Below are 41,509 nucleotides of genomic sequence, written 5' to 3'. Positions count from 1 at the left end.
CCCGGGGGGCGCGAGAGGTGGGGTTGATCGCGGTCTGGCGCGACGGGGAGGGGGGGAGCGACCTTGGGCTCCGCCCCCCCCCCCGCCACCGTCCCCGAAGGGGTGCACCGGATCACCGGGCTCGCACAGCTTCCGTCCCTGCTGGCCGGTGATACCCGTTTTGGAGCACGGTCAGGCATCCGGTAATGTTCTTTCTGCGCCGCCGGTGCGGGCCGCAAGGCCGGAACGGAAGCGCAAAACCAAACAAACCCCCCGCAAGGGGTTGCGTTTTGGTGGGCTATAGTGTAATTGGCAACACGAGGGTTTCTGGTTCCCTTATTCTAGGTTCGAGTCCTGGTAGCCCAGCGCAGTGCAAGTAGTAACGCAGTGCTTTGCCCCCGTTGTGTAGCGGCCTAGCACGCCGCCCTCTCAAGGCGGTAGCGCCGGTTCGAATCCGGTCGGGGGTACAGATCCTTCCCGCGAGATCTCCAGGGTCGCACCCGGACGTCACGATGCAGGATCGCTAGGGCCCCCGTTGTGTAGCGGCCTAGCACGCCGCCCTCTCAAGGCGGTAGCGCCGGTTCGAATCCGGTCGGGGGTACTGTCTAGCTGGTCTAGACCACTATGGGCTATAGTGTAATTGGCAACACGAGAGTTTCTGGTTCTCTTATTCTAGGTTCGAGTCCTGGTAGCCCAGCGCAGTAACTGCAAGCAGGCCCCCGTTGTGTAGCGGCCTAGCACGCCGCCCTCTCAAGGCGGTAGCGCCGGTTCGAATCCGGTCGGGGGTACGCACAGGAGAGGCCCTCCGCGATCATCGCGGAGGGCCTCTTCGTCGTTTCCGGACGCCGGGGGTACAAGTACGGACCCGAGGGCGCGCGTTCGGACGTGTGCGGCGTCGTACGCGCCCCCGGGTCCGGGGGAGTGGAAGGGTGGGGCGTAGGCCCGGAGGGGCTCAGCCGGAGCGGCGCAGGGCCTCGCTCAGTCGGGCGGCCGCGTCGATGACGGCCTGGGCGTGCATGCGCCCCGGGTGCCGGGTCAGCCGCTCGATCGGCCCGGAGACCGATACGGAGGCCACCACGCGGTTCGAGGGACCGCGCACCGGCGCCGAGACGGAGGCCACACCGGGCTCCCGCTCGCCGATCGACTGGGCCCAACCGCGGCGACGTACGCCGGACAGGGCCGTGGCCGTGAACCGCGCGCCCTGCAGGCCGCGGTGGAGCCGCTCGGGCTCCTCCCAGGCCATCAGGATCTGCGCGGCCGAACCGGCCTTCATCGGGAGCGTGGAGCCCACCGGGACGGTGTCCCGCAGACCCGACAGCCGTTCGGCCGCCGCCACGCAGATGCGCATGTCGCCTTGACGCCGGTAGAGCTGCGCGCTCTCGCCCGTCACGTCACGGAGGTGCGTGAGCACCGGTCCCGCCGTGGCCAGCAGACGGTCCTCGCCGGCCGCGGCGGCGAGTTCCGCCAGCCGCGGTCCGAGGATGAACCGGCCCTGCATGTCCCTCGCCACCATCCGGTGGTGTTCCAGTGCCACGGCCAGGCGATGTGCCGTGGGTCGTGCGAGCCCTGTCGCCGCGACCAGCCCGGCGAGGGTGGCCGGACCGGACTCCAGTGCGCTCAATACCAGAGCTGCCTTGTCGAGAACGCCGACGCCGCTAGAGTTGTCCATGAAACGATATTCGCGTCTCACACTGTGAAACGCAAGTTCAATTTTTCCAAGAACCAGCGAGTCTGTATGTGCAGGTCCACGAACCACGGGGCCTGAGCTGCCGTCCGTCACGTGGGGTACGGGCCGATCGGTGGCGGGAAATCTCTAGAAGCGCCGGCTCAACCTGCCGGCCGGAGGGAAAGCGATGGGTAGGACACTCGCGGAGAAGGTCTGGGACGACCACGTCGTCCGGCGCGCCGAGGGCGAGCCCGACCTCCTCTACATCGACTTGCACCTGCTGCACGAGGTGACCAGCCCCCAGGCCTTCGAGGGTCTGCGGCAGGCGGGCCGCCCGGTGCGGCGCCTCGACCTCACCATCGCCACCGAGGACCACAACACCCCCACCCTCGACATCGACAAGCCCATCGCGGACCCGGTCTCCCGGGCCCAGCTGGAGACGCTGCGCAAGAACTGCGCCGAGTTCGGCGTCCGGCTGCACTCGCTGGGCGATGTCGAGCAGGGCGTCGTCCACGTCGTGGGACCCCAGCTGGGCCTGACCCAGCCGGGCACCACCGTGGTCTGCGGCGACTCGCACACCTCCACGCACGGCGCCTTCGGCGCGCTGGCCTTCGGCATCGGCACCAGCCAGGTCGAGCACGTCCTGGCGACCCAGACGCTGCCGCTGGCCCGCCCCAAGACGATGGCGATCACCATCGAGGGCGAACTGGCCGAGGGCGTCACCGCCAAGGACCTGATCCTGGCCATCATCGCCAAGATCGGCACCGGCGGCGGCCAGGGCTACATCCTGGAATACCGCGGCGCCGCCATCGAGAAGCTGTCGATGGAAGCCCGCATGACCATCTGCAACATGTCGATCGAGGCGGGCGCCCGCGCCGGCATGATCGCCCCGGACGCCACCACGTTCGAGTACCTCAAGGGCCGTGACCACGCTCCGGTCGGCGCCGACTGGGACGCGGCCGTCGCCTACTGGCGGACGCTGCGCTCGGACGACGACGCGGTGTTCGACGCGGAGGTCGTCGTCGACGGCACCGCGCTGTCCCCCTTCGTCACCTGGGGCACCAACCCGGGCCAGGGCGCGCCGCTGTCGGCCAACGTCCCCGATCCGGCTTCGTACGAGGACGCTTCGGAGCGCAACGCCGCCGAAAAGGCCCTGGAGTACATGGGGTTGACCGCCGGACAGCCGCTGCGCGACATCCGGGTCGACACCGTCTTCGTAGGTTCCTGCACCAACGGCCGCATCGAGGACCTGCGCGCCGTCGCGGGCATCATCGAGGGCCGCAAAGTCGCGCGAGGCGTACGGATGCTGGTCGTCCCGGGTTCGGTCCGGGTCGCCCTGCAGGCGATGTCCGAGGGCCTGGACAAGGTCTTCACGGATGCCGGCGCCGAATGGCGGCACGCGGGCTGTTCGATGTGTCTGGGCATGAACCCCGACCAACTGGCCCCTGGTGAGCGCTCCGCGTCCACCTCGAACCGCAACTTCGAAGGCCGGCAGGGCAAGGGCGGACGCACCCACCTGGTCTCCCCGCAGGTGGCCGCGGCCACCGCGGTGCTCGGCCATCTGGCCTCTCCCGCCGACCTGACCGACGCCACCGCGACCGCCGGAGTCTGAACCATGGAAGCCTTCACCACCCACACCGGCCGGGCCGTGCCGCTGCGTCGCAGCAACGTCGACACCGACCAGATCATCCCCGCCCACTGGCTGAAGAAGATCACCCGTGACGGATTCGAGGACGGGCTCTTCGAGGCCTGGCGCAAGGACCCGGCGTTCGTCACGAACCAGCCGGAGCGCGCGGGGGCGAGCGTCCTGGTCGCCGGCCCCGACTTCGGCACCGGCTCCTCGCGCGAGCACGCCGTCTGGGCCCTGCAGAACTTCGGCTTCAAGACGGTGATCTCGGCCCGCTTCGCCGACATCTTCCGCGGGAATTCCCTCAAGAACGGCCTGCTGACGGTCGTGCTGCCGCAGGAGACGGTCGATCGGCTGTGGGAGCTGACCGAGGCCGACCCCACCGCCGAGATCACGGTGGACCTGGTCGCCCGGGAGGTCCGAGCCGAGGGCGTCGTGGCCGAGTTCGAACTGGACGACAATGCCCGTTGGCGTCTCCTGGAGGGTCTGGACGACATCTCGCTCACCCTTCAGAACGAAGGGGACATCGCGTCCTACGAAAGCGTCCGGCCGAGCTTCAAACCGCGCACGATTCAGGCCTGATCAGCGCTTATTCACCTTGAGTGAACTCGTCTTGGCCAGTGTGCCCCCCGCCTTCCGGCGGGGGGCACACGCGTTTGTTGAGGCCCCATGAGGCGACAACTCGCCCCAGATGGCACAATCTGTGCATGGAACGCGACAGTCAACTCGAGCTCTACGGACTTGTCGCGGACCGGCTGAAAGAAGCGCACACAAGGGTGCGCTCGCTGCAAGTCCCGGAGGGCGTAAGGATGGCGCTGTCCCGGAAGCTGTTGGTCGCCACGGCAGCGGCGAAGCACGATCTCGCCGATGCGGCAAGGCGCCTGGACAGGTTGATGAAGGACCTCGACGAGGGTCGATTCCCTGAAGGCGACTGATGCGAAGGAACTCCGTAACGGCCTACATCGTTGCGGCACTAGGGTGATTAGCCCGTTTCGTGTTTGATTTGCGGTATATATCCGCCTAACGTGCGAAATAAGCTTGAACACATTCGTTCTGGCGAAGTCTCCGAAGGGGAAGACGTGAACAAGGCGCAGCTCGTAGAAGCGATTGCCGACAAGGTGGGCGGCCGCCAGCAGGCCGCGGACGCCGTCGACGCGGTGCTCGACGCGATCGTCCGTGCGGTGGTCGCCGGCGACCGGGTCTCGGTCACGGGCTTCGGCTCGTTCGAGAAGGTCGACCGCCCGGCCCGCTACGCCCGTAACCCGCAGACGGGTGAGCGCGTCCGGGTCAAGAAGACCTCGGTCCCCCGCTTCCGCGCGGGTCAGGGCTTCAAGGACCTGGTCAGCGGCACCAAGAAGCTGCCCAAGGGCGGCGAGGTGTCGGTCAAGAAGGCGCCCAAGGGCAGCCTGACCGGCGGAGCTTCCGCGACGGTCAAGAAGGCCGCGGCCAAGAAGGCCACCACCGCCAAGAAGGCGGCGGCGAAGACCGCGGTCGCGAAGAAGACCACCGCGAAGAAGACCACCGCCACGGTGGTCAAGAAATCCGCCGCGAAGACCACGGTCGCGAAGAAGGCCACCCCGGCCGCCAAGAAGGCCGCCACGGTCAAGAAGGCCACGGCGACCGCCAAGAAGGCCACCGCCACGGCCAAGAAGACCGCCCCGGCGGCCAAGAAGGCCACCGCCGCGACGAAGGCGCCGGCGAAGAAGACGGCGACGCGCAAGGCCACCGCGAAGAAGACCACCGCCCGCAAGAAGTAAGCGCACGGGCGACGTCACACACGTCGGGCCGGCCCCCCATGCCAGGGGGGCCGGCCCGCGGTGTTGTCCGGACCCGGCGGGCCCGCCCGGTGCTACACGAAGGTCTGCAAGGTGATCAGGGTGATCCGCAGCCCCGCACCCTCGCCCTCGGTCTCGATCCGCACCCGCTGCCCCGCGCGCAGCAGCCGCAGGCCGCCCGCGTCGAACGCCGCGGCCTCGAAGGGCACCGGGGTGCCGTCGTCCAGCAGCACACTTCCGCCGCGGGTCTGGGAGTCGTAGGTGAACGCCGTTGCCTGCATGAGCGCAGCTTAAGGGCTTGCCCCGCGGGCGCGGGGCGGGAGTCGGCGGTCACCGGGCCTCGCGGCGCAGCACGGGCGCACCGGCCCGCAGTCGGGCGCCGTGACGTCCCGTATGGGGGCCCAGGCCCAACAGCAGAGCCTCCCGCAGATCCGCCGCCGTATCGACGTCCCTGCGCACGCTGTCGACGCCGCGGAGCGTGATTTCCGCCGCACCCGACGCGGAATGCCGGGCCCGCGACCGGCCGCCGAAGGCGGGGGCCAATTCGACGCCCGGGGCAGCGGAAAGCAACGTCGTTCCGATTCCTGCCGCATCGGCCAGGAATGCCCGGGGGAATTCCGCCGAGTTTTCGAGCACCCGTTGCAATTCCGAAGGCCGTAGCGCGGGCAGATCCGCGTTCATCGCGGCCACCGCGGCCCACGGCCGGACCTCCCGGACCGCCCCCGCGCCATGGGCCAGCGCCGCGTTGAGCCCGGCCGCGGGCCGGTCCGCCACGATCCGCGCGCCCAGCGCGGCCAGTTCCATCCCGGCCAGCGGATCGTCCGTGACGACCACCACATCCCGGACCGCCGCGCAGGTCAGCGCCGCCGCCACGGTGTCCTGGGCGAACGCCAGCGCGAGCCGCGGCCGGTCGGCCCCGGCCGCCGCGGCCAGCCTGCTCTTGGCCACGGAGAGCGGCTTGAGCGGGATCACCAGGCTCCAGACGGCGTTCGTGGCCGACCCCTTCCCCCTGGACGTGTCATGGACGCGTTCTCGCACACGCGTCGGCCCATTGTCACCCCCTCCCGGGCAGCCCGGCGGTCCGGCGGCGTGAGCGGGGCGTACGGTGTTCTCGACAGAGACCGGACCCGGAGAGAGACTTGTCCGGGCCGGCCGGGCGCCCGCCGCGCACCGGTCCTAGAGGAAGGTGTCCGAGTGTCCCGCCGCAGAATCGGCTTCTGGTACCGCCTGGCGGCGGTCATCGCGAAACCGCCGCTGGTAGTGCTCTTCAAGCGGGACTGGCAGGGAATGGAGCACATTCCGGCCGAGGGCGGATTTATCACCGCCGTCAATCACAACTCGTATCTGGACCCGCTCTCCTACGCGCACTTCCAGTACAACACCGGCCGGGTGCCGCGATTGCTCGCGAAGGCCGCCCTCTTCAAGGTGCCGATTGTCGGTTCGATCCTGCGCGGATCCGGACAGATCCCCGTCTACCGGGAGACCACGAACGCCCTCGACGCATTCCGGGCGGCCGTCGACGCGATCGAGCGCGGGGAATGCGTGGCCTTTTACCCGGAGGGCACCCTCACCCGCGATCCCGACCAGTGGCCCATGGCCGGCAAGACCGGCGCCGCGCGGGTGGCCCTGCTGACGAAGGCGCCCGTCATCCCGGTGGCCCAGTGGGGCGCGAACCTCGCGGTGCCGCCGTACGCCAAGGAGAACAAGGTCCGGCTCTTCCCGCGCAAGACCCTCCAGGTGCTCGCCGGACCGCCCGTGGACCTCTCCGAGTTCTACGGCAAGGACCCGACGCCGGACGTCCTCAAGGCCGTCACCGAAGTCATCATGGCGGCCATCACGGAGCTGCTGGAGGAACTGCGCGCAGAGACCGCTCCCGCGCAGCCGTACGACCACCGCAAGGCCAGGGTGGAACAGCGGCGCAAGGCCGCGGGGGAGGGCGAGAAGTGACGCGTACCGTCAAGGCTGCCGTGTTCGGAACCGGCTCGTGGGGCACGGCCTTCGGCATGGTGCTCGCCGACGCGGGCTGCGAGGTGGTCCTGTGGGGCCGCCGCGCCGAAGCGGTCGAGGCCATCAACACCGGCCGGTCCAACCCGGACTACCTCCCGGGCGTCGCACTGCCCGAGAACCTGCGCGCCACCACCGACGCGGCCGAGGCCGCCCGGGGCGCCGACTTCGTCGTCCTCGCCGTCCCTTCGCAGACCCTGCGCGGCAACCTCGCCGAATGGGCCCCGCTGCTCCCCGCCGACAGCGTGCTCGTCTCCCTGATGAAGGGCATCGAACTCGGCAGCGCCAAGCGGATGAGCGAGGTCATCGAAGAGGTGGCGAAGGTCCCCTCCGAGCGCGTCGCCGTGGTCACCGGCCCCAACCTGGCCCGCGAGATCGCCGCCCGGCAGCCCGCCGCCGCCGTGGTCGCCTGCGTCGACGAGGGCGTCGCCCAACGCCTCCAGACGGCCTGCCACACCCCGTACTTCCGCCCGTACACCAGCACCGACGTCATCGGCTGCGAGCTCGGCGGCGCCGTCAAGAACGTCATCGGCCTCGCCGTGGGCATCGCCGACGGCATGGGCCTGGGCGACAACACCAAGGGCTCCCTGATCACCCGGGGCCTCGCCGAGGCCACCCGGCTGGGCCTGGCCATGGGCGCCGACCCGCTCACCTTCTCGGGCCTCGCGGGCCTCGGCGACCTGGTCGCCACCTGCTCCTCGCCGCTCTCCCGGAACCACACCTTCGGCACCAACCTCGGCCGCGGGATGACCCTGGAGGAGACCATCGCGGTCACCAAGCAGACCGCGGAGGGGGTCAAGTCCTGCGAGTCGGTGGCCGATCTGGCCCGCCGCCACGGAGTGGACATGCCCATCACGGACACCGTGGTCGACATCGTCCACCAGGGCAAGCCGCCGCTGGTGGCCCTGAAGGAGCTCATGGGGCGCAGCGCCAAACCGGAACGCCGCTGACTCCGTTCCGGTACACGGACCGGGTACCCTCGGACCGATATGAGCAGCCAGAACTCTTCCCAGAGCCCTGACCAGCAGGGTCGCAAGCCGCGCGTGGCCGTCGTGTTCGGCGGCCGCAGCTCCGAACACGCCATCTCGGTCGTCACTGCGGGCGCGGTTCTGCGTTCCATCGACCGGTCCAAGTACGAGGTGCTGCCCATCGGCATCACCACGGACGGCCGGTGGGCCCTGACGGCCGACGAGCCCGAGCGGATGGCCATCGCCGACCGCAAGCTCCCCAGCGTCGAGGACCTGGCCGACTCCGCCGGGGGCACCGTGGTGCTCCCGGTCGACCCGGCCAACCGCGAGGTCGTCTACACCGAACCCGGCGTCGTGCCCAAGGCGCTGGGCGAGGTCGACGTCGTCTTCCCCGTCCTGCACGGTCCCTACGGCGAGGACGGCACCCTCCAGGGCCTCCTCGAACTGTCCGGCATCCCCTACGTCGGCTCGGGCGTCCTCGCCTCGGCCGTCGGCCAGGACAAGGACTACATGAAGCGGGTGTTCACCTCCTTCGGGCTGCCGGTCGGCCCGTACGTGACCATCCGCCCCCGCGAGTGGGAGCACGACGAGAGCGCCGCCCGCGAGAAGATCGTGGCCTTCGCCGCCGAACACGGCTGGCCGCTGTTCGTGAAGCCGGCCCGCGCCGGGTCCTCGATCGGCATCACCAAGGTCGACGATCCGTCCGGCCTCGACGAGGCCCTCAAGGAAGCCCAGCGCCACGACCCGAAGATCATCGTGGAGGCGCTGCTGCGCGGCCGCGAGATCGAGTGCGGAGTGCTGGAGTTCGAGGACGGTCCGCGCGCGAGCGTGCCCGCCGAGATCCCGCCGGTCTCCAGCCACGACTTCTACGACTTCGAGGCGAAGTACATCGACTCCGCCTCCGGTCTGGTCCCCGCCCCGCTGACCCCGGAGCAGACCGCGGAGGTCCAGCGCCTCGCGATCGAGGCCTTCGAGGCCGCGTCCTGCGAGGGCCTGGTGCGCGCCGACTTCTTCCTCACGGAGGACGGCACCTTCGTCATCAACGAGATCAACACGATGCCGGGGTTCACCCCCATCTCCATGTACCCGCGGATGTGGCAGGAGACCGGCGTCGCGTACCCGGAGCTGGTCGACCGTCTGATCCAGGCGGCCCTGCGCCGCTCCACCGGACTGCGCTAGCGCGGCCCCGGTACGACGTACGAGAACCGCCCGCCGGGTCACGGATCCGGCGGGCGGTTCTCGATGGGCGGGGCGGGGAGCGGTCAGTAGGAGGAGATGCCCTCGGGCACCGTCTTCTTGACCGCGGCCGACAGGGGCACCAGGAGACCGGCGTCCTTCGCGTGGTCCTTGTCCACCGTGACCTCGGTGTACGCCAGGCGCAGCCCGGTGGTGAAGCGGAAACCGCCACCGTCGAGCTGCTCCAGCAGCCACCCGACGCCGTTCACCTCGACGCCGTCCTGTGCGGGATCCGACATCGCGGGGGGCTTGGGGATACCGCACCGCAGTACGATCGCCGAGCCGCCCCACGCGGCGGTCAGGTCGGAAGACGGCCTGGCGGGCGAACGCTTGAGGCCGGCCACCGTCTCCGGGAGCTCCTCGTGCAGCGCGGCACAGAGCCGCGCGACCTCGGCCGGCGGCGTGGGGGGCGGAGCCACCCGGGCCCCGGCGGTACCCGGGGAGCAGCCCGCGAGGACTGCCACGGCGAGTACGGCCATCGGGGCGGGCAGGGCCAGCAGACGGACGGGCCGGTGGTGGAGGGACATCACCGGCCAAGAGTAGACGGGGGCTACAAATGGACGACCGGGCAGGTCAAGGTGCGGGTGATGCCCTCCACCTGCTGGACCTTCGCGACCACCATGCGGCCGAGTTCGTCCACGGTGTCGGCCTGGGCCCGCACGATCACGTCGTACGGCCCCGTCACGTCCTCGGCCTGGATCACCCCCTGGATCCGGCCGATCGACTCGGCCACCACCGATGCCTTGCCCACCTCGGTCTGGATGAGGATGTACGCCTGTACCACGGAACCTCCAGAGCGGCCGCGAGGATCATTTCCCCTAATCTTCGGGTGGGAAATCCCGGGCCCGGGGAGAAAGGGACGCCACGGTACCGCGTCGCCGAGCGCCACGGGGAGACCCGGGTGCCCGGTGCCACGCGCAGCGGGGCGTACGGGGAGCAGAAGTTGACGTATCTGTTGACGGTACCCAGAGCTGGGACGGCTCGCGACCGCGAGCGGACTGGGCCAGAAGGAGCACAGCGATGAAGGGCACTGTCGGCGAGCTGGGGGAGTTCGGGCTCATCAAGGAGCTGACCTCACGGCTGACCACCACCCCCGCGGTCCGGCTCGGACCCGGTGACGACGCCGCCGTCGTGTCCGCGCCCGACCGGCGGGTCGTGGCCAGCACGGACATCCTGCTGGAGGGACGGCACTTCCGGCGCGACTGGTCCACCGCCTACGACGTCGGACGCAAGGCCGCCGCGCAGAACCTGGCCGACATCGCCGCCATGGGCGCGGTGCCGACGGCGCTGCTGCTCGGCCTCGTCGTACCGGCCGAGCTGCCGGTCACCTGGCCGACCGAGCTGATGGACGGGCTGCGCGACGAATGCCAGGTCGCCGGCGCGGCCGTGGTCGGCGGGGACGTCGTGCGCGGGGACACCATCACGGTGGCCATCACCGCCCTCGGCGACCTGCGCAACCACGACCCCGTGCTGCGCTCCGGCGCCCGGCCGGGCGACGTCGTCGCCGTCACCGGCTGGCTCGGCTGGTCCGCGGCCGGCTTCGCGGTGCTCTCCCGGGGGTTCCGCTCCCCGCGGGCCTTCGTCGAGGCGCACCGGCGCCCCGAACCGCCCTACCACGCGGGCCCCGCGGCCGCCGGACTCGGCGCCACCGCCATGACCGACGTCAGTGACGGGCTGGTCGCCGACCTCGGCCACATCGCCGAGGCCAGCAAGGTCCGCATCGACCTGCGCTCGGCCGCCGTCGACATCCCGACGCAGATGCACGACATCGGTCAGGCCGTCGGCGTGGACCCGCTCCAGTGGGTGCTCACCGGGGGAGAGGACCACGCGATCGTGGCCACCTTCCCGCCCGACGTGAAGCTCCCGGCCCGCTGGAAGGTCATCGGCGAGGTGCTCAACCGCTCCGCGCTGCCCCAGGTGACCGTGGACGGCGCCCCCTGGACCAGCAGCGGCGGCTGGGACCACTTCGGCGCCGACCCGGCGCAGGAACCCCCGCGATGAGCGGTGCGCCACCGCTGTGCCTGACCGTCGCCGGATCCGATTCCGGCGGCGGGGCGGGCATCCAGGCCGACCTCAAGACCATGCTGGCCCTCGGGGTGCACGGGATGAGCGTGGTCACCGCCGTGACGGCCCAGAACTCCCTCGGGGTGCGCGGGGTGTGGGAACTGCCCGCGGAGGCCGTGGCGGCCCAGTACCGGGCCGTGGTGGACGACATCGGGGTCGGGGCGGTCAAGACCGGCATGCTCTCCTCCGCGGTCCTGGTGGAGACCGTGGCCGCGCTGCTGGCCGAGACCGCGGCTCCGGCCGTGGTCGACCCCGTCGGGGTCTCCAAGCACGGGGACGCGCTGCTCGCCGCGTCCGCGCTGGAGGCCGTCCGCACGCGCCTGCTGCCGCGGGCCACCGTGGCCACCCCGAACCTCGACGAAGTGGCCCAGCTCACGGGCGTGCGGGTGGAGAGCGAGGACGACATGCGGCGGGCCGCCGGGGCGATCCTCGGGTACGGGCCGCGCTGGGCCCTGATCAAGGGCGGCCACCTCGCCCCGGGCCACCAGGCCGTGGACCTGCTCAGCGACGGCTCCACGGAGCTGTGGCTACGGGCGCCCCGCCACGACAACCGGCACACGCACGGCACCGGCTGCACCCTGGCCAGCGCGATCGCCGCGGGCCTGGCCAAGGGCCTGGACGTGCCGGCGGCGGTCACCGCGGCCAAGGACTACGTCACGGGCGCCATCGCGTCCGGCTTCGCCCTCGGCGAGGGCATCGGCCCGGTGGACCACGCCTGGCGGTGGCGGTCACAGGACTAGGTCGTCCCCGCCGGCCGCCGACGGTCCGGGAGCGTGCCCGGAGAAAGACAAAAGACCGGCCCACCGAGGTGGACCGGTCTTTTTGGCAACCGGAAAGGGCTGCGCTACGACGACGGAAGGCGTCAGCGCGAGACCTTGCCGGCCTTGATGCACGAGGTGCAGGCGTTGAGGCGCTTCGGCGTCCCATTGACCACGGCACGGACGCGCTGGATGTTCGGGTTCCAGCGACGCGAGGTGCGGCGGTGCGAGTGGGAGATGCTGTTGCCGAAGCTCGGCCCCTTGGCGCAAACGTCGCAGTTGGCAGCCACAGGTCACTCCAAAGACTTCAGATGCAATTACAGTGAAACCGGCGCACCGGAATCAGAGATCTGAAGTGGTTTGCCGGGGGAATGGCCCGACTCTCATCGGGCAACCGGAGCAGCATACAACGACTGCGTCCGTCCAAGAAAACTACCATGGCGGCCGCGGACCCCGTCCCGGGTGCACCCCGGATCCCGGGCCGTCCTTCGTTACCCTGCGGTGAACCCTCGCCCGCCCAAGGAGGAACACCCGGTGCCGCACGAGCCGCACAGCCTGGACGCCGCCGCGGTGCGCACCTGGAGCTCCCTGACCCTGGCCGCACTGGGCCGGGCCCGCGAGGACATCGACGCGATCAACGTCTATCCGGTCGCCGACGCCGACACCGGGACCAACCTCTACCTGACCGCCTGCTCGGCCGCCCGGGCGCTGGAAGCCGCCTTCGACGCCCCGGCCGATGTGAGGGAGGGCACAGCGCGCGGCGCCGCCTCCACCTCGCTCGGCGAGGCCGTACGGGCCTACGCCCACGGAGCCCTCACCGGGGCCCGCGGCAACTCCGGGACGATCTTCGCGCAGCTGCTGCGCGGAGTGGCCGACGTACTCGGCGGGGAGCCCCGCGCGACGGCGTCGGGCGGACTGCTGGCCGGGGCGCTCGCCCGGGCCGCGGAATCGGCGTACCAGGCCGTCGCGCACCCCGTCGAGGGGACCATGCTCACCGTCGCCGCCGCGGCGGCCACGGCCGCCGGCGCCGCCGAGGCGGCCGCCGGGAGCGCGGCCGACGTGGCGCACGCCGCCTACGAGGGGGCCCGCGCGGCCCTCGCCGAGACCCCGGGGCAACTGGCCGCGCTGGGCCGGGCCGGGGTCGTCGACGCCGGGGGCTGCGGGATCGTCGCCGTGCTCGGGGCGCTGTGGCAGGCCCTGTCCGGGCAGGAGGTGCCGCTGGAGCCGGTGCGCGGGCGGGCCGTCGCCGTACCGGCGCAGCCGCAGCCCTGCGACGAGGAGCCGGACGGCCCCGCGTACGAGGTGACCTACCTGCTCGACGCCCCCGACCCGGCCGTCGACCTGCTGCGCGGGACGCTGGACGCCCTCGGCGACTCGCTCGTGGTCATCGGCGGCGACGGACTGTGGAACGTCCACGTCCACGTCGACGACCCCGGCGCCGCCGTGGAAGCCGGAGTGGTCGCCGGACGGCCCTACCGGATCCGCATCACCCACTTCGGCGACGAGCGGCGCCGCGCCCGCACCGAGCGCGCCCAGCGGGCCGTGGTCGCCGTCGTCCAGGGCGAGGGCCTGGCCGGGCTCTGCCAGGAAGCGGGCGCGACCACCGTGCTCGCGCTGCCCGGCGAACCGCCCGTCGCCGCCGAGATCGCCGCCGCCGTGCGGCGCGCCCACGCCCGCGAAGTGGTCCTGCTGCCCGGCGGCGCCGAACAGCGCGCGGCCGCCGCGGCCGCCGCCGAACAGGCGCGCGCCGACGGCGTACGGGTCGCCGTCATCCCCACCCGGTCCGCCGTCCAGGGCCTGGCCGCCCTCGCCGTGCACGACCCGGACGCCAGCTTCGACGAGGACGTCGTCGCCATGACCGCCGCCGCGGGGGCCACCCGCCACGGCGAACTCGCCATCGCCGAACGGCAGTCCTTCACCTCGGCCGGCATCTGCCAGGCCGGGGACGTCCTCGGGCTCATCGACGGCGACGTCGCGGTCATCGGATCGGAGCTCGCGGAGACCGCCGAAGCCGTCCTGGAACGGATGCTGGGCTCCGGCGGCGAACTCGTCACCCTGGTCCTCGGCCCGGAGGTGCCCGACGCGCTCGCCGCGCGCCTGGAGGCGTACGTGCAGCACGGGCACCTGGCCGTGGACACCCTCACCTACCGGGGCGGCCGCTACTCGGCGCCCCTGCTCATCGGCATCGAATAGGCGCCGGGCGGAGGGCCGCCGGCGGGCCGGGACCGGGTCGCGTGCCCGCGTTGTCACAGGGATGGTGTGCAATGAACGGGTGCCCGCGCTCGACGAAGATCTCAAGAAGACCCTCGGCCCCGCCACCGCCGAGGTGCTGGCCGAGCAGCTCGGCCTGCACACGGCCCTGGACCTGCTGCACCACTACCCGCGCCGGTACGCCGAGCGCGGGGAGCTGACCTCCCTGGCGGAGCTGGCCGACCAGATCGACGAGCACGTCACCGTCGTCGCCCAGGTCGCCGACGCCCGCGTGCTCACCTTCAACGGGGGGCGCGGCAAGCGGCTGGAGGTGACCATCACCGACGGCAGCGGCCGGCTCCAACTCGTCTTCTTCGGCGCGGGCGTCCACAAACCGCACAAGGACCTGCTCCCCGGCAGCCGCGCGATGTTCGCGGGCAAGGTCTCGATGTTCAACCGCAAGCTCCAGCTCGCCCACCCCGCCTACGAGCCCCTGGGCCTGGACGCCACCACGGCCGAGGCGGTCGACGCCTTCGCCCAGCAGCTGATCCCGATCTACCCGGCCTGCAAGCAGTTGGAGTCGTGGAAGATCGCCAAGGCGGTCGACGCGGTCCTGCCCAGCGCCCAGGAGGCCGTGGACCCGCTGCCGCCCGCGCTGCGCGAGGGCCGCGGGATGCTCCCGCTCACCGAAGCCCTCCTCAAGATCCACCGGCCCCGCACCAAGGCCGACGTCGAGGCCGCCCGCCAGCGGCTCAAGTGGGACGAGGCCTTCGTCCTCCAGGTCGCCCTGGCCCGGCGCCGCCACGCGGACACCCTGCTGCCCGCTGTCCCGCGCCGCCCCGCCCCCGACGGCCTGTTGGACGCCTTCGACGCCAAGCTCCCCTTCACCCTCACCGACGGCCAGCTCACGGTCTCCCGGGAGATCTTCGACGACCTGGCCACCGACCACCCCATGCACCGCCTCCTCCAGGGCGAGGTCGGCTCGGGCAAGACCCTGGTCGCCCTGCGCGCCATGCTCGCCGTCGTCGACTGCGGCGGGCAGGCCGCGATGCTCGCGCCCACCGAGGTGCTCGCCCAGCAACACCACCGCTCGATCACCGAGATGATGGGCGAACTCGCCGAGGGCGGCCTGCTCGGCGGCTCCGACCGGGGCACCAAGGTGGTGCTGCTCACCGGCTCGATGGGCACGGCCGCGCGCCGCCAGGCGCTCCTGGACCTGATCACCGGCGAGGCCGGGATCGTCATCGGCACGCACGCCCTGATCGAGGACAAGGTCAAGTTCCACGACCTCGGCCTCGTCGTGGTCGACGAACAGCACCGCTTCGGCGTGGAGCAGCGCGACGCCCTGCGCTCCAAGGGCAAGCAGCCCCCGCACCTGCTCGTGATGACCGCGACCCCGATCCCGCGGACGGTCGCGATGACCGTCTTCGGCGACCTGGAGACCTCCGTCCTGGACCAGCTCCCGGCCGGACGCTCCCCGATCGCCACCCACGTGGTGCCCGCCAAGGACAAGCCGCACTTCCTCACCCGGGCCTGGGAGCGGGTCCGCGAGGAGGTGGAGAAGGGACACCAGGCGTACGTGGTCTGCCCGCGCATCGGCGACGGCGAGGACGACCCGAAGGCCGCCAAGAAGAAGGCCGCGGCGGAGGAGGAGGACAAGCGCCCGCCGCTCGCCGTGCTGGACATCGCCGAGCAGCTGGCGAAGGGCCCGCTCGCCGGGCTGTCCGTCGAGGTGCTGCACGGCAGGATGGACCCGGCCGACAAGGACGCCGTGATGCGCCGCTTCGCCGCGGGCGAGGTGAAGGTGCTGGTCGCCACGACCGTCATCGAGGTCGGGGTGAACGTACCCAACTCCACGGTGATGGTGATCATGGACGCGGACCGGTTCGGGGTCTCCCAGCTCCACCAGCTGCGCGGTCGCGTCGGCCGCGGCTCCGCCCCCGGACTGTGCCTGCTGGTCAGCGAGATGCACGAGGCCAGTCCCGCCCGGGCCCGGCTCGCCGCCGTCGCCGCCACCCTCGACGGCTTCGAACTCTCCCGGATCGACCTCGAACAGCGCCGCGAGGGGGACGTCCTCGGCCAGGCCCAGTCGGGCGTGCGTTCCTCGCTGCGGATGCTGTCCGTCATCGAGGACGAGGAGGTCATCGCGCAGGCCCGCGAGGAGGCCGCCCGGGTCGTCGCCGAGGACCCCGAGCTGACCGGGCTGCCCGGCCTGCTGACCGCGCTCGCCGCGCTGCTCGACACCGAGCGCGAGCAGTACCTGGAGAAGGGCTGACCAGGAGGTCCTATCGTGGAGCCGCGAGCATTCCCTGAGCGAAGGACCTCCACATGACCCGCGTGATCGCCGGCACCGCCGGTGGGCGACGCCTCGCCGTGCCGCCCGGCACCGGCACCCGGCCCACCTCCGACCGGATGCGCGAGGGCCTCTTCTCCACCTGGGAGTCGCTGCACGGAGTCCAGGGGGCCCGGGTCCTCGACCTGTACGGCGGCTCCGGCGCGGTCGGCCTGGAGGCCCTCTCGCGCGGCGCCGCGCACACCCTGCTCGTGGAGGCCGACGCCAAGGCCGCCAAGGCGATCCGCGACAACATCGCGACGCTCGGCCTGCCGGGCGCCGAGTTCCGGGCGGGCAAAGCGGAGCAGATCGTCGCAGTCCGGGCGCTCGGGGACCCGTACGACATCGTTTTCCTGGACCCGCCGTACGAGGTCGCACATGACGATCTTGCGGAGATCCTGCTCACACTCCGGTCGAATGCCTGGCTCACCGACGATGCGCTCGTCACCGTGGAGCGCAGCACCAGAAGCGGTGCGTTCCCCTGGCCCGACGGTTTCGAGCCGCTCCGCTCCCGGCGGTACGGCGAAGGCACCCTTTGGTACGGTCGCGCCGCCTTCACCAGCGAAGAGTCATGATGCCCGCACCGGAGAGCGAGGGACTTCAGTTGCGCCGCGCCGTTTGTCCGGGGTCGTTCGACCCCATCACCAACGGACACCTCGACATCATCGGCAGGGCCGCCAGGCTCTACGACGTCGTGCATGTCGCCGTGATGATCAACCAGTCGAAGCAGGGCCTGTTCACCATCGAGGAGCGGATCGAGCTGATCCGCGAAGCCACCGCCGGCTACGGGAACATCGAGGTCGAGTCCTTCCACGGGCTGCTCGTCGACTTCTGCAAGCAGCGGGACATCCCGGCCATCGTCAAGGGCCTGCGCGCCGTCAGCGACTTCGACTACGAGCTCCAGATGGCCCAGATGAACATGGGCCTGACCGGGGTCGAGACGCTCTTCGTGCCGACCAACCCGACCTACAGCTTCCTGTCCTCCTCCCTGGTCAAGGAGGTGGCGACCTGGGGCGGCGACGTCTCCCACCTGCTGCCGCCCTTCGTCCACACCGCGCTGATGGAACGCCTGCACGGCAACTGACGCCGCCTGACGCGCTGCCGGGGGCCGCCCGGTGGCCGTACAGTCGACCCGTCCGTCTCAGGAACCACCCGAGGCCGAGAGAGTGCGAGCCGCCGTGGACGTGCAGAAGAAGCTCGACGAGATCGTCGCGTCGGTCGGTGGCGCCCGGTCCATGCCGATGTCCGCCTCGTGCGTGATCAACCGCGCCGAGCTGCTGGCCCAGCTCGAAGAGGTGCGGAGCGCGCTGCCCGGCTCCCTGGCCCAGGCGCGGGAGCTGATCGGCGGACGCGAGCAGATGGTCGAGGAGGCCCGCCGCGAGGCGGACCGGATCATCGAGTCCGCGCACGCCCAACGGGGCTCGCTGGTCTCCGACACCGAGGTCGCGCGGCGCTCGCAGGGCGAGGCGGACCGGATCCTGGCCCGGGCCCGCCAGGAGGCCGAGGAGATCCGGGCCGAGGCCGACGACTACGTCGACAGCAAGCTCGCGAACTTCGAGGCGGTCCTCTCCAAGACCATCGGGTCCGTCGACCGCGGCCGCGAGAAGCTGCTCGGGCGCGGCCCCGGGCTGGACGCGCACGGCTTCGCGGACCCGGAGGCACCGGAGCGCAGCCACGACCCCGAAACCCAGCGCAGCCAGGCCGACGCGTACGTGGACACCAAGCTGGCCACCGTCGAGGCGGTGCTGACCAAGACGCTGGAGGCGGTCGGCCGCGGCCGCCAGAAGCTGCTCGGCCGGCTGCCCGCGGACGACCTGGGCGCGCACATGGCCGCCCAGGACGCGGCCGGCGGGCAGCAGCACACGAGCGACGCGGACTTCCTGGCCGGCCTGGCGGAGCCGGCCGCCGCGATCCCGCAGCAGTCCCAGCCGCCGCGGGAACCGGTGTACGAGGCCTACTCCTACGAGCAGCAGCCCCCGCAGCCGGTGACGCCGGACGGGTACGGCTACCAGGACCCCTACGGCTACCAGCAGACCCCGCAGCAGCCGGACCCGTACGCCGCGTACCAGCCCCAGCAGCAGGGCGGCCAGCACCAGCAGCCGGACCCGTACGCCGCCTACCAGCAGCCCGGCCAGCAGCACCACCAGCACCAACAGCCCGGCCAGCAGCACCAACAGCCCGCGCAGCAGGCGCTCGACGACACCAGCTTCTTCGACACGAGCATGATCAACCTGGACCAGCTGCGCCAGTACGAGCAGGGCCGCTGACCCGGCCCCGTCGGCCCCGCCGTCCCGGATTGGGCTCAGAGCGAGGCGGCGGGTATCCTGGCTCTTCGGTCGCGCGTATGCGACGCGATCCTTGCTGCCCGCAGGCGGCAAACAGCTCGGCGATTTCGAAAGCGGGACCAGCCCTGAACACCCACCTCGACCACCGCAACCCCCTCGTGTTCGATACGCACGAGCTGGGTCGGCGTCCTGGTGCGTTGCTGCGGCTGACCCGTGAGATCGCGGCGCCGGGGGACTTCGGTCTCGCCGACGTCATCGGAGTGCCGGAAGGCGCGCCGGTCCAGCTGAGGCTCCGGCTGGAGTCCGTCATGGAAGGGGTGCTTGTCACAGGCACCGCCCGTGCACAGGCCACCGGAGAGTGCGTAAGGTGTCTGGAGGCTGTGGAGACCAAGGTTTCCGCGGACTTCCAGGAGATGTTCTCGTACCCTGACGCCGACGACCGGGGCCGTGTGAAAACGGAACCGGGCGACGACGTTGAGAATGATGAGGACACGCTCTTCATCGAGGACGGCTTGTTCGACCTCGAATCCGTGCTGCGTGACGCGGTGGTGCTCGCACTGCCGCAGCAGCCGGTGTGCCGGGAGGACTGTCTCGGGTTGTGTTCCGACTGCGGAACCAACCTGAACGACGACCCGGACCACCACCATGACGCCACCGACATTCGTTGGGCGGCGTTGCAGGGACTCGTCGTGACCGATCAGGACGACGAGAAGGACAACATGAGCGGCGCCGCATCTGACGTCCAGCGCGCCGCCGAGAAGCAGGAGAAGTAGCCGTGGCTGTTCCGAAGCGGAAGATGTCGCGCAGCAACACGCGCCACCGCCGGTCGCAGTGGAAGGCTGCGGTCCCCACCCTGGTTTCGTGCGAGCGTTGCCAGGAGCCGAAGCTCCAGCACATTGCGTGCCCGAGCTGCGGCACCTACAACAAGCGCCAGGTCCTCGAGGTCTGAGCGGCTGGTGAGAGGCGCAATGTCTGAGCTTGCCGGCGGCCAAACGCAGGCAGACACGAACAACGCGGCCTCGTCCCACACGCTTCTGGAAGGGCGGCTCGGGTATCACCTCGAGTCCGCCCTTCTGGTGCGTGCACTGACCCACCGTTCGTACGCGTACGAGAACGGCGGTCTGCCCACCAACGAGCGGCTGGAGTTCCTCGGGGACTCCGTGCTCGGCCTGGTGGTCACGGACACGCTCTATCGGACCCACCCGGACCTGCCGGAAGGCCAGCTGGCCAAACTGCGGGCCGCTGTGGTCAATTCGCGTGCGCTGGCGGAGGTCGGGCGCGGGCTCGAACTCGGTCTCTTCATCCGGCTCGGCCGGGGCGAAGAAGGCACGGGCGGCCGGGACAAGGCCTCCATCCTCGCCGACACGCTCGAAGCGGTGATCGGCGCGGTCTACCTCGACCAGGGTCTCGACGCGGCCTCGGAGCTGGTCCACCGGCTCTTCGATCCGCTGATCGAGAAGTCCTCGAACCTCGGCGCAGGCCTGGACTGGAAGACCAGTCTCCAGGAACTGACCGCGGCCGAGGGGCTCGGTGTACCCGAGTACCTGGTCAGCGAGACGGGACCGGACCACGAGAAGACCTTCACCGCTGCTGCTCGCGTCGGTGGTGTCTCGTACGGCACCGGCACCGGCCGCAGCAAGAAGGAAGCGGAACAGCAGGCTGCGGAGTCCGCATGGCGCGGTATCCGCGCCGCCGCGGACGAGCGGATCGCGGCGCAAGCCGCTGCCGCCGCCGCACCGGCTGTCGCCGAGGCTCCGGCCGAGGACGGCGGGGCGCCGACGCCCGCCGACCCGACGCCGACGGCCTGACTTCCTTCGGGATTTCCCCCGCCCGCCCCTGCTCCGGCAGGGGCGGGCGGACCCGTTTCCGGGCCCTGCGCCGCGCGGCGCTAAGCTCGGGGCGAGTCGAGAAGGAAACGCCCGCCCAAGGAGACCCCGTGCCCGAGCTGCCCGAAGTCGAAGTCGTGCGGCGCGGGTTGGCGCGCTGGGTGGCCGGGCGGACGGTCCACTCCGTGGAGGTGCTGCACCCCCGCGCGGTACGCCGCCACCCCGGTGGCGGCGCCGATTTCGCGGCGCGCCTGGCCGGCCGGACCATCGGCGCCCCGCAGCGGCGCGGCAAGTACCTGTGGCTGCCCCTGGACGACCGGGAGCTGTCCGTACTGGCCCACCTCGGCATGAGCGGCCAGCTCCTGGTGCAGCCCACCGGGGCCCCGGACGAGAAGCACCTGCGCATCCGGGTCCGCTTCGACGACTCCACGGGGACCGAGCTGCGCTTCGTCGACCAGCGGACCTTCGGCGGGCTCTCGCTGCACCAGGCCGTCGCCGACAGCGCCGAAGGGCTCCCCGACGTCATCGCGCACATCGCGCGCGACCCCCTGGACCCGGCCTTCGACGAGGCCGTCTACCACGCGGCGCTGCGCGCCAAGCGGACCACGCTCAAGCGGGCCCTGCTGGACCAGTCCCTGATCAGCGGCATCGGCAACATCTACGCGGACGAGGCGCTGTGGCGCGCCAAGCTGCACTACGAGCGCCCCACCGGCACCCTCGCGCGCCCCCGGAGCCAGGAACTCCTCGGCCACGTCCGCGACGTGATGAACGCGGCCCTCGCCGTCGGCGGGACCAGCTTCGACAGCCTCTACGTCAACGTGAACGGCGAGTCGGGCTACTTCGACCGCTCCCTCGACGCCTACGGGCGCGAGGACGAGCCGTGCCGGCGCTGCGGCACACCGATGCGCCGCCGCCCCTGGATGAACAGGTCCAGCTACTTCTGCCCGCGCTGTCAGCGCCCGCCGCGCGCCTCGTCGTAGGACTGCCGGGCGGCCAGCACCGGAGTCATGCTGCCCTCGACGAAGTGGATCAGTGACAGCAGCCGCTCGGCGATCTCCCGGCCCAGCGGCGTCAGCTCGTAGTCCACGCGCGGCGGGTTCGTCGGCTGCGCCTCGCGGTGCACGATGCCGTCGCGCTCCAGCGCGTGCAGGGTCTGGGAGAGCATCTTCTCGCTCACTCCCTCGACCCGGCGGCGCAGTTCGTTGAAGCGGTGCGCTCCGTCGTGGAGCGCGCCGACCGTCAGGCTGCCCCAGCGCCCGGTGACGTGCTCCAAGGTCTCCCGGGACGGGCAGGCGCGCGCGAAAACATCGAACGGTAGTTCGGCCGCTGCGGCACTTTCGGTACAGACAGGGGTCTCCATGAGGAACAGGGTACTCCTGCGCAGCGCTAACCAATAGCTTGCGCTTTCCAAAAGTTAGTGCTTACCTTCTCTCAACGCACCACCACGTTCCAGAGGAGATCCACCGTGTCCGCTCAGCTCCCCACCCCCGTCGTCTCGATCGCCTACCACTCGGGCTACGGACACACCGCCGTCGTCGCCGAGGCCGTCCGCGCCGGCGCCGTCGACGCGGGTGCGACCGTGCACCTGATCAAGGTCGACGAGATCGACGACGCCCAGTGGGAACTCCTCGACGCCTCCGACGCGATCGTCTTCGGTTCCCCGACCTACATGGGCACCGCGTCCGGCGCCTTCCACGTCTTCGCCGAGGCCAGCTCGAAGCGCTGGTTCGCCGACGCCTGGCAGGACAAGCTGGCGGCGGGCTTCACGAACTCCGCGTCCAAGAGCGGCGACAAGGGCAACACCCTGGACTTCTTCCAGACGCTGGCCGCCCAGCACGGCATGAACTGGATCAACCTGGGCCTGAAGCCGGGTTGGAACTCCAGCACCGCTTCCGAGAACGACATCAACCGCCTCGGGTTCTTCGACGGCGCCGCCGCGCAGAGCAACTCCGACCAGGGCGTCGAAGGCGTGCACAAGGCCGACCTGCTGACGGCCGAACACCTCGGCCGCCGCGTCGCCGAGACGACCCGCGTCTTCCTCGCGGGCCGCGTCGCCGTCGCTGCCTGATCCGCTGGTCCGAGCGGGGTACGGCCCGGGGCGCGGCCCCGGGCGCGAGGCCCGGCTAGAAGCCGAAGTCCTGGGTCCACCAGGGGCCGCCGGCGGCGAAGTACGCCCCGACGCCGAGGGTGCGGTACTCGCAGTTGAGGATGTTGGCCCGGTGGCCCGGGCTGTCCATCCACGCCCTCATCACCGCGTCGGCATCGCCCTGACCCCGGGCGATGTTCTCCCCGCCGAGGCTGGTGATCCCGGCGTTCGACGCACGGTCCCACGGGGTCTTCCCGTCCGGGTCGGTGTGGTCGAAGAAGCCGCGCACGGCCATGTCCTTGCTGAAGGCGCCGGCGAGGGCGGCCAGCGGCGGGTTCGCGCGCACCGGACCGCAGCCGGCCTTCGCCCGCTCCACGTTCACCAGCGTCAGCACGGCGGCCTCCTCGGAGGACCCCCCGCCGGAGGTCGGCGCGGAGGGCTTGGCCGGCGGCGGATCGGCCGGCTTCGGCGGCTTGGGCGCCGCCGGTACGGGCGTCTGCGCGGCCTTCGTCGAAGGCGCGGCCGAGGGAGAGGCCGACGCGGAAGCCGAAGCGGACGGGCTCGGCGAGGCCGACGGCGAGGGGGAGCCCGAGGGGCTGCCCGACGCGCTGCCGGACGGGGACGAGGCGTCGGGGGAGCGGCCGGAAAGGTTCGCCAGGCCGCCCTGCTCGCTCGGGTCCGAGGCGCCGCCGGCGTCCTTGTGCGCGGCGCCCTTGGCCTCGGTCCTGCCGTCCGAGCCCTGGCCGACGTAGGGGAAGCTCCCGCCGACGGGCACCAGGCCGGTGGTCACGGCCGCGGTCCCCAGGACCACTGCCACGCAGGCTCCGAGCAGGCCGGTGCGCACGGCGAGACCGCCGCGGCCGTCGCGCTGCGGCGCGGGGAGTCGGTGGCGTCCCATCGGCTGTGCCTTCCAAGATCAACCGTTACTCGCCCAAATGGGTGAGCATTGAGGCGCGACTGTAGCCCATGGCGTGCCGGGGGCGAGGTGACCGGAATCCGATTGCCCGGTTAGCGTTCACGCATGAATGAACATGTCCGGGTGACCGCCTGGGTACGCGGCCGGGTACAGGGAGTGGGCTTCCGCTGGTTCACCAGGGCCAATGCGCTGGAGATCGGCGACCTCGTGGGCTTCGCGCTCAACCTCGACGACGGGCGGGTACAGGTCGTCGCCGAAGGTCAACGTGAGAATTGCCACCGGCTGCTCGACTGGCTCCGGTCCGCCGACACGCCCGGGCGGGTGGACGGGGTGACCGAGATCTGGGGAATTCCGCGCGGCGGCTACGACGGGTTCGCGATCCGGTGATCGTGCGCTGATCGCATCTACATACCGCCGGAACTGCGCATACGTTGCCGAGTGTGGTCATGAGTGGAAGGCTCGGAGGTGTGGACGATCTCCGTCCCCCTTGCGGGAAACGGGCTGCCCGCCGATACAGGGCGTGATCGTGTTGACCGTCAAACTTTTTGGTGAGACGCTGGAAGCCCCGCGCACCTGAGCTGTTTGGCAGTGTTGGCAGTATTGAGCGCAGTGACTGACAGCCACTGCCGGACAACGCGGGTGCGATTCCCTCACGACCCACACCGCTTCGGTCGGTCACTCAGTGTGGAGGACCATCCATCATGGCAAAGGCGCTTCTCGGTTACGTCGGCGGTTCCGACCCGCGACTCCTCGCCGAGATGCGACGGCTTCAGCAGCGCGTCCAGGACCTCGAGTCCGAACTCGGACGAATCCAGTCCGAGAATGACGCTCTGAACGCGGCCGCCGCTCAGCACGGAGACTTGCTGCTGGACAGCATCGACATCGACGTACCCCAGGCGGAGCCTGCGCTCACCTGATTCGCGATCTCGTCGCTGTGACTGTCAGCCCGCCCCTCACGACTGTCAGCACCGCTTGATCTGCAAGGGACGCTTCGGCGTCCCTTCTTTCTTTCCGGTTTCTTTCCGGCTCCGTCGTGCGCCGCCGTTCTCCCATTGCGCCAGGTGGGGGGCCATTTCCTTTAACGTCAGATGTGCCCTGCACCTTCATGGGCGAAACCGAACGTGAAAGGTAGAGTCCGGCGGCGTGCACCTCAAGGCCCTGACCCTGCGTGGTTTCAAATCGTTCGCGTCCGCCACCACCCTGCGTTTCGAGCCGGGCATCACCTGTGTCGTCGGCCCCAACGGCTCGGGCAAGTCCAATGTGGTGGACGCACTCTCCTGGGTCATGGGTGAGCAAGGGGCCAAGTCCCTGCGCGGCGGCAAGATGGAGGACGTCATCTTCGCCGGGACCACCGGCCGGCCGCCGCTCGGCCGCGCCGAGGTCTCGCTGACCATCGACAACTCCGACGGCGCCCTGCCGATCGACTACGCCGAGGTCACCATCACCCGGATCATGTTCCGGGGCGGCAGCAGCGAGTACCAGATCAACGGGGACACCTGCCGGCTCCTGGACATCCAGGAGCTGCTCTCCGATTCCGGCATCGGTCGCGAGATGCACGTCATCGTCGGCCAGGGCCAGCTCGATTCCGTCCTGCACGCCGATCCGATGGGCCGGCGCGCCTTCATCGAGGAGGCGGCGGGCGTGCTCAAGCACCGCAAGCGCAAGGAGAAGGCGCTGCGGAAGCTGGACTCGATGCAGGCGAACCTCGCGCGGGTCCAGGACCTGGGCGACGAACTGCGGCGCCAGCTCAAGCCGCTGGGACGGCAGGCCGCGGTCGCCCGGCGGGCCGCCGTCATCCAGGCCGACCTGCGGGACGCCCGGCTGCGGCTGCTCGCGGACGACCTCGTCATCCTGCGCGAGGCGCTCGACGCGGAGGTCGCGGACGAGTCCGCGCTGAAGGAACGCAAGGAATCGGCCGAGGCGGAGCTGGCCGGGGCGCTGCGCCGGGAGGCCGAGTTGGAGGAGGCCGTGCGCGTGCTCGCGCCGCGACTCCAGCGGGCGCAGCAGACCTGGTACGAACTGTCGCAGCTGGCCGAGCGGGTCCGCGGCACGGCGTCGCTGGCCGAGGCGCGGGTCCGCAGCGCGACCGCTCCCGTCGAGGAGGAGCGGCGCGGCCGCGACCCCGAGGACCTGGAGAAGGAGGCCGCCCGGGTCCGCGACCAGGAAGCGGAACTGACGGCCGCGCTGGAGGCCGCGACCCGCGCCCTGGAGGACACCTCGGCGCACCGGGCGGAACTGGAACGCGCGCTGGAGGGCGAGGAACGCCGGCTGCGGGACGCGGCGCGGGCCATCGCCGACCGGCGCGAGGGCCTGGCCCGGCTGACCGGACGGCTGGGAGCGGCCCGCTCCCGGGCCGGGGCCGCGCAGGCGGAGATCGACCGGCTGGTCGCCGCCCGGGACGAAGCGGAATCCCGGGCGGTGGCGGCGCGCGAGGAGTACGAGGCCCTCGCCGAGGAGGTCGGGGCGCTGGACGCCGGCGAGGCCGTGGCGGCGGAACACGAAGCCGCACGGACCGAGCTGACCGCCGCGGAGGCCGCGCTCTCCGCGGCCCGCGACGCCCTGGCCGCGGCGGAACGATCCCGCGCGGCCGTGTCCGCGCGCAGGGAGGCGCTGGCGCTGGGCCTGCGGCGCAAGGACGGCACCGCGGCGGTGCTGGCGGCCCGGGAGCGGTTGGCGGGCCTGCTCGGCCCGGCGGCGCAGCGGCTGTCGGTGGCCGCGGGGTACGAGGTCGCGGTCGCGGCGGCTCTGGGCGCGGCGGCCGACGCCCTCGCCGTGACCTCCCCGGCGGCGGCCGCCGCCGCGATCCGGCACCTGCGCGAGGCGGACGCGGGCCGGGCGACCTTCCTGATCGCCCCGACGGCGCTCCCGGCCCAGCCACCGGCCCCGGCGGGGGCCGCGGCGGGGGCCGGATCCGGGGGACCGGGAGCCGACCCGGGCGCGAGCGGGCACGTACCGCCCGCCCCGGTCCCCGGCCCGAGCTCCCCGGTCCCCGCCCCCGGCACGGAGCCGGCCCGGGAGCCGGGCGGCGCGGGGGTCGTGCGGACGCGGGCCCCCGGGGGGTCCGGCGTGGCCGTCGCCGAGCTGGTCGGCGGGGAGGCCGGGCTGCGCCGGGCCGTGGCCCGGGTCGTGCGGGACTACCGGGTCGTGCCGGAACTGGCCGACGCGGAGGCGCTCGTGGCCGAGCACCCCGAGCTGATCGCGGTGACCGTGGGGGGCGACGTACTCGGAGCGCACCTCGCCCAGGGCGGGGCGGCCGGAGCGCCCAGCCTCATCGAGGTGCAGGCCGCGGTCGACGAGGCGGACGCCGACCTGGCCGGCCTGGAGGTCGAGTGCCGGGAGCTGGCCGGGGCCCGCACGGAAGCCGAAGCCCGGCGCCGCGCGTGCGCCGAGCTGGTCGAGGACCTGGCCGAGCGGCGCCGCGCGGGCGAACGGGCGCAGGCCGGGGTCGCCCAGCAGCTCGGGCGGCTGTCCGGCCAGGCCAAGGGCGCGGCGGGCGAGGCCGAGCGCTGCGCCGCCGCGGCGGCCAAGGCGCAGGACGCGCTGGAGCAGGCGCTGGCCGATGTCGAGGAGTGCGCCGAACGGCTCGCGGTGGTCGAGGAGATGCCCGGCGCCGAGGAGCCGGACGCCTCGGCCCGCGACCGGCTCGCGGCGGACGGTGCCAACGCCCGGCAGACCGAGATGGAGGCACGGCTCCTGCTGCGCACCCACGAGGAACGGGTCAAGGCGCTGGCGGGCCGGGCCGATTCCCTCGACCGCGCGGCCCGGGCGGAGCGCGAGGCCCGGGCCCGGGCGGAGCGGCGCACGGCCCGGCGGCGCCACGAGGCCCGGGTTGCCACGGCGGTGGGCGACGGCGCCCGCCAGCTGTCGGCGCACATCGAGGTGTCACTGACCCGCGCGGACGACGAGCGCCGGGCCGCGGAGTCCGCGAAGGGCGTCCGGGAGGGTGAGCTGGCGCAGGCCCGTACCCGCGGTCGCGACCTCAAGGCCGAACTCGACAAGCTCACCGACTCCGTGCACCGCGGCGAGGTGCTCGGCGCCGAGAAGCGGCTGCGCATCGAGCAGGTGGAGACCAAGGCCCTGGAGGAGTTCGGGGTGACGGCGGCCGGTCTGGTCGCCGAGTACGGACCGGACCAGCCGGTGCCCGCCGGCGAGCCCGCCGACCCCGCCGAGATCGAGGAGCAGGACGGCGCCGCGCTGCCCGTCCCCTACGTCCGGGCGCAGCAGGAGAAGCGGCTGCGGGCCGCCGAACGGGCGTACCAGCAGCTCGGCAAGGTCAATCCGCTCGCTCTGGAGGAGTTCGCGGCGCTGGAGGAACGGCACAAGTTCCTGAGCGAGCAGCTCGAAGACCTGCGCAAGACCCGGGCCGACCTCCTTCAGGTCGTGAAGGAGGTCGACCAGCGCGTCGAGCAGGTCTTCACCGAGGCGTACCACGACACGGCCCGCGAGTTCGAGGGCGTCTTCTCGCGGCTCTTCCCGGGCGGTGAGGGGCGGCTGGTCCTGACCGATCCCGACAACATGCTCACCACCGGCGTGGACGTGGAGGCCCGCCCGCCGGGCAAGAAGGTCAAGCGGCTCTCGCTGCTCTCCGGCGGCGAACGCTCGCTGACGGCCGTGGCCCTGCTGGTCTCCATCTTCAAGGCCAGGCCCAGCCCGTTCTACGTGATGGACGAGGTCGAGGCGGCCCTGGACGACACGAACCTGCAGCGGCTGATCCGGATCATGGAGGAGCTCCAGGAGAGTTCCCAGCTGATCGTGATCACGCACCAGAAGCGGACGATGGAGGTCGCCGACGCGCTCTACGGGGTCTCGATGCAGGGCGACGGGGTCTCCAAGGTCATCAGTCAGCGCCTGCGCTGAGCGACCACAGAAGGCCATCTCTTCAAGAAGTGAAGCCAGTGGGATCCTTTGTGCCCTTCCTGATCCGGCACGTCGCCCATGAGGGCCGGGTGTAGCGAAGTTCGGGCCATGTCTTGACTTAATAAAATGAAGACATAAGCTCGCTCCCGCTTGTCCTTCCTTTCGGGTGGTGGCCGATCTTGAACTGTGCGCCACTGGTAGGAATCACCCCCCATCCGCCCGTCACCGCAGCCGGGCACGCAGGAGCAGACCTTGACCAGCACAGCGCAGGCGTCCTCGCCGGGCGGCGGACGCGCATCGCAGCCCGAGCACCTCGGTCACGTCATCTTCATCACCGCCGCCGCGGCGATGGGCGGCTTCCTCTTCGGCTACGACAGCTCCGTCATCAACGGCGCCGTCGAGGCCATCCGGGACCGCTTCGACGTCGGCTCCGCCACCCTCGCCCAGGTGATCGCCGCCGCACTCATCGGCTGCGCCCTCGGGGCGGCCACCGCGGGCCGCATCGCCGACCGGATCGGCCGCATCCGCTGCATGCAGATCGCGGCCGTCCTCTTCACCGCGAGCGCCATCGGTTCCGCCCTGCCGTTCGCCCTCTGGGACCTGGCCGTGTGGCGTGTCATCGGCGGCTTCGGCATCGGCATGGCCTCGGTCATCGGCCCCGCCTACATCGCCGAGGTGTCGCCGCCCGCCTACCGCGGCCGCCTCGCCTCCTTCCAGCAGGCCGCGATCGTCATCGGCATCGCCATCTCCCAGCTCGTCAACTGGGGCATCCTGAACCTCGCGGACGGCGACCAGCGCGGCAAGGTCGGCGGACTGGAAGCCTGGCAGTGGATGCTCGGCGTGATGGTGGTCCCGGCCGTGCTCTACGGGCTGCTGTCCTTCGCGATCCCCGAGTCCCCGCGCTTCCTCGTCTCGGTGGGGCGGATGGAGAAGGCCAAGACCGTCCTGCGCGAGGTCGAGGGCGAGCACATCGACGCCGACGCCCGGGTCCGCGAGATCGACAGCGCCATCCATTCGGAGCAGAAGTCCAGCTTCAAGGACCTGCTCGGCGGCGGCTTCGGCTTCCTGCCGATCGTCTGGATCGGCATCGGCCTCTCCGTCTTCCAGCAGCTCGTCGGCATCAACGTGATCTTCTACTACAGCTCCTCGCTGTGGCAGTCGGTCGGCATCGACCCGAGCTCCTCGTTCCTGTACTCCTTCGAGACCTCCGTCGTGAACATCATCGGCACGGTGATCGCGATGGTGTTCGTGGACCGGATCGGCCGCAAGCCCTTGGCCCTCATCGGCTCCGCGGGCATGACGGTCTCCCTCGCGCTGGCCGCCTGGGCGTTCTCCTACAAGGACACCAGCGGCGGCGACATCGCCCTGCCGCACGCCCAGGGCCTGGTGGCCCTCATCGCCGCCAACTTCTTCGTCCTCTTCTTCGCCCTCTCGTGGGGCGTGGTGGTCTGGGTGCTCCTCGGCGAGATGTTCCCCGGCCGGATCCGCGCGGCCGCCCTGGGCGTTGCCGCCGCGGCCCAGTGGATCGCCAACTGGGTCATCACGGTGTCGTTCCCGACGCTCTCGGACTGGAACCTGTCCGGTGCGTACGTGATCTACGCGGTCTTCGCCCTGCTCTCGATCCCCTTCATCCTCAAATGGGTGCCGGAGACCAAGGGCAAGGCGTTGGAGGAGATGGGGTAACCATTCCCCGCCACCGCCCCGTCTCCCCCGGTACTGCCCCGGCTCAGTCCTTGAGCCGGGGCAGTACCCGTTGGCACAGCAGCTCCAGGCTGCGCTGCCCCTCGTCCAACGGCATGCCGCCGCACAGCGGGTGCAGGACCAGGTTGCCGGCCTCGCCCGCGCCCCGGGCGTACGTCACCGCCTCGTCCGGGGTCAGGATCCGGTAGACCCCCTCCGCGCGCAGCTCCGCCACGGTCCGCGCGCCGGAGCGCACCGCCGAGCGGATGTCCTTGGACTGCCAGGAGGCGTACGTGCCCGCCTCGTGCAGGAAGTGGTGGCCGTACAGGGCCCACGCGCGGTCCGGGTCCTCGGCGATGTGCAGCAGCGGGGTCTCGGCCGCGGGCATCATGCAGAAGCCCTCGGTGCCGTACTCCGCCAGCCGCGCGAGGTAGTACGCCTCCAGCTCCGGCAGGTGCGCGCTCGGGAAGAACGGCAGGCCGAGCCGGGCCGCGCGCCGGGCCGCCGCCTGCGAGCTGCCGCCGACCAGCAGCAGCGGGTGCGGCCGGGTGAAGGGGCGCGGGGTGACCTTGACCGTGCGGCCCCGGAAGTCGAAGGGCTCGCCCGTCCACGCCGTGAGCAGGGTCTCCAGCAGCTCGTCCTGGAGCCGGCCGCGCCGGCCCCACTCGACGCCGTGCTGCTCGTACTCCGCGGGCCGGTACCCGATGCCCGCCACGGTCACCAGACGCCCGCCGCTCAGCAGGTCCAGGACCGCGATGTCCTCGGCGACCTTCAGCGGGTCGTGGAGCGGCCCGATGATCGCCGAGACCGTGACCGCGATCCGCCGGGTGGCGCCGAAGACCGCGCCCGCGAAGGCGAAGGGCGAGGGCAGCCAGTTGTTGTCGGTGCCGTGGTGCTCCTCGGTCTGGACGGTGTCGACGCCGTGCTCGTCGGCGTAGCGGGCCATCTCCAGCGCCGCGCGGTAGCGGGCGGAGAGGGTCTCGGGCGTGCCGTCCGGGTCGATGAGGTTGAACCGGGCCACGGTGATGGGCATGAAGAAGTCCCCCTTCGCCTTGCTGCTCGCGGTGACGGGCCGGGCGAAGGGGGACGTTAGCTGACGCGGCGTCAGTTGGACAGGGATCCGGCGGGCTCGGGCTCCCGCGCGGGCGCGTCCTCGCCCGCCACCGGAGCCGCGGTCCGCGGCAGGACGGCGTACAGCAGTCCGGAGGTCACGATGCCGGCCGCCCAGCCGAGGCCGTTCTCGCCGATCCAACTGTCGGCCAGCGGCCCGCCGAACCAGTCGACCTTGGTGAACAGCAGGCCCACGACCAGGGCGACCGCCCACGCGACCATCGCCTGCCAGGCGAAGCCGCCCTTGTACCAGTAGGCACTGGTGCGCCCCGTGTTCAGCAGCGCGGCCCCGTCGTACGTACGCCCGCGCAGCATGTCCACGCCGAAGACGCCGATCCACGCGGAGAACGCCACGGCCAGCAGGGTCAGGAAGGAGATGAACGACCCGAAGAAGCTGGTGGCCACCACCATCAGCAGGAAGCCGAAGACCAGGCTGATGACGGCGTTGACGCTGACGGCCCAGGCGCGCGGGACCTTGATGCCGAGGGTCTGCGCGGTGAAGCCGGCCGAGTACATCGACATCGAGTTGATCAGCAGCATCCCGACCAGGGCCACGAGCAGGTACGGGACGGCGATCCAGACGGGCAGCAGCTCGCCGATGAAGGAGACCGGGTCCTGCGCGGTGGCCAGGTCGGGGGTGCCGACCGCCATGACCGCGCCCATCAGGACCATCGGGATGACGACCACGGCCGCGCCGCCGATCGTCGCGCCGACCATGCCGCGGGAGGAAGCGGTGCGCGGCAGGTACCGCGTGAAGTCGGGGCCGGACGGCACCCAGCTGATCCCGCCCGCCGCGATCGTGCCGATGCCCGCGACCATCATCGCGGTCGAGCCGGCCGGCTTGTCGAAGACCGCGGACCAGTCGGTCTCGGCGATCAGGTAGCCGAGGACCAGCACGCTGAAGGCGCCGAAGAGGTACGTCGACCACTTCGAGCACACGCGCAGCGCGTTGATGCCGAGCCCGGAGACCAGGAAGGTGCAGCCCACGAAGAGCAGCAGCGTGACCACGATCAGCGCGGTGTTCTTGCGGACGTCGAAGAGCAGGTCCAGGACGGTCAGCATGGCGAAGGCGCCGCTGACCGCGTTGATCGTCTCCCAGCCCCAGCGGGCGACCCAGATGAGCGCGCCGGGGAAGAGGTTGCCGCGCTGGCCGAAGACGGCGCGCGAGAGGGCCATGCCCGGGGCGCCGCCGCGCTTGCCGGCTATGGATATCAGCCCGACGATCCCGTAGGAGAGCACGGGCGCCGCGACGGCGACGACCAGGACCTGCCAGAAGTTCAGCTTGTTGAAGATGACCAGACCCGCGCCCATGGTCAGCAGCAGCACGCTGATGTTGGCGGCGACCCAGGTCGGGACGAGTTCACGGACGCGGCCCGTGCGCTCGGCGTCCGGGACGGGTTCGAGGCCGCGGGTTTCCATCGCGGTCTCTGTGGCGCCGTCGGCGGGCTCGGCAGACATGCGGTACTCCGGGAGTGGCTGGAGGGCGGGAGGGGTCGACCATCATCGTAGATTTGAGGTGAAAAGCTCAAATAGAGGCTTACGCCCCTTGGCTGATTCGCCAAGGTCCGGGGTCCGGGCCGACGGTGACCGATACTGGGTTGGTTATGGAAATCCTCATCCTTGCTGTAGTCATCGCCCTGGTCGCGGTCGGCGCGATCAGCGGGCTCGTGGTCAGCAGCCGCAAGAAGAAGCAGCTGCCCCCCACGGCACCGTCGAGCACGCCGACCATCACTGCCCCGCCCGCCGAGCCGCAGGTCGGGGACGACGCCGCACCCACGGTGGACGAGCCGCGGCGCACGATCGAGGAGGTCGTGCTCCCCGAGGGGGAGACCGCCACCGACTCGCCGGTCGCCGTCGAGGACCCCGTCGTCGCGGCGCCCGAGGCGCCCGCCCTGGACGTGCCCGAGCCCACCGCGGGCCGGCTCGTCCGGCTGCGCGCCCGGCTCGCCCGTTCGCAGAACTCGCTGGGCAAGGGGCTGCTGACGCTGCTCTCCCGCGAGCACCTCGACGAGGACACCTGGGAGGAGATCGAGGAGACGCTCCTCATCGCCGACGTCGGCGTCGCCCCCACGCAGGAGCTGGTGGACCGGCTGCGCGAGCGGGTCAAGGTCCTCGGCACCCGCACCCCGGCCGACCTGCGCGCCCTCCTGAAGGAGGAGCTGCTGATCCTGCTCGGCACCGACTTCGACCGCGCCGTGAAGACGGAGAGCGGCGTCGACACCCCGGGCGTCGTGATGGTCGTCGGTGTCAACGGCACCGGCAAGACCACCACCACCGGCAAGCTCGCCCGCGTCCTGGTCGCGGACGGCCGCAGCGTGGTCCTCGGCGCGGCCGACACCTTCCGCGCCGCCGCCGCCGACCAGCTCCAGACCTGGGGCGACCGGGTCGGCGCGCGCACGGTGCGCGGTCCCGAGGGCGGCGACCCGGCCTCGATCGCCTACGACGCCGTCAAGGAGGGCATCGCCCAGGGCGCGGACGTCGTACTGATCGACACCGCGGGCCGGCTGCACACCAAGACCGGCCTGATGGACGAGCTGGGCAAGGTCAAGCGGGTCGTGGAGAAGCACGGCCCGCTGGACGAGGTCCTGCTGGTCCTGGACGCCACCACCGGGCAGAACGGCCTGACCCAGGCCCGTGTCTTCGCCGAGGTCGTGGACATCACCGGCATCGTGCTGACCAAGCTCGACGGCACCGCCAAGGGCGGCATCGTCGTCGCCGTCCAGCGCGAGCTGGGCGTCCCGGTCAAGCTGGTCGGCCTGGGCGAGGGCCCGGACGACCTGGCGCCCTTCGAGCCGGAGGCCTTCGTCGACGCCCTGATCGGCGACTGATCCCTCCCGGCCGGTCATCCGGCGGAACGCCCCCGGGGCCCCCGCGCTGCGACAGCGCGGGGGCCCCGTCGCGTCGGGGCCGCGCCGGCCGGGGCGTCAGCGGCTGAAGCGGTGGCAGATGTAGGCCAGCGTGCCCAGCAACAGCCGGGCCTGCGGGGGGCCGCCCGCGGAGTCGAGGGTCGGCGGGCGCAGCCAGACGACCGGGCCGAGCCCCGCGTGGTCGGAGGGCGGGGCGGTGACGTGGGCCCCCTTCCCCAGGGCGCGCAGGTCGAGGTCCGCGTCGTCCCAGCCCATCCGGTACAGCAGCTGCGGCAGCTCGGCCGCCGCCCCCGGGGCCACGAAGAACTGGGCCCGCCCGTCGGGTGTCGCGGTCACCGGACCCAGCGGCAGACCCATCCGCTCCAGCCGCACCAGCGCTTGGCGCCCGGCCTCCGCGGAGACCTCGATGACGTCGAAGGAACGGCCCGCGGGCAGGAGCACCGCGGAGCCCGGAAACCCGCCCCAGGTCTCGGTCACCTCGTCCAGCGTGGCCCCCGCGGGGACCACCGCCCCGAAGTCCAGCGGGTGCGCCCCCGGGGCCGCGCAGCGCGCGTTCCCGCAGGAGCAGTCCCGGCCGGGGGAGGCGGCCCGGGCGCCGGGAACCGCGTCCCAACCCCACAGCCCGGTGTACTCGGCCACCGCTGTGCACTCCGACATCCGGCCGCGGCGCCGAGTGCCGGACCGGAACTCCTTGGTGCTCCGGCTGCCGCCGATCGTGAAGCCCATGCCCATGCCCCCTCCAACGGGTCGAGCGCGCCGGTGGTTACGACGTCACCGCGACGCGGTCGTCGACCGTGCGGCACACGGGCCACGCCCGGCGCACTCCTCGCCGTGCGCGCCCCGGCGTACACCGCTGCGCCGACTGCGGGTCATCCCGTGTCAAGTGAATCGTGCTTGGCGCGTGGCGAGTTCATTCGAAGGGGTGGCGAATGGTGGCGATTCCGCAAACGGCCTCGCGGTAGGGGTGATCGTAGGATTACTTTCAGTGCACGAACCCCCGAAGGCGGCCCGTCCGTGGGTATGCCGGAGGCAATGTGTGAAGGGCTTGTGAAGGCCCCATGTGGCTCACCCGGGCCCGGCCAGGGTTTCGTGTGAAAGAGGCTGAGCGGATGGGGGCGTTCCAGTGAGCGGCAGCGACGCAAGCGGAACGGACGCGGACTCGGACGTCCGGGGCCGGGCCGAGGACCCCCGTCCCAACGAGCAGCTGACGTCGTGGTTCGTCCGCAGCGGCTGGTCCAAGGGCGAACTCGCCCGCCAGGTGAACCGCCGCGCCCGCCAGATGGGCGCCCACCACATCAGCACCGACACCTCCCGGGTCCGCCGCTGGCTCGACGGCGAGCAGCCGCGCGAGCCCGTCCCGCGCATCCTCTCCGAGCTCTTCTCCGAACGCTTCGGCAGCGTCGTCGCCATCGAGCAGCTCGGCCTGCGCACCGCGCACCAGACCCCCTCCGTCTCCGGCGTGGACCTGCCCTGGGCGGGCGACCAGACCGTCGCGCTGCTCGGCGAGTTCTCCCGCAGCGACCTGATGCTCGCCCGCCGGGGCTTCCTCGGGACCTCGCTCGCGCTCTCCGCCGGCCCCGCCCTCATCGAGCCCATGCAGCGCTGGCTCGTCCCCGCCCCGGCCGCCGACCCGGGATCGCGGGAGGCGGGACCGGCGGGCTCCCGGTCCGGCGCCCTCGGCGGCTACCGGCCGCCCCGGCTCTCCGAACCGGAACTCGACCTGCTCGAAGCGACCACCGTCATGTTCCGCCAGTGGGACGCCCAGTGCGGCGGCGGCCTGCGCCGCAAGGCCGTCGTCGGCCAGCTCCACGAGGTCACCGACCTGCTCCAGGAGAACCACCCGGCCCCGGTCATGCGGCGGCTCTTCAAGGTCGCCGCGGAACTCGCCGAACTCGCGGGCTGGATGAGCTACGACATCGGGCTGCACCCCACCGCGCAGAAGTACTTCGTGCTCGCCCTGCACGCCTCCAAGGAGGCCGGGGACAAGCCGCTCGGCTCGTACATCCTCTCCAACATGAGCCGCCAGATGATCCACCTCGGCCGCCCCGACGACGCCCTGGAGCTCATCCACCTCGCCCAGTACGGCAGCCGCGACTGCGCGGGCCCGCGCACCCAGGCCATGCTGTATGCGATGGAGGCCCGCGCCTACGCCAACATGGGCCAGCCCAGCCGCTGCAAGCGGGCCGTCCGGATGGCCGAGGACACCTTCGGGGACGCCGTCCTGGACGGCGAGACCGAGCCGGACTGGATCCGCTTCTTCTCCGAGGCCGAACTGAGCGGCGAGAACGCCCACTCCTTCCGGGACCTCGCCTACGTCGCGGGCCGCAGCCCCACCTACGCCTCGCTCGCCGAACCCGTCATGCGGCGGGCGGTGGAGCTCTTCTCCAAGGACGAGGAACACCAGCGCTCCTACGCCCTCAACCTGATCGGCATGGCCACCGTCCACCTGCTCCAGCGCGAGCCCGAGCAGTCCGCGGTCCTGGTCGACCAGGCCCTCGACGTGGCGCGAAAGGTGCGGTCCGAACGCGTCAACACGCGGCTGCGCAAGACCGTCGACACCGCCGCCCGTGAGTACGGCCACGTCGCCGAAGTCGTCCAGCTCACCGACCACCTCGCGGCCCGTCTCCCGGAGTCCGCGGAAGCCGTCTGAGGCCCTCGACGGCCACCCCCGAGGCCCCGGCCGCGGCAGTCCTCCCGTGAAGCCCGATCGGGCTCCCCCGCCCCAGGTCATCCGGAGGACCGCCGCGGCCGGCTCGCTGTGCCCCCGTTCATGGACGCGTAACACGCCCGACCTCTTCGTCATCGGCGCGAAACACCCAGCGGCGCCGCCGGAAACCGGCCTGCGCGAATCTCAGGGCCAATAACCGGCCAGCCCCGGTCAGCCCTCCGGACCGGGCCCCCCTTAACGCCGCTCAGGTTTTCACGATCGCCCGCACGCGAACGTACCGACGACGAGGAGACGCCGATGGCATCAGCCATCACGACCCTCGCGGCAGACGCCCCGACGCTGTCTGCCGCGAACACCGGGTTCATGCTCATCTGCTCCGCCCTGGTCATGCTGATGACCCCGGGCCTCGCCTTCTTCTACGGGGGCATGGTCCGCGTCAAGAGCAGTCTCAACATGCTGATGATGAGCTTCATCAGCCTCGGGATCGTCACGATCCTCTGGGTCCTCTACGGCTTCAGCCTCGCCTTCGGCACCGACAAGGGCTCCCTGATCGGCTGGTCCTCCGACTACCTCGGCCTCAGCGGCATCGGGATCACCGAGCTGTGGGACGGCTACACCATCCCGGTCTACGTCTTCGCCGTCTTCCAGCTGATGTTCGCGATCATCACACCGGCGCTGATAAGCGGTGCGCTCGCGGACCGGGTCAAGTTCAGCGCCTGGGCCCTCTTCATCACCCTCTGGGTCACGATCGTCTACTTCCCCGTCGCCCACTGGGTGTGGGGCACGGGCGGCTGGCTCTTCGAACTCGGCGTCATCGACTTCGCGGGCGGCACCGCCGTCCACATCAACGCGGGCGCCGCGGCCCTCGGCGTCATCCTCGTCATCGGCAAGCGCGTCGGTTTCAAGAAGGACCCGATGCGCCCGCACAGCCTGCCGCTCGTGATGCTCGGCGCGGGCCTGCTCTGGTTCGGCTGGTTCGGCTTCAACGCCGGTTCCTGGCTCGGCAACGACGACGGCGTCGGCGCCGTCATGTTCGTCAACACCCAGGTCGCCACCGCCGCCGCCATGCTGGCCTGGCTCGGCTACGAGAAGCTGCGCCACGGCTCCTTCACCACCCTCGGCGCCGCCTCCGGCGCGGTCGCGGGCCTCGTCGCCATCACCCCCTCCGGCGGCTCCTGCTCCCCGCTCGGCGCGATCGCCATCGGCGCCATCGCCGGCGTCGTCTGCGCCATGGCGGTGGGCCTGAAGTACAAGTTCGGCTTCGACGACTCCCTCGACGTGGTCGGCGTCCACATGGTCGGCGGTGTCATCGGCTCCCTGCTCGTCGGCCTCTTCGCCACCGGCGGGGTGCAGTCCGACGCGGCCGGCCTCTTCTACGGCGGCGGCCTCGACCAGCTCGGCAAGCAGGCCGTCGGGGTCTTCTCGGTCCTCGCGTACTCTCTCGTCGCGTCCGCGGGCCTCGCCTTCCTCCTCGACAAGACGATGGGCATGCGCGTCACCGAGGACGACGAGGTCTCCGGCATCGACCAGGTCGAACACGCCGAGACCGCCTACGACTTCAGCGGAGCCGGCGGCGGTGCCTCGTCCCGGTCCACCAGCTCCGTACCCGTCGCCGCTGCCAGCAAGAAGGTGGATGCATGAAGCTCATCACCGCGATCGTCAAGCCGCACCGGCTCGACGAGATCAAGGAGGCCCTCCAGACCTTCGGGGTCCACGGTCTGACCGTCTCCGAGGCCAGCGGGTACGGCCGCCAGCGCGGGCACACCGAGGTCTACCGCGGCGCGGAGTACACCGTGGACCTCGTCCCGAAGATCCGCATCGAGGTGGTCGTCGAGGACGACGCGGCCGAGGACGTCATGCACGTCGTCGTCGAGGCCGCCCGCACCGGCAAGATCGGTGACGGCAAGGTGTGGAGTGTCCCCGTGGACTCGGTGGTCCGGGTCCGCACCGGCGAGCGCGGCGCTGACGCGCTTTAGCTGACAGGAGCCCTGGGTGACGAGCGTCGACAACACGACCGGCACGACCGGCTCGGGACCCAGCGGTTACGCCGCGGCCCGGCTGCGACTCCTCCAGGAGGAGTCGCGGTCCGGGCCCGCCCGGCGTTCCGCCCTCTCCGGGCTGACCGACGACTGGCTGAACGCGCTGTTCGCGACCGCCGCGCGGGAGAGCGGGGTCCGCGGCGCCGCCCTGGTCGCCGTCGGCGGCTACGGGCGCGGCGAACTCTCCCCGCGCAGCGACCTCGACCTCCTCCTGCTGCACGACGGCAAGGCGGACCCGAAGGCGCTGAGCGTCCTCGCCGACCGCATCTGGTACCCCGTGTGGGACCTCGGCCTCGCCCTCGACCACTCCGTGCGCACCCCCGGCGAGGCCCGCAAGACCGCCGCCGAAGACCTCAAGGTGCACCTCGGGCTGCTGGACGCCCGCCCCGTCGCCGGCGACGTCGGACTCCTCGCGGGGCTGCGCACCTCCGTCCTCGCCGACTGGCGCAACCAGGCCGTCAAGCGGCTCCCGCAGCTGCACTCGCTCTGCCGGGAGCGGGCCGAGCGCAGCGGGGAACTGCGCTTCCTGCTCGAACCCGACCTCAAGGAGGCCCGCGGCGGACTGCGCGACGTCACCGCACTGCGGGCCGTGGCCGCCTCCTGGCTGGCCGACGCCCCGCGCGAGGGACTGGCCGAGGCCCGCCGGCGCCTCCTGGACGCCCGCGACGCCCTCCACCTGGTCACCGGGCGGGCCACCGACCGGCTCTCCCTCCAGGAGCAGGACCCGGTCGCCGCGCAGCTCGGCCTGCTGGACGCGGACGCGCTGCTGCGCGAGGTGTACGAAGCGGCGCGGGTCGTCTCGTACGCCGGCGACGTCACCTGGCGCGAGGTCGGCCGGGTGCTGCGGGCCCGGGCCTCCCGGCCGCGGCTGCGCGGGCTGCTCGGCACCCGGGGGGCGGCCGCCGTGGAGCGGGCCCCGCTCGCCGAGGGCGTCGTGGAAGCGGACGGCGAGGCCGTACTGGCCCTGGCCGCCCGCCCCGAGCGGGACCCGGTGCTCGCCCTGCGGCTCGGCGCCGCCGCCGCGCAGGCCGGACTCCCGGTCTCGCTGCACGCCGTACGACGCCTGGCCGCGCAGGCGAAACCGCTGCCCGTGCCCTGGCCGGCCGAGGCCCGCGAGCAGCTGCTGACCCTGCTGGGCGCGGGGGAGCCCACCGTGGCCGTCTGGGAGGCCCTCGAAGCGGAAGGGCTGATCAGCAGGCTGCTGCCCGACTGGGAGCGGGTCCGCTGCCGCCCCCAGCGCAACCCCGTGCACACCTGGACCGTCGACCGGCACCTCATCGAGACCGCCGTGCGCGCCTCCGCCCTCACCCGCCGGGTCGGCCGCCCCGACCTGCTGCTCATGGCCGCGCTGCTGCACGACATCGGCAAGGGCTGGCCCGGCGACCACTCGGTCGCCGGCGAGACCATCGCCCGCGACGTCGCCGTCCGGGTCGGCTTCGACGCGGACGACGTCGCCGTGCTGGGCACCCTCGTACGGCACCACCTGCTGCTCATCGACACCGCCACCCGGCGGGACCTGGACGACCCCGCGACCGTGCGCTCCGTCGCGGACGCCGTGGGCTCGACCGGCACCCTGGAACTGCTGCACGCCCTGACCGAGGCCGACGCCCTGGCCACCGGGCCCGCGGCCTGGAGCACCTGGCGCGGCTCACTCGTCGCCGACCTGGTGGGCCGGGTCGGCGCGGTCCTCGACGGGGAGGCGGTCCCGCCCGAGGTGCCGGGGACGCAGCGGCCGCCGGGCGCGGAACCGGAACGGCTCGCGGTGGAGGCCCTGCGCACGGGGGAGCCCGCGCTGGCCCTGTACGCGCGGCAGGAGGAAGAGGACGCGGTCGGCGTCGAGCTGATCGTGGCCGTCCCCGACCAGCCGGGGGTGCTGCCCGCGGCGGCCGGGGTGCTGGCGCTGCACCGGCTCACGGTCCGGGCCGCCGACCTGCGGACGCTGGAGTTGCCGGAGGCGCTGGGGGAGGTGCTGGTGCTGAGGTGGCGGGTCGCCGCGGAGTTCGGGTCCCTGCCGCAGGGCGCGCGGCTGCGGACGGACCTGATCCGGGCCCTGGACGGGTCGCTGGACGTGCCCGCGCGGCTGGCCGACCGCGAGGCCGCCTACCCCCGGCGGCGGGGGGTCGTACCGCCGCCGCCGCGGGTCACCGTGGTCGCGGACGCCTCTCCGCTCGCGACGGTGCTGGAGGTGCGGGCGCCGGACGCGGTGGGCCTGCTGCACCGGATCGGGCGGGCGCTGGACGAGGGCGGGGTCCGGGTGCGGAGCGCGCACGTGTCCACGCTCGGGGCCAATGCCGTGGACACGCTGTACGTGACCGACGTCGAGGGCAAGCCCCTGCCGCCCGCGCAAGCCGCCCTCCTGGCCGAAGCGGTCCTCGCGGCCCTGTCCTGACCCACCTCCGGCGCCGCCTCAATCGCCGGCGGGGCTCGGGTGTGCCGGCGCGGGTCGGCCGTCCGCCAGTGCGTGGCGCCTCAATCGCCGGCGGGGCTGAAGAAGAGCCCCAGCCGGAGTGGGGACGAGGGAGGGGGGAGAGGGGGGAAGGGGAGGAGAGCACGGAGTAGAGGGGCGAGGGAGCGGG

39 protein-coding genes and 5 tRNA genes are annotated in these 41,509 nt (G+C 71.9%); 33 read left to right on the top strand and 11 right to left on the bottom strand.

The window, feature by feature from the left end; genetic code table 11:
* The first annotated feature begins 273 nt into the window (after positions 1-273).
* The 5 genes from ACZ4UB_RS13140 (at position 274) to ACZ4UB_RS13120 (ending at position 767) form a co-directional block, all read left to right on the top strand.
* Positions 274-345, top strand: a tRNA-Gln gene (locus tag ACZ4UB_RS13140).
* Positions 346-373: 28 nt separating this feature from the next.
* Positions 374-446, top strand: a tRNA-Glu gene (locus ACZ4UB_RS13135).
* A gap of 61 nt (positions 447-507) precedes the next feature.
* A tRNA-Glu gene (locus ACZ4UB_RS13130) sits at positions 508-580 on the top strand.
* A 24-nt stretch (positions 581-604) separates the two neighbouring features.
* Positions 605-676 (top strand) — tRNA-Gln (locus ACZ4UB_RS13125).
* 18 nt (positions 677-694) lie between these two features.
* A tRNA-Glu gene (locus ACZ4UB_RS13120) sits at positions 695-767 on the top strand.
* Positions 768-931: 164 nt separating this feature from the next.
* Here ACZ4UB_RS13120 and ndgR read toward each other — a convergent pair.
* Positions 932-1,648, bottom strand: coding sequence for an IclR family transcriptional regulator NdgR (gene ndgR, locus ACZ4UB_RS13115; RefSeq protein WP_073911130.1), 717 nt, complete (start codon positions 1,646-1,648; stop codon positions 932-934).
* 184 nt (positions 1,649-1,832) lie between these two features.
* On the opposite strand from ndgR, the gene leuC reads away from it, so the two are divergent.
* From leuC to ACZ4UB_RS13095, 4 genes are all read left to right on the top strand, one after another.
* On the top strand, positions 1,833-3,257 hold the full coding sequence (leuC, locus tag ACZ4UB_RS13110) for a 3-isopropylmalate dehydratase large subunit (protein ID WP_468070201.1): 1,425 nt from the start codon (positions 1,833-1,835) through the stop codon (positions 3,255-3,257).
* Between the two features lie 3 nt (positions 3,258-3,260).
* Positions 3,261-3,854 carry a 3-isopropylmalate dehydratase small subunit gene (gene leuD, locus ACZ4UB_RS13105; protein WP_468070200.1) on the top strand — a complete coding sequence of 198 codons (594 nt, stop codon included), beginning with the start codon at positions 3,261-3,263 and terminating at the stop codon, positions 3,852-3,854.
* 125 nt (positions 3,855-3,979) lie between these two features.
* On the top strand, positions 3,980-4,207 hold the full coding sequence (locus tag ACZ4UB_RS13100) for an SCO5555 family protein (RefSeq protein ID WP_330332835.1): 228 nt from the start codon (positions 3,980-3,982) through the stop codon (positions 4,205-4,207).
* A 144-nt stretch (positions 4,208-4,351) separates the two neighbouring features.
* Positions 4,352-5,029, top strand: coding sequence for an HU family DNA-binding protein (locus ACZ4UB_RS13095; RefSeq protein ID WP_354380059.1), 678 nt, complete (start codon positions 4,352-4,354; stop codon positions 5,027-5,029).
* Positions 5,030-5,121: 92 nt separating this feature from the next.
* Here the strand turns inward: ACZ4UB_RS13095 and ACZ4UB_RS13090 are convergent, their stop codons facing one another.
* Positions 5,122-5,328 carry a hypothetical protein gene (locus ACZ4UB_RS13090; RefSeq protein ID WP_283459872.1) on the bottom strand — a complete coding sequence of 69 codons (207 nt, stop codon included), beginning with the start codon at positions 5,326-5,328 and terminating at the stop codon, positions 5,122-5,124.
* A gap of 49 nt (positions 5,329-5,377) precedes the next feature.
* Positions 5,378-6,019 carry a 2-phospho-L-lactate guanylyltransferase gene (gene cofC / locus ACZ4UB_RS13085; RefSeq protein ID WP_468070199.1) on the bottom strand — a complete coding sequence of 214 codons (642 nt, stop codon included), beginning with the start codon at positions 6,017-6,019 and terminating at the stop codon, positions 5,378-5,380.
* Between the two features lie 222 nt (positions 6,020-6,241).
* Here cofC and ACZ4UB_RS13080 point away from each other — a divergent pair, with 222 nt between their 5' ends.
* Genes ACZ4UB_RS13080 through ACZ4UB_RS13070 form a run of 3 tightly spaced genes read left to right on the top strand, consistent with a single transcriptional unit; the run spans position 6,242 to position 9,198 of the window.
* Positions 6,242-6,994 (top strand): lysophospholipid acyltransferase family protein, encoded by a 753-nt coding sequence (locus ACZ4UB_RS13080; RefSeq protein WP_468070198.1) that lies wholly within the window; start codon positions 6,242-6,244, stop codon positions 6,992-6,994.
* Positions 6,991-8,001 (top strand): NAD(P)H-dependent glycerol-3-phosphate dehydrogenase, encoded by a 1,011-nt coding sequence (locus ACZ4UB_RS13075; RefSeq protein ID WP_468070197.1) that lies wholly within the window; start codon positions 6,991-6,993, stop codon positions 7,999-8,001. The genes ACZ4UB_RS13080 and ACZ4UB_RS13075 overlap by 4 nt, the downstream gene beginning before the upstream one ends.
* Positions 8,002-8,040: 39 nt before the next feature.
* On the top strand, positions 8,041-9,198 hold the full coding sequence (locus ACZ4UB_RS13070; protein ID WP_468070196.1) for a D-alanine--D-alanine ligase family protein: 1,158 nt from the start codon (positions 8,041-8,043) through the stop codon (positions 9,196-9,198).
* Between the two features lie 83 nt (positions 9,199-9,281).
* Here the strand turns inward: ACZ4UB_RS13070 and ACZ4UB_RS13065 are convergent, their stop codons facing one another.
* On the bottom strand, positions 9,282-9,782 hold the full coding sequence (locus tag ACZ4UB_RS13065) for a DUF3515 domain-containing protein (protein WP_468070195.1): 501 nt from the start codon (positions 9,780-9,782) through the stop codon (positions 9,282-9,284).
* Between the two features lie 23 nt (positions 9,783-9,805).
* On the bottom strand, positions 9,806-10,039 hold the full coding sequence (locus tag ACZ4UB_RS13060) for an Lrp/AsnC ligand binding domain-containing protein (RefSeq protein ID WP_351040055.1): 234 nt from the start codon (positions 10,037-10,039) through the stop codon (positions 9,806-9,808).
* A 236-nt stretch (positions 10,040-10,275) separates the two neighbouring features.
* Here ACZ4UB_RS13060 and ACZ4UB_RS13055 point away from each other — a divergent pair, with 236 nt between their 5' ends.
* Positions 10,276-11,256: a thiamine-phosphate kinase gene (locus ACZ4UB_RS13055; RefSeq protein ID WP_354380065.1), complete on the top strand. Its 981-nt coding sequence runs from the start codon at positions 10,276-10,278 to the stop codon at positions 11,254-11,256.
* Positions 11,253-12,059, top strand: a complete 807-nt coding sequence (thiD, locus tag ACZ4UB_RS13050; RefSeq protein WP_468070194.1) for a bifunctional hydroxymethylpyrimidine kinase/phosphomethylpyrimidine kinase — start codon at positions 11,253-11,255, stop codon at positions 12,057-12,059. Before ACZ4UB_RS13055 ends, thiD begins: the two co-directional genes overlap by 4 nt.
* A gap of 122 nt (positions 12,060-12,181) precedes the next feature.
* On the opposite strand, the gene rpmB is transcribed toward thiD, so the two are convergent.
* Positions 12,182-12,367 (bottom strand): 50S ribosomal protein L28, encoded by a 186-nt coding sequence (rpmB, locus tag ACZ4UB_RS13045; protein ID WP_073911113.1) that lies wholly within the window; start codon positions 12,365-12,367, stop codon positions 12,182-12,184.
* A 244-nt stretch (positions 12,368-12,611) separates the two neighbouring features.
* On the opposite strand from rpmB, the gene ACZ4UB_RS13040 reads away from it, so the two are divergent.
* The 9 genes from ACZ4UB_RS13040 to mutM all read left to right on the top strand — a co-directional run bounded on the left by ACZ4UB_RS13040 (position 12,612) and on the right by mutM (position 21,690).
* A complete protein-coding gene (locus ACZ4UB_RS13040; protein WP_468070193.1) occupies positions 12,612-14,270 on the top strand; it encodes a DAK2 domain-containing protein in 1,659 nt (552 codons plus the stop codon).
* A 61-nt stretch (positions 14,271-14,331) separates the two neighbouring features.
* Positions 14,332-16,542 (top strand): ATP-dependent DNA helicase RecG, encoded by a 2,211-nt coding sequence (gene recG, locus ACZ4UB_RS13035; RefSeq protein ID WP_468070192.1) that lies wholly within the window; start codon positions 14,332-14,334, stop codon positions 16,540-16,542.
* A gap of 53 nt (positions 16,543-16,595) precedes the next feature.
* Positions 16,596-17,174 (top strand): 16S rRNA (guanine(966)-N(2))-methyltransferase RsmD, encoded by a 579-nt coding sequence (gene rsmD / locus ACZ4UB_RS13030; RefSeq protein WP_354380069.1) that lies wholly within the window; start codon positions 16,596-16,598, stop codon positions 17,172-17,174.
* Positions 17,175-17,203: 29 nt separating this feature from the next.
* Positions 17,204-17,683 carry a pantetheine-phosphate adenylyltransferase gene (gene coaD / locus ACZ4UB_RS13025; protein ID WP_354380124.1) on the top strand — a complete coding sequence of 160 codons (480 nt, stop codon included), beginning with the start codon at positions 17,204-17,206 and terminating at the stop codon, positions 17,681-17,683.
* Positions 17,684-17,777: 94 nt separating this feature from the next.
* On the top strand, positions 17,778-18,866 hold the full coding sequence (locus ACZ4UB_RS13020; protein ID WP_468070294.1) for a cell division initiation protein: 1,089 nt from the start codon (positions 17,778-17,780) through the stop codon (positions 18,864-18,866).
* A gap of 143 nt (positions 18,867-19,009) precedes the next feature.
* Positions 19,010-19,657: a YceD family protein gene (locus tag ACZ4UB_RS13015; protein WP_354380126.1), complete on the top strand. Its 648-nt coding sequence runs from the start codon at positions 19,010-19,012 to the stop codon at positions 19,655-19,657.
* A gap of 2 nt (positions 19,658-19,659) precedes the next feature.
* A complete protein-coding gene (gene rpmF, locus ACZ4UB_RS13010) occupies positions 19,660-19,833 on the top strand; it encodes a 50S ribosomal protein L32 (RefSeq protein ID WP_003965982.1) in 174 nt (57 codons plus the stop codon).
* Between the two features lie 19 nt (positions 19,834-19,852).
* On the top strand, positions 19,853-20,692 hold the full coding sequence (gene rnc, locus ACZ4UB_RS13005; RefSeq protein WP_354380070.1) for a ribonuclease III: 840 nt from the start codon (positions 19,853-19,855) through the stop codon (positions 20,690-20,692).
* A 128-nt stretch (positions 20,693-20,820) separates the two neighbouring features.
* Entirely contained in the window at positions 20,821-21,690 is an 870-nt protein-coding gene (gene mutM / locus ACZ4UB_RS13000; protein WP_468070191.1) for a bifunctional DNA-formamidopyrimidine glycosylase/DNA-(apurinic or apyrimidinic site) lyase, read from the top strand.
* On the opposite strand, the gene ACZ4UB_RS12995 is transcribed toward mutM, so the two are convergent.
* Positions 21,663-22,070: a winged helix-turn-helix transcriptional regulator gene (locus ACZ4UB_RS12995; protein ID WP_468070190.1), complete on the bottom strand. Its 408-nt coding sequence runs from the start codon at positions 22,068-22,070 to the stop codon at positions 21,663-21,665. The genes mutM and ACZ4UB_RS12995 overlap by 28 nt on opposite strands.
* 105 nt (positions 22,071-22,175) lie before the next feature.
* Here ACZ4UB_RS12995 and ACZ4UB_RS12990 point away from each other — a divergent pair, with 105 nt between their 5' ends.
* Positions 22,176-22,778 carry a flavodoxin family protein gene (locus ACZ4UB_RS12990; protein ID WP_468070189.1) on the top strand — a complete coding sequence of 201 codons (603 nt, stop codon included), beginning with the start codon at positions 22,176-22,178 and terminating at the stop codon, positions 22,776-22,778.
* Positions 22,779-22,833: 55 nt separating this feature from the next.
* On the opposite strand, the gene ACZ4UB_RS12985 is transcribed toward ACZ4UB_RS12990, so the two are convergent.
* Positions 22,834-23,694 (bottom strand): CAP domain-containing protein, encoded by an 861-nt coding sequence (locus ACZ4UB_RS12985; protein WP_468070188.1) that lies wholly within the window; start codon positions 23,692-23,694, stop codon positions 22,834-22,836.
* Between the two features lie 123 nt (positions 23,695-23,817).
* On the opposite strand from ACZ4UB_RS12985, the gene ACZ4UB_RS12980 reads away from it, so the two are divergent.
* From ACZ4UB_RS12980 to ACZ4UB_RS12965, 4 genes are all read left to right on the top strand, one after another.
* Positions 23,818-24,099 (top strand): acylphosphatase, encoded by a 282-nt coding sequence (locus ACZ4UB_RS12980; protein WP_283459998.1) that lies wholly within the window; start codon positions 23,818-23,820, stop codon positions 24,097-24,099.
* Positions 24,100-24,413: 314 nt separating this feature from the next.
* Positions 24,414-24,629: a hypothetical protein gene (locus tag ACZ4UB_RS12975; RefSeq protein ID WP_283460000.1), complete on the top strand. Its 216-nt coding sequence runs from the start codon at positions 24,414-24,416 to the stop codon at positions 24,627-24,629.
* A 226-nt stretch (positions 24,630-24,855) separates the two neighbouring features.
* The gene (locus tag ACZ4UB_RS12970) at positions 24,856-28,569 is read left to right on the top strand and encodes an AAA family ATPase (RefSeq protein WP_468070187.1); all 3,714 of its coding nucleotides are present in this window, start codon (positions 24,856-24,858) and stop codon (positions 28,567-28,569) included.
* Between the two features lie 252 nt (positions 28,570-28,821).
* Positions 28,822-30,252 carry a sugar porter family MFS transporter gene (locus tag ACZ4UB_RS12965; RefSeq protein WP_468070186.1) on the top strand — a complete coding sequence of 477 codons (1,431 nt, stop codon included), beginning with the start codon at positions 28,822-28,824 and terminating at the stop codon, positions 30,250-30,252.
* 43 nt (positions 30,253-30,295) lie between these two features.
* Here the strand turns inward: ACZ4UB_RS12965 and ACZ4UB_RS12960 are convergent, their stop codons facing one another.
* Positions 30,296-31,282, bottom strand: a complete 987-nt coding sequence (locus ACZ4UB_RS12960; RefSeq protein WP_468070185.1) for an LLM class flavin-dependent oxidoreductase — start codon at positions 31,280-31,282, stop codon at positions 30,296-30,298.
* A 71-nt stretch (positions 31,283-31,353) separates the two neighbouring features.
* Entirely contained in the window at positions 31,354-32,817 is a 1,464-nt protein-coding gene (locus ACZ4UB_RS12955) for a cytosine permease (protein WP_468070184.1), read from the bottom strand.
* A gap of 146 nt (positions 32,818-32,963) precedes the next feature.
* Here ACZ4UB_RS12955 and ftsY point away from each other — a divergent pair, with 146 nt between their 5' ends.
* Positions 32,964-34,187, top strand: coding sequence for a signal recognition particle-docking protein FtsY (gene ftsY / locus ACZ4UB_RS12950; RefSeq protein ID WP_354380080.1), 1,224 nt, complete (start codon positions 32,964-32,966; stop codon positions 34,185-34,187).
* A 96-nt stretch (positions 34,188-34,283) separates the two neighbouring features.
* Here ftsY and ACZ4UB_RS12945 read toward each other — a convergent pair whose 3' ends face one another.
* The gene (locus tag ACZ4UB_RS12945; RefSeq protein WP_468070183.1) at positions 34,284-34,952 is read right to left on the bottom strand and encodes a bifunctional DNA primase/polymerase; all 669 of its coding nucleotides are present in this window, start codon (positions 34,950-34,952) and stop codon (positions 34,284-34,286) included.
* A 397-nt stretch (positions 34,953-35,349) separates the two neighbouring features.
* Between ACZ4UB_RS12945 and nsdA the strand changes: the two genes are divergently transcribed.
* The 4 genes from nsdA (at position 35,350) to ACZ4UB_RS12925 (ending at position 41,322) form a co-directional block, all read left to right on the top strand.
* Positions 35,350-36,876 carry a transcriptional repressor NsdA gene (gene nsdA / locus ACZ4UB_RS12940; protein ID WP_468070182.1) on the top strand — a complete coding sequence of 509 codons (1,527 nt, stop codon included), beginning with the start codon at positions 35,350-35,352 and terminating at the stop codon, positions 36,874-36,876.
* Positions 36,877-37,191: 315 nt separating this feature from the next.
* Positions 37,192-38,535, top strand: a complete 1,344-nt coding sequence (locus ACZ4UB_RS12935) for an ammonium transporter (protein ID WP_354380082.1) — start codon at positions 37,192-37,194, stop codon at positions 38,533-38,535.
* Complete coding sequence (locus tag ACZ4UB_RS12930) at positions 38,532-38,870, top strand: P-II family nitrogen regulator (protein ID WP_351040006.1); 339 nt, start codon at positions 38,532-38,534, stop codon at positions 38,868-38,870. The genes ACZ4UB_RS12935 and ACZ4UB_RS12930 overlap by 4 nt, the downstream gene beginning before the upstream one ends.
* A 16-nt stretch (positions 38,871-38,886) precedes the next feature.
* On the top strand, positions 38,887-41,322 hold the full coding sequence (locus ACZ4UB_RS12925; protein ID WP_468070181.1) for a [protein-PII] uridylyltransferase: 2,436 nt from the start codon (positions 38,887-38,889) through the stop codon (positions 41,320-41,322).
* The last annotated feature ends 187 nt before the right edge of the window (positions 41,323-41,509 follow it).

It is taken from the genome of Streptomyces sp. NPDC028419 (assembly GCF_055565515.1).
Note: the sequence above shows the minus strand (reverse complement) of the source record. Positions and strands in the feature narration are given on the sequence as shown.

Bases quoted from the DNA above. Each gene is read 5' to 3' on its own strand.
- thiD (WP_468070194.1), top strand. From the start codon at position 11,253: ATGAGCGGTGCGCCACCGCTGTGCCTGACCGTCGCCGGATCCGATTCC.
- ACZ4UB_RS13065 (WP_468070195.1), bottom strand. From the start codon at position 9,782: ATGTCCCTCCACCACCGGCCCGTCCGTCTGCTGGCCCTGCCCGCCCCG.
- rsmD (WP_354380069.1), top strand. From the start codon at position 16,596: ATGACCCGCGTGATCGCCGGCACCGCCGGTGGGCGACGCCTCGCCGTG.
- ACZ4UB_RS13055 (WP_354380065.1), top strand. From the start codon at position 10,276: ATGAAGGGCACTGTCGGCGAGCTGGGGGAGTTCGGGCTCATCAAGGAG.
- ACZ4UB_RS12985 (WP_468070188.1), bottom strand. From the start codon at position 23,694: ATGGGACGCCACCGACTCCCCGCGCCGCAGCGCGACGGCCGCGGCGGT.
- ACZ4UB_RS13070 (WP_468070196.1), top strand. From the start codon at position 8,041: ATGAGCAGCCAGAACTCTTCCCAGAGCCCTGACCAGCAGGGTCGCAAG.
- ftsY (WP_354380080.1), top strand. From the start codon at position 32,964: ATGGAAATCCTCATCCTTGCTGTAGTCATCGCCCTGGTCGCGGTCGGC.
- leuC (WP_468070201.1), top strand. From the start codon at position 1,833: ATGGGTAGGACACTCGCGGAGAAGGTCTGGGACGACCACGTCGTCCGG.
- ACZ4UB_RS12935 (WP_354380082.1), top strand. From the start codon at position 37,192: ATGGCATCAGCCATCACGACCCTCGCGGCAGACGCCCCGACGCTGTCT.
- ACZ4UB_RS12930 (WP_351040006.1), top strand. From the start codon at position 38,532: ATGAAGCTCATCACCGCGATCGTCAAGCCGCACCGGCTCGACGAGATC.
- ndgR (WP_073911130.1), bottom strand. From the start codon at position 1,648: ATGGACAACTCTAGCGGCGTCGGCGTTCTCGACAAGGCAGCTCTGGTA.
- rnc (WP_354380070.1), top strand. From the start codon at position 19,853: ATGTCTGAGCTTGCCGGCGGCCAAACGCAGGCAGACACGAACAACGCG.
- ACZ4UB_RS13100 (WP_330332835.1), top strand. From the start codon at position 3,980: ATGGAACGCGACAGTCAACTCGAGCTCTACGGACTTGTCGCGGACCGG.
- leuD (WP_468070200.1), top strand. From the start codon at position 3,261: ATGGAAGCCTTCACCACCCACACCGGCCGGGCCGTGCCGCTGCGTCGC.
- ACZ4UB_RS12975 (WP_283460000.1), top strand. From the start codon at position 24,414: ATGGCAAAGGCGCTTCTCGGTTACGTCGGCGGTTCCGACCCGCGACTC.
- ACZ4UB_RS12995 (WP_468070190.1), bottom strand. From the start codon at position 22,070: ATGGAGACCCCTGTCTGTACCGAAAGTGCCGCAGCGGCCGAACTACCG.
- ACZ4UB_RS12960 (WP_468070185.1), bottom strand. From the start codon at position 31,282: ATGCCCATCACCGTGGCCCGGTTCAACCTCATCGACCCGGACGGCACG.
- ACZ4UB_RS13090 (WP_283459872.1), bottom strand. From the start codon at position 5,328: ATGCAGGCAACGGCGTTCACCTACGACTCCCAGACCCGCGGCGGAAGT.
- ACZ4UB_RS12945 (WP_468070183.1), bottom strand. From the start codon at position 34,952: ATGGGCTTCACGATCGGCGGCAGCCGGAGCACCAAGGAGTTCCGGTCC.
- recG (WP_468070192.1), top strand. From the start codon at position 14,332: ATGGTGTGCAATGAACGGGTGCCCGCGCTCGACGAAGATCTCAAGAAG.
- ACZ4UB_RS12980 (WP_283459998.1), top strand. From the start codon at position 23,818: ATGAATGAACATGTCCGGGTGACCGCCTGGGTACGCGGCCGGGTACAG.
- ACZ4UB_RS12955 (WP_468070184.1), bottom strand. From the start codon at position 32,817: ATGTCTGCCGAGCCCGCCGACGGCGCCACAGAGACCGCGATGGAAACC.